At 39.6% G+C, this 57,671-nt stretch carries 58 protein-coding genes, 1 tRNA gene, 4 pseudogenes and 2 other annotated features (1 of these 65 running past the window's edge); of the genes and pseudogenes, 9 read left to right on the forward strand and 54 right to left on the reverse strand.

Translation table 11 applies throughout. From position 1 onward, the window contains the following. Nucleotides 1–278: 278 nt before the first annotated feature. From HT669_RS03185 to nrdR, 17 genes and pseudogenes are all read right to left on the reverse strand, one after another. Complete coding sequence (locus tag HT669_RS03185; protein ID WP_023940720.1) at nucleotides 279–1,259, reverse strand: acetylxylan esterase; 981 nt, start codon at nucleotides 1,257–1,259, stop codon at nucleotides 279–281. Nucleotides 1,260–1,578: 319 nt separating this feature from the next. Then, nucleotides 1,579–3,594: an ATP-dependent DNA helicase RecG gene (gene recG, locus HT669_RS03190; protein ID WP_172922056.1), complete on the reverse strand. Its 2,016-nt coding sequence runs from the start codon at nucleotides 3,592–3,594 to the stop codon at nucleotides 1,579–1,581. An 18-nt stretch (nucleotides 3,595–3,612) separates the two neighbouring features. Beyond that, nucleotides 3,613–4,716: an alanine racemase gene (alr, locus tag HT669_RS03195; protein WP_023935689.1), complete on the reverse strand. Its 1,104-nt coding sequence runs from the start codon at nucleotides 4,714–4,716 to the stop codon at nucleotides 3,613–3,615. Next, nucleotides 4,706–5,068 carry a holo-ACP synthase gene (gene acpS / locus HT669_RS03200; protein ID WP_031233486.1) on the reverse strand — a complete coding sequence of 121 codons (363 nt, stop codon included), beginning with the start codon at nucleotides 5,066–5,068 and terminating at the stop codon, nucleotides 4,706–4,708. Before acpS ends, alr begins: the two co-directional genes overlap by 11 nt. 44 nt (nucleotides 5,069–5,112) lie before the next feature. Next, nucleotides 5,113–6,144, reverse strand: a complete 1,032-nt coding sequence (locus tag HT669_RS03205) for a 3-deoxy-7-phosphoheptulonate synthase (RefSeq protein WP_000864063.1) — start codon at nucleotides 6,142–6,144, stop codon at nucleotides 5,113–5,115. Between the two features lies 1 nt (nucleotide 6,145). Next, nucleotides 6,146–7,177, reverse strand: coding sequence for a 3-deoxy-7-phosphoheptulonate synthase (locus HT669_RS03210; protein WP_000232197.1), 1,032 nt, complete (start codon nucleotides 7,175–7,177; stop codon nucleotides 6,146–6,148). A gap of 80 nt (nucleotides 7,178–7,257) precedes the next feature. Next, nucleotides 7,258–9,771 (reverse strand): preprotein translocase subunit SecA, encoded by a 2,514-nt coding sequence (gene secA, locus HT669_RS03215; RefSeq protein WP_001274079.1) that lies wholly within the window; start codon nucleotides 9,769–9,771, stop codon nucleotides 7,258–7,260. 145 nt (nucleotides 9,772–9,916) lie between these two features. Continuing rightward, a pseudogene (locus HT669_RS11485) lies at nucleotides 9,917–10,203 on the reverse strand (hypothetical protein). A gap of 10 nt (nucleotides 10,204–10,213) precedes the next feature. Beyond that, nucleotides 10,214–10,864, reverse strand: a complete 651-nt coding sequence (locus tag HT669_RS03220; protein WP_050389832.1) for an ATP-binding cassette domain-containing protein — start codon at nucleotides 10,862–10,864, stop codon at nucleotides 10,214–10,216. A 3-nt stretch (nucleotides 10,865–10,867) separates the two neighbouring features. Next, nucleotides 10,868–11,509 (reverse strand): hypothetical protein, encoded by a 642-nt coding sequence (locus tag HT669_RS03225; RefSeq protein WP_050389831.1) that lies wholly within the window; start codon nucleotides 11,507–11,509, stop codon nucleotides 10,868–10,870. Then, entirely contained in the window at nucleotides 11,502–12,293 is a 792-nt protein-coding gene (locus tag HT669_RS03230; RefSeq protein ID WP_050389830.1) for a hypothetical protein, read from the reverse strand. The genes HT669_RS03225 and HT669_RS03230 overlap by 8 nt, the downstream gene beginning before the upstream one ends. A 31-nt stretch (nucleotides 12,294–12,324) precedes the next feature. After that, entirely contained in the window at nucleotides 12,325–12,660 is a 336-nt protein-coding gene (locus HT669_RS11015; RefSeq protein ID WP_000681324.1) for a hypothetical protein, read from the reverse strand. 80 nt (nucleotides 12,661–12,740) lie between these two features. After that, a complete protein-coding gene (der, locus tag HT669_RS03235; RefSeq protein ID WP_001207696.1) occupies nucleotides 12,741–14,051 on the reverse strand; it encodes a ribosome biogenesis GTPase Der in 1,311 nt (436 codons plus the stop codon). Between the two features lie 13 nt (nucleotides 14,052–14,064). Beyond that, nucleotides 14,065–14,778 carry an NADPH-dependent oxidoreductase gene (locus HT669_RS03240; RefSeq protein WP_000140825.1) on the reverse strand — a complete coding sequence of 238 codons (714 nt, stop codon included), beginning with the start codon at nucleotides 14,776–14,778 and terminating at the stop codon, nucleotides 14,065–14,067. Continuing rightward, nucleotides 14,775–15,671 carry a primosomal protein DnaI gene (dnaI, locus tag HT669_RS03245; protein ID WP_000446510.1) on the reverse strand — a complete coding sequence of 299 codons (897 nt, stop codon included), beginning with the start codon at nucleotides 15,669–15,671 and terminating at the stop codon, nucleotides 14,775–14,777. Before dnaI ends, HT669_RS03240 begins: the two co-directional genes overlap by 4 nt. Continuing rightward, nucleotides 15,672–16,841: a replication initiation and membrane attachment family protein gene (locus tag HT669_RS03250; protein ID WP_172933620.1), complete on the reverse strand. Its 1,170-nt coding sequence runs from the start codon at nucleotides 16,839–16,841 to the stop codon at nucleotides 15,672–15,674. Beyond that, nucleotides 16,842–17,315 (reverse strand): transcriptional regulator NrdR, encoded by a 474-nt coding sequence (nrdR, locus tag HT669_RS03255; protein ID WP_001203672.1) that lies wholly within the window; start codon nucleotides 17,313–17,315, stop codon nucleotides 16,842–16,844. It lies immediately after the preceding gene. 140 nt (nucleotides 17,316–17,455) lie between these two features. Here nrdR and HT669_RS03260 point away from each other — a divergent pair, with 140 nt between their 5' ends. From HT669_RS03260 to HT669_RS03270, 3 genes are read left to right on the forward strand one after another with little or no spacing between them, the layout of a single operon-like run. Beyond that, entirely contained in the window at nucleotides 17,456–17,821 is a 366-nt protein-coding gene (locus tag HT669_RS03260; RefSeq protein ID WP_000119147.1) for a GntR family transcriptional regulator, read from the forward strand. Between the two features lie 4 nt (nucleotides 17,822–17,825). Next, a complete protein-coding gene (locus HT669_RS03265; protein ID WP_055356751.1) occupies nucleotides 17,826–18,521 on the forward strand; it encodes an ABC transporter ATP-binding protein in 696 nt (231 codons plus the stop codon). A 16-nt stretch (nucleotides 18,522–18,537) separates the two neighbouring features. Beyond that, on the forward strand, nucleotides 18,538–19,305 hold the full coding sequence (locus HT669_RS03270) for a hypothetical protein (RefSeq protein ID WP_055356752.1): 768 nt from the start codon (nucleotides 18,538–18,540) through the stop codon (nucleotides 19,303–19,305). A gap of 223 nt (nucleotides 19,306–19,528) precedes the next feature. Here HT669_RS03270 and HT669_RS03275 read toward each other — a convergent pair whose 3' ends face one another. Further along, nucleotides 19,529–19,837 carry a hypothetical protein gene (locus HT669_RS03275; protein ID WP_240147720.1) on the reverse strand — a complete coding sequence of 103 codons (309 nt, stop codon included), beginning with the start codon at nucleotides 19,835–19,837 and terminating at the stop codon, nucleotides 19,529–19,531. A gap of 44 nt (nucleotides 19,838–19,881) precedes the next feature. On the opposite strand from HT669_RS03275, the pseudogene HT669_RS10800 reads away from it, so the two are divergent. After that, nucleotides 19,882–20,151 (forward strand): annotated as a pseudogene (locus tag HT669_RS10800) (IS30 family transposase); the annotation flags it as partial. Nucleotides 20,152–20,449: 298 nt separating this feature from the next. Here the strand turns inward: HT669_RS10800 and HT669_RS03280 are convergent. From HT669_RS03280 to HT669_RS03290, 3 genes and pseudogenes are all read right to left on the reverse strand, one after another. Beyond that, nucleotides 20,450–21,214, reverse strand: a complete 765-nt coding sequence (locus HT669_RS03280; protein WP_000475591.1) for an ABC transporter permease — start codon at nucleotides 21,212–21,214, stop codon at nucleotides 20,450–20,452. Next, nucleotides 21,207–21,977, reverse strand: a pseudogene (locus HT669_RS03285) (ABC transporter ATP-binding protein). The gene HT669_RS03280 and the pseudogene HT669_RS03285 overlap by 8 nt, the downstream one beginning before the upstream one ends. Beyond that, nucleotides 21,947–23,059 carry a ThiF family adenylyltransferase gene (locus HT669_RS03290; protein ID WP_016399294.1) on the reverse strand — a complete coding sequence of 371 codons (1,113 nt, stop codon included), beginning with the start codon at nucleotides 23,057–23,059 and terminating at the stop codon, nucleotides 21,947–21,949. Before HT669_RS03290 ends, HT669_RS03285 begins: the two are co-directional and overlap by 31 nt. A 267-nt stretch (nucleotides 23,060–23,326) precedes the next feature. On the opposite strand from HT669_RS03290, the gene HT669_RS03295 reads away from it, so the two are divergent. Continuing rightward, a complete protein-coding gene (locus HT669_RS03295; RefSeq protein ID WP_000433071.1) occupies nucleotides 23,327–24,004 on the forward strand; it encodes a metalloregulator ArsR/SmtB family transcription factor in 678 nt (225 codons plus the stop codon). Nucleotides 24,005–24,064: 60 nt separating this feature from the next. Here HT669_RS03295 and pepF read toward each other — a convergent pair whose 3' ends face one another. The 10 genes from pepF to HT669_RS03345 form a co-directional block, all read right to left on the reverse strand. Continuing rightward, complete coding sequence (gene pepF, locus HT669_RS03300; protein WP_000435578.1) at nucleotides 24,065–25,861, reverse strand: oligoendopeptidase F; 1,797 nt, start codon at nucleotides 25,859–25,861, stop codon at nucleotides 24,065–24,067. Between the two features lie 10 nt (nucleotides 25,862–25,871). After that, a complete protein-coding gene (locus HT669_RS03305; RefSeq protein ID WP_001188219.1) occupies nucleotides 25,872–26,615 on the reverse strand; it encodes a 16S rRNA (uracil(1498)-N(3))-methyltransferase in 744 nt (247 codons plus the stop codon). Nucleotide 26,616: 1 nt separating this feature from the next. After that, nucleotides 26,617–27,567 (reverse strand): 50S ribosomal protein L11 methyltransferase, encoded by a 951-nt coding sequence (gene prmA / locus HT669_RS03310; RefSeq protein WP_000451162.1) that lies wholly within the window; start codon nucleotides 27,565–27,567, stop codon nucleotides 26,617–26,619. 137 nt (nucleotides 27,568–27,704) lie between these two features. Further along, the gene (locus HT669_RS03315; protein ID WP_000418168.1) at nucleotides 27,705–28,133 is read right to left on the reverse strand and encodes an NUDIX hydrolase; all 429 of its coding nucleotides are present in this window, start codon (nucleotides 28,131–28,133) and stop codon (nucleotides 27,705–27,707) included. Beyond that, entirely contained in the window at nucleotides 28,114–29,223 is a 1,110-nt protein-coding gene (locus HT669_RS03320) for a site-2 protease family protein (RefSeq protein ID WP_061646198.1), read from the reverse strand. Before HT669_RS03320 ends, HT669_RS03315 begins: the two co-directional genes overlap by 20 nt. Nucleotides 29,224–29,241: 18 nt before the next feature. Then, nucleotides 29,242–29,712 carry a DUF3013 family protein gene (locus tag HT669_RS03325; RefSeq protein WP_000257101.1) on the reverse strand — a complete coding sequence of 157 codons (471 nt, stop codon included), beginning with the start codon at nucleotides 29,710–29,712 and terminating at the stop codon, nucleotides 29,242–29,244. A gap of 290 nt (nucleotides 29,713–30,002) precedes the next feature. Next, nucleotides 30,003–30,455 (reverse strand): type II toxin-antitoxin system HicB family antitoxin, encoded by a 453-nt coding sequence (locus HT669_RS03330; RefSeq protein WP_000961810.1) that lies wholly within the window; start codon nucleotides 30,453–30,455, stop codon nucleotides 30,003–30,005. A 36-nt stretch (nucleotides 30,456–30,491) separates the two neighbouring features. Next, a complete protein-coding gene (locus HT669_RS03335; protein ID WP_001132281.1) occupies nucleotides 30,492–30,671 on the reverse strand; it encodes a type II toxin-antitoxin system HicA family toxin in 180 nt (59 codons plus the stop codon). Nucleotides 30,672–30,807: 136 nt separating this feature from the next. Next, entirely contained in the window at nucleotides 30,808–30,996 is a 189-nt protein-coding gene (locus HT669_RS03340) for a hypothetical protein (RefSeq protein ID WP_001862821.1), read from the reverse strand. Nucleotides 30,997–31,150: 154 nt separating this feature from the next. Further along, nucleotides 31,151–31,372 (reverse strand): hypothetical protein, encoded by a 222-nt coding sequence (locus tag HT669_RS03345; RefSeq protein WP_000425689.1) that lies wholly within the window; start codon nucleotides 31,370–31,372, stop codon nucleotides 31,151–31,153. A 281-nt stretch (nucleotides 31,373–31,653) separates the two neighbouring features. On the opposite strand from HT669_RS03345, the gene HT669_RS03350 reads away from it, so the two are divergent. Together HT669_RS03350 and HT669_RS03355 are read left to right on the forward strand one after the other, a co-directional pair. Beyond that, a complete protein-coding gene (locus HT669_RS03350; RefSeq protein ID WP_001113218.1) occupies nucleotides 31,654–32,925 on the forward strand; it encodes a replication-associated recombination protein A in 1,272 nt (423 codons plus the stop codon). A gap of 264 nt (nucleotides 32,926–33,189) precedes the next feature. Continuing rightward, nucleotides 33,190–33,262: transfer RNA gene (locus HT669_RS03355), tRNA-Lys, on the forward strand. Between the two features lie 209 nt (nucleotides 33,263–33,471). Here the strand turns inward: HT669_RS03355 and HT669_RS03360 are convergent. The 6 genes from HT669_RS03360 to HT669_RS03385 all read right to left on the reverse strand — a co-directional run bounded on the left by HT669_RS03360 (nucleotide 33,472) and on the right by HT669_RS03385 (nucleotide 40,056). Then, on the reverse strand, nucleotides 33,472–34,791 hold the full coding sequence (locus HT669_RS03360) for a glycoside hydrolase family 32 protein (RefSeq protein ID WP_000502536.1): 1,320 nt from the start codon (nucleotides 34,789–34,791) through the stop codon (nucleotides 33,472–33,474). 9 nt (nucleotides 34,792–34,800) lie between these two features. Beyond that, nucleotides 34,801–36,417 (reverse strand): ABC transporter substrate-binding protein, encoded by a 1,617-nt coding sequence (locus tag HT669_RS03365; protein ID WP_000669750.1) that lies wholly within the window; start codon nucleotides 36,415–36,417, stop codon nucleotides 34,801–34,803. A 28-nt stretch (nucleotides 36,418–36,445) separates the two neighbouring features. Next, on the reverse strand, nucleotides 36,446–37,336 hold the full coding sequence (locus HT669_RS03370) for a carbohydrate ABC transporter permease (RefSeq protein WP_000797956.1): 891 nt from the start codon (nucleotides 37,334–37,336) through the stop codon (nucleotides 36,446–36,448). A 10-nt stretch (nucleotides 37,337–37,346) separates the two neighbouring features. After that, nucleotides 37,347–38,264 carry a sugar ABC transporter permease gene (locus tag HT669_RS03375; protein WP_001084980.1) on the reverse strand — a complete coding sequence of 306 codons (918 nt, stop codon included), beginning with the start codon at nucleotides 38,262–38,264 and terminating at the stop codon, nucleotides 37,347–37,349. 153 nt (nucleotides 38,265–38,417) lie between these two features. Beyond that, nucleotides 38,418–39,419 carry a LacI family DNA-binding transcriptional regulator gene (locus HT669_RS03380; RefSeq protein ID WP_000230199.1) on the reverse strand — a complete coding sequence of 334 codons (1,002 nt, stop codon included), beginning with the start codon at nucleotides 39,417–39,419 and terminating at the stop codon, nucleotides 38,418–38,420. A 181-nt stretch (nucleotides 39,420–39,600) separates the two neighbouring features. Continuing rightward, a complete protein-coding gene (locus HT669_RS03385; protein WP_119947609.1) occupies nucleotides 39,601–40,056 on the reverse strand; it encodes a GNAT family N-acetyltransferase in 456 nt (151 codons plus the stop codon). Nucleotides 40,057–40,125: 69 nt separating this feature from the next. On the opposite strand from HT669_RS03385, the gene HT669_RS03390 reads away from it, so the two are divergent. Continuing rightward, complete coding sequence (locus HT669_RS03390) at nucleotides 40,126–40,785, forward strand: A24 family peptidase (protein ID WP_119947608.1); 660 nt, start codon at nucleotides 40,126–40,128, stop codon at nucleotides 40,783–40,785. 51 nt (nucleotides 40,786–40,836) lie between these two features. On the opposite strand, the gene HT669_RS03395 is transcribed toward HT669_RS03390, so the two are convergent. Beyond that, on the reverse strand, nucleotides 40,837–41,988 hold the full coding sequence (locus HT669_RS03395) for an XRE family transcriptional regulator (RefSeq protein ID WP_023932622.1): 1,152 nt from the start codon (nucleotides 41,986–41,988) through the stop codon (nucleotides 40,837–40,839). 14 nt (nucleotides 41,989–42,002) lie between these two features. Next, nucleotides 42,003–42,734, reverse strand: a complete 732-nt coding sequence (locus tag HT669_RS03400) for a hypothetical protein (protein WP_023940758.1) — start codon at nucleotides 42,732–42,734, stop codon at nucleotides 42,003–42,005. 123 nt (nucleotides 42,735–42,857) lie between these two features. Here HT669_RS03400 and HT669_RS03405 point away from each other — a divergent pair. Further along, nucleotides 42,858–42,956 (forward strand): annotated as a pseudogene (locus HT669_RS03405) (prepilin peptidase); the annotation flags it as partial. Here the strand turns inward: HT669_RS03405 and trpA are convergent. The 15 genes from trpA to galE form a co-directional block, all read right to left on the reverse strand. After that, entirely contained in the window at nucleotides 42,928–43,704 is a 777-nt protein-coding gene (gene trpA / locus HT669_RS03410) for a tryptophan synthase subunit alpha (protein ID WP_001127013.1), read from the reverse strand. The pseudogene HT669_RS03405 and the gene trpA sit on opposite strands and share 29 nt — an antisense overlap. Beyond that, nucleotides 43,697–44,920 (reverse strand): tryptophan synthase subunit beta, encoded by a 1,224-nt coding sequence (gene trpB / locus HT669_RS03415; protein WP_023940760.1) that lies wholly within the window; start codon nucleotides 44,918–44,920, stop codon nucleotides 43,697–43,699. Before trpB ends, trpA begins: the two co-directional genes overlap by 8 nt. Continuing rightward, nucleotides 44,898–45,497, reverse strand: a complete 600-nt coding sequence (locus tag HT669_RS03420) for a phosphoribosylanthranilate isomerase (RefSeq protein WP_000169908.1) — start codon at nucleotides 45,495–45,497, stop codon at nucleotides 44,898–44,900. Before HT669_RS03420 ends, trpB begins: the two co-directional genes overlap by 23 nt. Next, entirely contained in the window at nucleotides 45,484–46,251 is a 768-nt protein-coding gene (gene trpC / locus HT669_RS03425) for an indole-3-glycerol phosphate synthase TrpC (protein WP_000076540.1), read from the reverse strand. The genes HT669_RS03420 and trpC overlap by 14 nt, the downstream gene beginning before the upstream one ends. Continuing rightward, nucleotides 46,248–47,252, reverse strand: coding sequence for an anthranilate phosphoribosyltransferase (gene trpD / locus HT669_RS03430; protein ID WP_050207425.1), 1,005 nt, complete (start codon nucleotides 47,250–47,252; stop codon nucleotides 46,248–46,250). Before trpD ends, trpC begins: the two co-directional genes overlap by 4 nt. Before the next feature lie 10 nt (nucleotides 47,253–47,262). Beyond that, nucleotides 47,263–47,829, reverse strand: coding sequence for an aminodeoxychorismate/anthranilate synthase component II (locus HT669_RS03435; RefSeq protein WP_000601921.1), 567 nt, complete (start codon nucleotides 47,827–47,829; stop codon nucleotides 47,263–47,265). Continuing rightward, nucleotides 47,826–49,187 (reverse strand): anthranilate synthase component I, encoded by a 1,362-nt coding sequence (gene trpE / locus HT669_RS03440; RefSeq protein ID WP_000439608.1) that lies wholly within the window; start codon nucleotides 49,185–49,187, stop codon nucleotides 47,826–47,828. The genes HT669_RS03435 and trpE overlap by 4 nt, the downstream gene beginning before the upstream one ends. A 71-nt stretch (nucleotides 49,188–49,258) precedes the next feature. Next, nucleotides 49,259–49,484, reverse strand: a binding site (T-box leader). 320 nt (nucleotides 49,485–49,804) lie between these two features. Then, nucleotides 49,805–50,035: a binding site (T-box leader), on the reverse strand. Between the two features lie 211 nt (nucleotides 50,036–50,246). Then, entirely contained in the window at nucleotides 50,247–51,248 is a 1,002-nt protein-coding gene (locus tag HT669_RS03445; protein WP_000789951.1) for a LacI family DNA-binding transcriptional regulator, read from the reverse strand. Nucleotides 51,249–51,355: 107 nt separating this feature from the next. Continuing rightward, nucleotides 51,356–51,724 (reverse strand): hypothetical protein, encoded by a 369-nt coding sequence (locus HT669_RS03450; RefSeq protein WP_000656297.1) that lies wholly within the window; start codon nucleotides 51,722–51,724, stop codon nucleotides 51,356–51,358. A gap of 95 nt (nucleotides 51,725–51,819) precedes the next feature. Beyond that, a complete protein-coding gene (locus HT669_RS03455; protein WP_000127549.1) occupies nucleotides 51,820–52,530 on the reverse strand; it encodes an MgtC/SapB family protein in 711 nt (236 codons plus the stop codon). Nucleotides 52,531–52,532: 2 nt separating this feature from the next. Further along, nucleotides 52,533–54,224, reverse strand: coding sequence for an iron ABC transporter permease (locus HT669_RS03460; RefSeq protein WP_001216175.1), 1,692 nt, complete (start codon nucleotides 54,222–54,224; stop codon nucleotides 52,533–52,535). Between the two features lie 11 nt (nucleotides 54,225–54,235). Next, nucleotides 54,236–55,246 (reverse strand): ABC transporter ATP-binding protein, encoded by a 1,011-nt coding sequence (locus HT669_RS03465; RefSeq protein ID WP_172922059.1) that lies wholly within the window; start codon nucleotides 55,244–55,246, stop codon nucleotides 54,236–54,238. A 102-nt stretch (nucleotides 55,247–55,348) separates the two neighbouring features. Beyond that, the gene (locus HT669_RS03470) at nucleotides 55,349–56,416 is read right to left on the reverse strand and encodes an extracellular solute-binding protein (protein WP_172922060.1); all 1,068 of its coding nucleotides are present in this window, start codon (nucleotides 56,414–56,416) and stop codon (nucleotides 55,349–55,351) included. Nucleotides 56,417–56,440: 24 nt separating this feature from the next. Next, nucleotides 56,441–57,100 (reverse strand): DUF1868 domain-containing protein, encoded by a 660-nt coding sequence (locus HT669_RS03475; protein WP_023941554.1) that lies wholly within the window; start codon nucleotides 57,098–57,100, stop codon nucleotides 56,441–56,443. A gap of 162 nt (nucleotides 57,101–57,262) precedes the next feature. Then, nucleotides 57,263–57,671: the final stretch of a UDP-glucose 4-epimerase GalE gene (galE, locus tag HT669_RS03480; protein ID WP_000996560.1), read on the reverse strand. 602 nt of this gene lie beyond the right edge of the window; 409 of the gene's 1,011 nt are visible here — the last part of the coding sequence; the start codon falls outside the window, past its right edge — the gene reads right to left on this strand; the stop codon is at nucleotides 57,263–57,265.

Consider the following 57,671-nt stretch of genomic DNA (forward strand, 5'->3'; position numbering starts at 1 on the left):
AGTAACCATACCTACGGCAAGGCGAAGCTGACGTGGTTTGAAGAGATTTTTGGAAAGTATTAACACCTACAGACAAGCCTGACGATAGCAAGAACTACCCTACTCGATAGGTATCGGCTTTTGCTTTCTGAAAAAAATTATTTTAAGCAATTTGACAAAGCTAGCAACAAAAAATTCTATAAATATTCCCACTATAAAACGCATAGTATCAAGCTTGTTCAACACCTGATACTATGCGTGTTTGTGATTTTTAAGATTTTGTGCCTAGAGTCGACTCCTTATTTTAGATATTTGAAAGGAATCTCACTCCCACAGAGCCAGTTATAAACCTGGTCATTGACAAAAACATTCATGGCTTCGTGGGCATACTCAGGCATGATGCGATAAGCCTTATCGCAGATCAAACGATTGTAAATCGCAAACTGGGTAATGGGATAGCAAACATCGTCGTCCAAGCCCGTAATCATCTTAACCTCACCTTGGATACGATGGGCAAGATTTTTGACATCGATATAGGCAAGGGTCGCCATGATTTCCTCCTCTGTTTCATGAAAAGGATCGTGGAACTTGAAATAACGGAAAAGTTCATCATAAGCCTCACTAGTATTGCCAATCTCAATCACCCGTCTGAAGTCTGACAAGAAGGGATAGATGGAAACTGTTTTCTGAATTCGAGGATTGAGCGCTGCTGCAACCAAAGCTAGAGCACCACCTTGAGAGGCACCATAGCTAGAAAGACGCTTCTCATCTACCTCAGGCAGATTAGCAATAATTTCAACCAACTGGTAAATGTCCAGATAAACATCCTTATAAAAGAGGTGATCCCGACCCTCCACAGCACCACGGATAATATGTCCCTTAACCGTATTTCCTAGAGGAGAACGCAAACCGTCTTGTGAATAGCCCGACTGGCCTCGAACATCCATGGAAACAACACCGTAACCAGCTACGGTGAAGCCCAGCATGTCGGCCCAATCCCAACCACGTCCCATATAACCATGGAAATGGAAGATTAGCGGAACCTTCTCCTCACTCTTTGGAAGAACGACGCGTGCATAGACCTTGCCTTCATTGCTTCCTTCAAAGGTTAGTTCATAGCACTTGACTTGAGGAATGTGGAAATCTCTTTCCTCCAAGTGGTAGGCTGGAAGCGTGGAAACTTTTTTCACTTCCTCATCCCAGAAAGCATCAAAATCTTCCGGAACCTCGTCCCTGCCTTTATAAGTCTTCATTTCTTCTAACAAAGCTGGATTTTTCATAGCATGCTCCTTTTATTTTGTAATCGCTACCACAACTGTAGCACATCTAAGAAAGCAATGCAAGAAAGAAGGATAAATAGAAAGTGAATTTAGCTTTTCCTCCTTCAAGCCTATTGACTGAAAGTAGTTTTAGAAACGAAAAAAGAGCATTTCGCTCTTCTTCCTTTATTCAATCTTAGTTTTTTGCTTCTTTCTTTTGGAAAGTAGTTTGGTAATTTACTTTAATCGTTACTGTCATATGAGAGTCCTCGTTTCTTTTTGATGACTCTAGTATAAGGGTCAAACCTGAAAGCTAGCTTAAGTTTTCCTTAGAGAAAGCTTAATCCAGATGTTCTTTCTTTTCCAAATGAAGGGCAATCATGCGCCACTCTGGATCCTCTTGCCAGCCTTCAATAGAACTAATGTAGCTAGCAACCTTTCTGGCTTCTTCTAAAATCGGAAAATCTTCGATAATATCAGCTACTTGAAACTCTGGGAGTCCTGACTGTCTGGTTCCAAAAATTTCACCTGAACCACGCATTTTCAAATCTTCTTCGGCCAGGACAAATCCATTGGTCGTTTCTGTCATGATGCGCATGCGGTCGTTCCCAGAATCAGTCTTGGGATTGGCAACGAGAACAGCATAGGACTGCTTGTCCCCCCGACCGACACGACCTCTAAGCTGGTGAAGCTGACTGAGACCGAAACGGTCGGCATCCATGATAATCATGACCGTAGCATTAGGAACGTTGACCCCAACCTCGATAACCGTCGTCGAAACCAGAATATCCGTCTTTCTCTCTTTGAAATCCTGCATGATCTGGTCTTTTTCGTCACTCTTCATCTTACCATGTAGAAGAGCCACTTCTGCCTTACCTGCAAAATGAGCCGTCAGCTCTTCTGATAAGGCAATGGCATTTTTCAAATCTAGAGCTTCTGATTCTTCAATCAAAGGAGAGATGACATAGGCTTGAGAACCTTTTTGGATTTCCCCCTCTAACCAAGTCAAAACCTGAGCTAGTTGCTCATGTTTGATCCAGCGCGTCACAATAGGCTTCCGACCTGCTGGCATCTGGTCGATAATGGAAACATCCATATCTCCAAAGGCTGTGATGGCAAGCGTCCGTGGAATGGGAGTCGCCGTCATCATGAGGACATCTGGATTGTCGCCTTTTTCCCGTAAAATACGCCTTTGCCCCACACCAAAACGGTGCTGTTCATCGATGATAATCAAGCCAAGGCGAGCATAATCCACTCCATCCTGAATCAGAGCGTGGGTTCCGATAATCAAATCAGCCTCACCCTTGGCAATGGTCTCCAAGACTTCTCTCTTTTCTGCAGCTTTTAAGGAACCTGTCAAGAGAGCCAGTTTTAGGTCTGGAAAGAGACTCTGTAGACTCTCAAAGTGTTGCTCTGCGAGAATTTCTGTTGGTACCATGAGGGCTGATTGGTAGCCAGCTGTCACTGCCGCAAACATAGCCAAGCCAGCGACCACCGTTTTTCCGCTCCCCACATCCCCTTGCAAGAGACGATTCATGTGGTGATCCGACTTCATGTCTGTCAAAATTTCCTGTAAACTCTTTTCTTGAGCTGGGGTCAAGGAAAAAGGTAGATTTTCTTTAACTACTGTCACTTTTTCCTGAGACCAATTCAGAACCAGACCACTTCCCTGAACTCTATTTTCAGACTTGAGCGTCTGCAATTGCATTTGAAAATAAAAGAGTTCCTCAAATTTGATACGGCGAAGAGCCTGCTTGTATTCTGCCAAATCCTTGGGGAAATGCATGGCACGAACAGCCTGACAACGGGACATGAGTTTGTATTTGTCCAGCAAAGACTGGGGAAGATTTTCCTCAATCAAGAGGTCCAGTCCCTGATCAAAGGCTGTCTTGATAACTTTGACCAGACTGGCCTGACTGATTCCCTGAGCCAGACGATAGACAGGCTGGAGGTCATCTTCTACCTGAGCCAGAACCTTCATCCCAGTCAGACTAGCCTTAGCGCGGTCCCATTTTCCAAAGACAGCAAGAGTTGCTCCCAACTCTATCTTATCAGCTAGATAAGGCTGGTTAAAGAAGTTCACCGCAAAAACGACTTCTCCCTGTTTGAGGCTAAAACGCAGGCGATTGCGCTTAAAACCATAATACTGGACACTGGCAGGAGTCACGACTTGACCAGAAAGAACTGCCTTTTCACCGTCTTCCAGATCTAGCACCTGCTTAGTCTTAAAATCTTCATAACGGAAAGGAAAGTAGAGCAAGAGATCTTGCAAATTTTCAATTCCTAGTTTGGCGTATTTTTCTGCTGACTTTGGTCCCACACCAGGTAAGACATGCAAGGGTTGATGTAGATTCATGCTCCACTCCTTTCTTTTCTAATCATATTCTCTCGGAATGCGGTCGCTGAGAAGACAAACCACCTCATAGTTAATAGTCCCACGGTAGGACGCTACCTGAGTTGCAGTGATTTCCTTATCCCCATTGGAGCCAATCAAGGTTACCTTGGTTCCGAGTGGGTAAGGCTTAGGCAATCGAATAGTGATTTGGTCCATCGAAACCCTGCCGACAATTGGGCAAGCTTGGCCATCTACCAAGACAGAGAAATTTTCCATGTCTCTTGTCCATCCATCTGCATAGCCGATTGGCACGGTCGCGATGACCTGCTCGCTATCTGCCTGATAGGTCGCCCCGTAGCCCATGCAAGCTCCAGCTGAAACTGTCTTGACATGAACCAGAGCAGACTCCAAGGTCAAGGCTGGAATCAAGTCATAGGGTAAATCCAAGACCTCTCCGCTAGGATTAAGACCATACATGGCATCTCCCATACGGATCGCATTAAAAATAGTCTCTGCATGCCAAAGGGTCGTTGCCGAATTACTGGCATGAACCAGCTCTGGAAGACCTTTCATACTTGATAGAATGGTTTTAAACCGTTCTAACTGGGCATTAAAATAGTCATCTGATTCCTCATCAGCAGTCGCAAAGTGGGTAAAGATTCCTTCAACACGAACACCGTGTTGTTGGAGCAAGTCTTGAGCCTGATCAGCCTCACTAGCCTCTCTAAAACCAATCCGTCCCATCCCTGAGTCAATCTTGAGGTGAACTGTCAATCCAGTTAGGTCCGCTTCCTTATCTAAGAGTGCTTGAATCCACTCCAGTCCAGCCACTGTCAAGGTGATGTCATATTCTTTAGCTAGAGCAACAACTTCTAGCTCAGAAACTCCTAAAATGAGGATTGGCTTGCTGAGTCCAGCTTGTCTGAGTTCAATAGCTTCATCAATATTGGAAACGCAGAAGCCATCGACATCATCTTGAATCGCATTGGCAACAGCTACTGCCCCATGCCCATAGGCATTGGCTTTGACCACTGCCCACTTGAGTGTCCCCTCAGGGATATGAGCCCCCATTTGCTGAATATTGTGTCGAATAGCTCCCAGATGAATCAGAGCCTTGGTTGGTCTATGCGGACTAGCTTGCATGATTTTCCTCCAAAATGACACTGGCTGTCACAAACTGATCGGTATGGCTGATAGATAGCCAAATTTTTCCTGAAAATGGTGACTGACTAAAATAAGGCGCCCCGCGTTCATTGTTTAAGACTTCTAAATCCTGAAAACCGAGCTTGCCAATTCCCGTTCCCATGGCCTTGGAAAAGGCTTCTTTAGCCGACCAGCGACCAGCCAAATATTCGATTTGCCTGCGCCCTTTAAGACTGTTAAACCGTTCCATTTCCTTGGCTGTCAGCACGCGCTTGGCAAAGCCTTCATGTCGTGCAGCCGCTCTTTCTATCGAAGCCAATTCTTCGATGTCAATTCCGTGTCCAACTATCATTCTCATCAAAAGGAGTTGAGATTCCCCAACTCCATCCTTTTCACTTATTCTGCCAAGGTAGCATAGATTTCTTCTACCAAAGCCTCTGTATTTTCCCAACCTAGGCAAGGATCTGTAATAGAGCAGCCAAAGACCTCTGGTTGGTTTTGACGACCATCTGCTAGGTAAGATTCAATCATAAATCCTCGAACTGTCTTTTTAATTTTCTCATTCCAATCACGATTTTGCAAGGTCTGGCGAACAATTCGAATCTGCTCCATATACTGCTTGCCTGAGTTATCATGGTTGGTATCAATGAGGATAAAGGGATTTTCAAGTCCCATGGTTTCATAGCGTTCAATGGCTTGGAGTAGGTTTTCATAGTAGTAATTCGGCATATAATTGCCATACTCGTTAACTGCTCCACGGAGGATGACATGGGACAAAGGATTACCTGAAGTCTCAACTTCCTGCCCATGATAAAGGAAGGTTTGCTTATTTTGAGCAGCATAGATGGCGTTAAACATAACACCCAAATTTCCTGAGGTTGGATTTTTCATCCCTACTGGTGCATCAATCCCAGAAGCCACAAAGCGGTGCTCTTGGTCTTCCACAGAACGAGCTCCAACAGCATGGTAGCTGACCAAGTCATCCACCAAAATTAGATTTGACGGATAAAGCATCTCATCTGCCGTCGTCAAACCAGTCTCTGTAATCACTCGGTAGTGCAACTGGCGCACAGCCTGCAAACCGTTAATCAGGCTTGGAGCCTTAGAAGTGTCTGGCTGGTGAACCAACCCTTTATAGCCGTCTCCGTTGGTACGAGGCTTAGCAGTATAAACGCGCATAACCATGAAAATCTTGTCCGCTACCTTCTTTTGCAAGGCTGACAAGCGGCGGGCATATTCCAAGACAGCTTCTTCATTATCAGAAGAGCAAGGACCAATTACCAAAAGGAGACGGTCATCTTCCCCTGAAATAATGTCTGCCAATTCCCTGTCACGGCTTTCCTTGAGTCTCAAGGCTTCCGCAGACAATTGGGTTTCAGCCTTAATGACTTCCATATCGATTTCTTGACCTTTTTCAATAAATGCCATCTTATTCTCCTAACGTTTTGTAAATTTCTCTGACAAGAGCTTCTGTGTTATCCCAACCCAAGCAAGGGTCTGTGATAGACTTACCAAATACTTCTGGCTCATTTTGTCGACCATCTTCCAGATAAGACTCAATCATAAAACCACGAACGAACTGCTTAATTTTTTCATTCCAAGCACGGTTAATCAAGGTCTGGCGGACAATTCGGATCTGTTCAATATACTGCTTACCAGAATTGTCATGATTGGTATCAATGATGATAAAAGGATTTTCCAAGCCCATTTTCTCATACTGGGCAATGGTCTCAATTAAATTGTCATAATAGTAGTTGGGAATATTGTTACCATACTCATTAAGAGCACCACGAAGAATAGCGTGTGAAAGCGGGTTCCCAGTTGTTTCTACTTCTTTTCCTAAGAAAAGGAAACTTTGTTTGTTTTGAGCAGCATAAATCCCATTAAACATGACATTGAGATTTCCAGAGGTTGGATTTTTAAAACCAGTAGAAAATCCTGCCCCACTTGCCACAAAGCGGTGTTGCTGGTCTTCAACTGAACGGGCACCAACTGCCATGTAAGAAATCAAATCATCTACAAGCGGAAGGTTTTCAGGATAAAGCATTTCATCAGCAGTTGTCATCCCTGTTTCTGTGATGACACGATAGTGAAGATGGCGAACGGCTTTGATTCCATTGATAAGACTAGGCGCTTCTGTCGCGTTAGGCTGGTGAATCAAGCCCTTATAGCCATCTCCGTTGGTACGGGGTTTGGCAGTATAAACACGCATAACCATAAAGATACGATCTGCCACTTCTTCTTGTAGGACTGCCAAACGCTTAGCGTATTCAAGGACAGCTTCTTCGTTGTCAGATGAGCACGGACCGATTACCAAGAGAATTCGCTGGTCTTCTCCACGCATGATGGCTTCTAGCTCTTGATCGCGCTGTGATTTTCTCTCCAAAGCTTGGCCTTCTAATTTTGATAAGGCACGAACTTCTTCGATATTTATTTTAGGACTTTTTGCTGTAAATACCATAAGTCATCTCCTTATAAAGCAAACGGATACCAAGTAAAAATTTACTTTTCACAAGATATCCGCCTCTAAACTATCTCATTTTATTGTCTTTTACCGTGACAATTTTTAAACTTCTTACCAGAACCACATGGGCAAAGTTGATTGCGTCCAATCTGGCTCAAATCCAAATCTTCTGGCATACTTGCTTGGTGAGCAGCGATATTGCGAGTCGCTGTTGTACTGATATGGCGTTCTGCCTGTGGTCTTTCTTGTTCATGAATTTGTGCTTTCATCATCAAGCGTGTCACATCAAACTCAATCGAACCAATCATATCATTAAACATACGGAAACCTTCTGCCTGATACTCAACAACAGGGTTGTTCTGAGCATAACCACGAAGTCCAACCGCGTTACGCAATTGATCAAGGGCATCGATATGATCTGTCCACTTGTTATCCACCACTCGTAGAATCAAAACTTTTTGGAATTCTTTAACTGCTTCTTCATCGCGTAGTTTTGAAACCTGACTATCATAAACCTTCAAGGCACGTTGAAAAAGCTCTTCCTTGATGGCCTTATCAGACAAGCCTGACAAATCTTCCATCGTAATAGAATCTTCTGGAAGCAAGTTGTACTTAGCAAAGTTCAAAATTGCTTCAAGTTTTTCATCTTGTTTGGCACGCGCATGACCATCGACGACACGTTCAATCGTGCGTTTGTGCATAGCCTGAATTTCAGGTGCCAAGTCACGGTCTGCAGTGATGACATCGTAACGTTGAGCATAGATAATCTCACGTTGTTCACGCATGACATCGTCGTATTGAAGGACTTGTTTACGGGTATCGTAGTTATTTCCTTCGACACGTTTCTGAGCTGCCTCAACCTGACGCGTCAACATACGAGACTCAATGGCCTCTTCAGACATATTCAAGCGTTCAAATATGCCTTTCAAGCGTTCAGAACCAAAACGTTTCATCAAATCATCTTCAAGAGAGAGGTAGAATTGTGACTCACCTGGATCTCCTTGACGACCTGAACGTCCACGAAGCTGGTTATCGATACGACGACTTTCATGACGTTCTGTACCAATCACACAAAGTCCTCCAAGTTCACGAACACCTTCACCAAGCTTGATGTCGGTACCACGACCCGCCATGTTGGTTGCGATGGTAACGGCACCACGTTGACCAGCATTCATGATGATTTGGGCTTCTCTATAGTGATTTTTGGCATTCAAGACTTCGTGAGGAACACCAGCTGCGACCAATTTCTTAGAAATATAGTCACTAGTTTCAACCGCTACTGTACCAACCAAGACAGGCTGACCCTTTTGGTAACGAGCCTTAACGTCTTCGACAACCGCTTTAAACTTAGATTCGATACTTGCATAAAGAAGGTCTGAGTGGTCAATCCGTTGAACAGGACGGTTTGTTGGGATTGGAATAACACGAATGTTGTAGATTTCACGGAATTCTTCTTCTTCAGTCTTACCTGTACCCGTCATACCAGACAATTTCTTGTACATACGGAAAAGGTTTTGATACGTGATTGAGGCAGATGTCTTGGTTTCATCCTGGATTGGCACACCTTCTTTGGCTTCAATAGCTTGGTGCAAGCCATCAGAATAACGACGACCTTCCATGGTACGACCTGTAAATTGGTCGACAATCAAGATTTCTTGCTCTTCGCTCACCACATAGTCAATATCGAGAAGCATGATGTAGTTGGCACGAAGGGCGTTATCGATAAAGTGAGTCAAAGCCACGTTTTCGATGTCATAGAGATTTTCAAGCTTGAAGTAGCTTTCAGCCTTGTCAATCCCTGAATCAGACAAACCAATAGTCTTAGACTGCACATCGATGATGTAGTCGTCTTTGTCCAACGATTTTACATAGTGGTCTGCCATATGGTAGAGCTGACTGGTTTCAACTGCATTAGCACCTGATACAATCAAAGGTGTACGGGCCTCGTCAATCAAGATAGAGTCAACCTCATCGACCAAGGCATAGTTAAGCGGACGTTGTACCATGTTTTCAGCACGAACGACCATGTTGTCACGAAGGTAGTCAAATCCGATTTCTGAGTTGGTTGAGTAAGTAATATCACACTCATAGGCTTCTTTTTTCTCCATTGGAGATTTGGCAGCCAAGTTAATCCCTACTGACAAACCAAGCCATGAGTACAATTCACCCATCTCAGTCGCGTCACGTTCTGATAGGTATTCGTTAACCGTAACTACGTGAACCCCTTTGCCTGAAAGGGCATTGAGGTATACCGGCATAGTCGCAGTCAAGGTTTTCCCTTCCCCTGTACGCATCTCTGGCACGTCACCATGGTGAAGAACGATTCCCCCCATGACCTGAACCTTATATGGGAAGAGACCTAGGACACGTTTGGCACCCTCACGGACAACCGCAAATGCTTCATAAAGCAATGAATCCAGCGATTCTCCATTTTGATAACGTTCTTTAAATTCAACTGTTTTTGCTTTTAGTTGGTCATCAGTCAAAGCAGCCATTTGGTCTTCGTATTTGAAAACCTTGTCAGCCATCTTTTCCAGACGACGGATTTCTCCTTTATCATTTTCGATAATTGTTTTTAAAATATTAGCCATGTTTTTCCTTACTTTAAATTCCGAATATTTTAGAATGTTCTTTTAATTTTAGCACAATTACTGATTATTTTCAAGGAAGAATCCCCATTTTGAAAAGGAAAAAGAGGCTAGTTTTCAAGCTAACCTCTCTGACTTTTATGATACTTTAATTGCCAAGAATCGGCAAAATAGCAAATAGGATAAATAAGTTAATCCAAAGAGAAAGACAGCAGATCAATCCAAAAACAAAGAGACTGACTTTCTTGGACAGCAAGGCCATCAAAATGGACAGAATGCCAAAAACTAGCAAGACTTTCTATATGCTGAAGAGGTCAATCTTCCCCCCAGAATCGGACTGCCCCAAGGAAGAAAGAAGAAAGCAATCCATATTAACAGAACTAAACCAATATAGACCTTGGAATAGCGTGTAATAAATGATTTTAGATGTACCATAAGCTACCTCCTAAGCTTGTATATCTTTTGAATACTGTATATGCCCATTTTCGACAACTAATACATCTGTACAAAGGTCTGAAATATCTTCCGATATGTGTGATGTCAGGATAACCAGACCATTTTCTTTTTTAAGGTAAGATAAAATGACCTGTTTGGTTAACCTCACACTCTTCTCATCCAAAGCATTCATAGGTTCATCGAGAAAGAGTATAGATGGTTCGGCAATAAAGGCTTGGATCAAAGCCATTTTTTGTTTCGTTCCTAAGGATAAATGACGGTACTCAACGTCTTCAAATTCCTGTAAATCATAGTATTGAATCCAATAGGCAATTCTTTTTTCCGTAACTTTAGATGAAAAATACCTTAACAGTTCCAAATTTTCTCTCAGGGATAAATGAGATAGAAACTCTACCTTTTCAATTAAAATCCCTGCATCCTGAATATAATGATTTTTTATCCCGTAGACTTCCCCATCTTGAAGAACTTTTCCTTTGTCAAGCTTAATATAACCAGCAAGTACCTTTAAAAGAACCGTCTTGCCAGATCCATTATCACCTTTAAGGCCATAAATTTTTCCTGATTGAAACACCAAATTCAACTGATTTAAAATAGGTCTTTTCGCGTAATTTTTCTGTCCATCTATAATTTCAAGTCTCATCGTTTATCCTTTCTTAAATTTCTCTTCCAAACGACTAACAATCAAGATAACCAATAAACTTAGGAGTCCTAAATATACTATTACAATATGATCCATCATCCATTCTTGTCCCACAAATGCTAAAAAATAGAGAAAAAAGGAAAAACCAGCGCCCGCACTAATCAGTGCTATCAGATAAGACAGTAGCAAGTACAACATCATTAACTGAGCAAGTAAAAAGAAAAGTACGACTGTTTTGAAATGAATTCCTAGAGGAAGTAAACCAAGGAACCAGACAAATAAATCTTGAGTAAAAAATTTAGAGATGACAACCAATCGTTTCCTTGTATAATCGAAAAAGGAGCTTGATTGATAGCGAATCAAGTGATGGTAATGGTCTGCCAAATCACTTTCAAGCAAAATGACAGAGAGCCATCCTACCATGAAAAGCGAAAGGTTTAACAAGAGTTTGGGGATTTCTAAATTCACTTCAGAATAGTCATTATAGGAAAAGATTGAAATCAATTCTCTCTTGAAAAAGAGAAAAACATCCTGCTTTTGAACCGCTGTTGACAATAGATAGTTTATCAAAATCATCATCAGAACTATACGAAGTAGTAAAACGATCTTTCTCTTTAGCAAAATATTGTTAAAATTCTTAAACATTATCTTCATATTTTTCAAGCACCATATAAGGGACAATATAAAGGATATAAGGAGTAAAGAGTTTCATCAAACTGACATCCCCATAGCTAGCTTGCATCAAACTCGTCATAGGAACCATATAGTAAGGCAAGGCACTATAGAGTAACATAGAACCAAGCCAAAGAAACATCAAATAGGCAATTGCCGAACGAGTCACATTCCCCACATAATCAACTATTTTTAAAAAATAGACTGCATTGATGAAAATACCGATTAGTAGGACACAAGTAAAGAACAAATAGCTTGTTATCTCTCCATCTAGGAGCCTTTGTAAACTACTCCCATCAGAAAATAGAGAATTCCATTCAAGAGGAGAAAAAGTCCCAAAGAAATAAGTTAAAATTGCAATTATCAGCACAGTCACTAAATATATCACACAAGGGATACTTGCAACTTGCAAAGTCAACTTTCTTTTTACCCCTTGATAACTCACTTCTCTTCCAATACTCAATCGTAAAACTTTATTTTTCAGCTCAATATATTGAAAACCTAGCAAAACAATGATGATTGGAATAATAAATGATTGATAAAAACCTAGATTGAACTGGAGAATACGAAAATCTAATGCTGATTTTAATAAGTCATTTTTAATTGCTTGTCCATCGAATTTAGCTAGATCGGGCGCATGAATATCAAAAAAGAAATAAGTCATCAAAACATCACGATAAACCAAAGCAAGAAAAAGCAAAGTAAGCAAGACATAAACAAATTTATGCCTTGCCAAAGTTAAGAGAGGAATCTTCATAAGCCACCTCCTATTAAAAAACCGATATAAATCAATGCCTCCCCGCTTTAGACTTCCCTAACTCCTTTCTTAGTCTAAGCATTTTTTTGAAACAAGAATAAGTTAACCTATTCAGACCAATAGCTAGCAGAATAAAAAGAAACCAAATGCCCCATAACTTGATATCTGTCAAATTTCTCAAGACGATATTGAAAAACAGAACTGAAATAACTGTCCAAGCAAGGCTAAAAAGAGCATAGAGGGGGATGTAAAACCAGTAAAAATAGTAAAAAATTGGGAAAAATTTACTTTCTCTATTATCCTTTTCAATCCAATTGAAAAAGTAAAACCAGGGCAATAAGATTATAAATTTAAACAAATGTTTCATCGATACCTCCTTTTTGATAGCGTTTTCTATTATTTTATTATATCAAAAAAATCTGGAAATGTCATTCCAGATTCTACTTTTTATTTGCGTTTTCTTGCGATGAGATGAATCGGTGTTCCCTCAAAAACAAAGGCCTTGCGGATTTGATTTTCCAAGAAACGCAGGTAAGAAAAGTGCATGAGTTCTTCTTCATTGACAAAGATGACAAAGGTTGGTGGTTTGGTTGCCACTTGGGTCGCATAGAAAATCTTGAGACGTTTTCCTTTGTCTGTCGGTGTTGGGTTGATGGCAATGGCATCCATGATGACATCGTTCAAGACAGCTGATGGAATACGTGTATTTTGACTTTCACTGATTTGCTTAATCATCTCAGGAAGTTTATGGAGGCGTTGCTTGGTCAAAGCTGATACAAAGATAATCGGTGCGTAAGGTAGATATTGGAACTGCTCACGGATATCTTCTTCCCAGTTTTTCATAGTGTGGTTGTCTTTTTCAAGTGTATCCCACTTGTTGACCACGATAATCATTCCTTTACCAGCTTCATGGGCAAAACCTGCGATACGCTTATCGTATTCACGGATGCCTTCTTCCGCATTGATGACCATCAAGACCACATCAGAGCGGTCAATAGCTCGCATGGCACGCATGACAGAGTATTTCTCAGTATTTTCATAAACCTTACCAGACTTACGCATACCAGCCGTATCAATCATGGTAAACTCTTGACCATCTGTATCTGTAAAGTGGGTATCAATGGCATCACGAGTTGTTCCAGCAACAGGACTAGCAATAACACGGTCTTCGCCCAAGATAGCATTGATCAAACTTGATTTTCCAACGTTTGGACGACCAATCAGGCTAAACTTAATGACATCTGGATTTTCTTCTTCATATTCATTTGGAAGATTTTCCACAATGGCATCTAGCACATCCCCTGTACCGATACCATGGACAGATGAGATAGGCAGTGGTTCACCCAAACCGAGGGCGTAGAAATCATAGATATCATTTCGCATCTCAGGGTTGTCCACCTTGTTAACTGCGAGGATAACTGGTTTGTGGGTCTTATAAAGCTTACGGGCTACGTATTCGTCTGCATCGGTAATTCCTTCCTTACCGGACACGACAAAGACGATAACATCTGCTTCTTCCATGGCAATTTCTGCCTGGTGCTTGATTTGTTCCATGAAAGGAGCATCGACATCATCGATTCCTCCTGTATCAATCATGCTAAAAGAACGATTGAGCCACTCACCCGTTGCATAGATACGGTCACGTGTCACTCCTTCGACATCTTCTACAATGGAGATTCGCTCACCAGCGATCCGATTAAATAGGGTTGATTTCCCAACATTGGGACGTCCTACAATGGCAATAGTTGGTAGGGCCATAATTTCTCACTTTCTACAATAACTTCTTCTGTTCAAGATTTTTTCTAGTTGAGCTTGGTTCAGCTTGACCAAATTGTTCTGCTAGACGCTGACTCCAGCTTGTGGTCGCACGCGCTCCAGCATAGTCAGCCTGTACACGGTCATAAGCTTGGATTGCCTCAGTTGACTGTTCTTTATATTCTTCCTCAAAGACAACATTCTCCAGTGGTAGTCTTGGCTTCACATCATGATGTTGATTTGGCACACCTAGTGCCATCCCAAAGACAGGATAGGTGTAGTCAGGCAGGTTAAAAAGTTCTGCAACTTCTTCTGACTTGTAACGCACCAAGCCAATAATGACACCACCATAGCCCAAGCTTTCAGCTGCCAGCAGGGCATTTTGACCAGCAAGAGCTGCATCGACTGAACTAATCAAGAGACCTTCTACACCTTGAGGTTGGAAGGTATCCGTATGGAGTCGTGCTCCCTTTTCTGCACGGTTCAAATCTCCGACAAAGAGAAGGAAAACAGCTGACTGGCGAATGGCTTCTTGAGGCACCAATTCATACAAGGCATCTTTCTTTTCTTGACTTCGTACCACAATCACAGAGTAGGATTGGAAATTCTTCCAAGACGAGGCCATTTGGGCTGCTGTCAGGATTTCCGTCAAGTCTTCCTGAGGAAGGGCTTGCTCCTTAAATCTACGCACTGAAGTATGAGCTTTCATTAGTTTAATCGTTTCTGTCATCGGCGGTTTACTCCTTCTAAACGAGTCTCCTCAGCCAAATAACGGATGCGTTCCATGACCCGTCTGGCTTCCCAGGTTTCGTCATTTCCATGTTTCCCTTTCGCAAAATGCTTCTCCAAATCTTCAAAGTTGAAGTTGGAGGTGAAAAAGGTCGGTAAATTTTCCTGCATCCGATATTGAAGAATGACCTGCAGGATTTCGTCACGCACCCAAGGTGTTGATTGCTCGGCACCAATGTCATCTAAAATCAGGACTTCAGAAAGCTTAATCTCATCCACCAATGTCTTAACATTACCATCACCGATAGCATTTTTGACATCGATGACAAAACTAGGATAGTGGAGGAGAGTGGAGGAAACACCACGTTTTTCTGACAAATCATGGGCTAAGGCAGCCACCATGAGACTTTTACCCACACCAAAGTCTCCATACAAGTAAAGACCTTTTCGAATAGCTGGATATTGCTCCACGAAGGCTAATAGCTTTTCAAAAACTGGCAAACGACCCAAATCATCCAAGTCTACTTGAGCTAAACTAGCTTGCTTGAGACTGGCTGGCAGATTGATTAACTTGAGACGGTTCTTAATAGCCGCTTCTTTTTCAGCCGCGATTAGTTCAGGAGTTTCTTCGTAAGAAACATCCGCATAGCCATGATTCATAACCAAAATCGGTTTGTAGCCTTTGGCAATATAATCCGTATCACCACGGAGAAACTTGTCACGCTCGGTAATGTACTGATTAAACTTGGAGATACTGCGATTTAATTCCTCTGGAGTCAAGGATTCTTGCTGGATAAAGGCCGCAACATCAGGGTCCTTCATGATTTTCTGGACCAAATCTTGATAATGAAAACGGCTAGGTTGACGTTTGAGTACGTCTCCGACACTTTCCATCTAATCTCCTCCTTTTTCTAATCGAGCTAATAGTTCTTGTTTCTTACGTTCTAGTTCCAGACGAGTTGCCTCGCTAGTTTCATTTTTATAATCTGGATTGCTCCACTTGGGTACATTGGACTTGGCAGGACTGGGGTTACTGCTTTTTTGAGCCTGATTCTTTTGCCCACGTTCACGAATGCGCAAGACTGCCTCTTCTGCCGAATGAATCTTTTGATAGGCATAGTCATTGGCTACCTTCATGGCATATTTCTCATTGATATTTGCCGAATCGACCTTATTAAAGGTCAATAAAAGAATGATATTGATGACTTCGTCCAGCAAACCCAAGCCAGCCATCTGTTGCAAGAGTTCTCTTTCTGTTTGGGTAATGGTTCCCTTGCGTGTTTTCTTGATTTCTGCCAAGAACTGCAGGGCAGTTTTACTTTTGGCCTCTTTGATAATGGTCGCTTCCTTAAGACTAAAGTCAGAGGAAACTGATTTTTGAGCAATTTTTTCACGCATGCGTTTGGTTGAAATAACCTGGGAAACAGCTGTTGACTTGGCCAATTGATAGGTTTCAAACCAAGTCCATTTCTTCTCCTCGGCAATAGCAAAGAGGTTTAAGACATCGGACTGCTCATCCGCAAAGCGAAGCCCATCTCGAGCCATAAGCTGACGAAAATGGTCTAAGTCAAAATCGTTGGCCACTTTCTTCTTGAGACCAAGGTCTTCTTGACTTCCCTGTTCTGCCAAGTCTGGAAAGACTTGATTGAGTGAGACAGCTATTTCTTCTCCCTCAGCACTCTCAACTTTCAAATCCTCCACAGCTGCATCACCAATCTTTTTCTCTAAAAGTCTACGATAAACAGGATGCTCCAAGAAATCTTGACTTGAAAGAGGAGCATGGATAACTATCTGATAGGTATCACCCTTTTGATAGAGGGTCAAGAGATTAAAAGCAGATAGGATTTTCAAAGATTTTAAAAGTCTGTCCATCCCAAAATTGAGATGATTGAGAATGCTTGAAAAAAGGTATTCCTTTCTGCCATTATCCCAAAAACTAATCGTATAAAGATAAAGGCTCAGTGCCTCCTGACCGATAATCGGGAGGTAGCACTGTACCAGAGATGAGGTATCTTGCGACACCCGATTATTCTTTAGATAAGAAAAACGGTCAATTGGTTTCATTTATCTTTCCTTTTTCTTTTTAGAGGACTGGGTAATTTGTTGGAGCAAGCTCTCTAACTCACTGACATCCTTAAAACTACGATAGACACTGGCAAAACGTACATAGGTAATCTCGTCCAGTTCAGCCAACTCCTCCATGACGAGTGAACCAATGTCCTCACTTTGAATTTCATTTTCATTTCGACCACGGAGTTTCTGTTCGATACGATTGACTACCATGTTGATTTCATCACTTGACACAGGACGTTTCTGGGCTGAGCGGATAATCCCATTAAAGATTTTATCTCTGGAGAATTGTTCCCGTGTGCCATCTTTTTTAACAACCACTAAGGTTCTTTCTTCTACTCGTTCGTAGGTTGTAAAACGGTGTTGGCATTCATCGCACTCACGTCTTCTACGAATGGTGTTCCCTTCTTCTGCTTGGCGACTATCGATAACACTTGACTTGGTAGCCCCACATTTTGGACAACGCATCCTTTCCCTCCTTATCGTTTTCTTTTCATTATACCATTTTTTAAGCGATTCCCAAAACAATTCTTCTTTTTGCTTGACAAGTTTTTTGTTTTGTTGTATTATTTAATTAAGACAAATAGATAAAAAGAAAGGAGACCAAGATGTCTTGGACATTTGACAACAAAAAACCCATCTATTTACAGATTATGGAGAAAATCAAGCTTCAGATTGTTTCCCATACACTGGAAGCCAATCAACAACTTCCAACCGTGAGAGAGCTAGCGAGCGAGGCCGGTGTCAATCCAAACACCATCCAAAGAGCCTTGTCAGACCTTGAACGAGAAGGATTTGTCTACAGCAAGCGAACAACTGGACGATTTGTGACTGAGGATAAGGAACTGATTGCCCAATCACGCAAACAATTATCGGAAGAAGAATTGGAACACTTCGTTTCCTCCATGACCCATTTTGGCTATGAAAAAGAAGAACTACCAGGCGTAGTCGGCGATTATATTAAAGGAGTTTAAGCCTATGTCATTACTAGCATTTGAAAATGTATCCAAATCTTATGGAGCAACCCCAGCCCTTGAAAATGTTTCTCTTGACATCCCAGCTGGAAAAATTGTTGGTCTCCTTGGGCCAAACGGCTCAGGGAAAACAACCCTGATTAAACTAATCAATGGCCTCTTACAACCAGATCAAGGACGTGTCCTCATCAACGATATGGACCCAAGCCCAGCAACCAAGGCTATCGTAGCTTATTTGCCTGATACCACCTATCTCAATGAGCAAATGAAGGTCAAAGAAGCCCTAACCTACTTCAAGACCTTCTATAAAGATTTCAATCTTGAACGCGCCCATCATCTACTTGCAGACCTTGGCATTGATGAAAATAGTCGTCTCAAGAAATTATCAAAAGGTAACAAGGAAAAGGTCCAACTGATTTTGGTTATGAGCCGTGATGCCCGCCTCTACGTTTTGGACGAACCCATTGGTGGGGTGGATCCAGCAGCCCGTGAGTATATCCTCAATACCATTATCAACAACTACTCCCCAACTTCTACCGTTTTTATTTCTACCCACTTGATTTCTGATATCGAGCCAATCTTGGATGAAATTGTCTTCCTCAAAGACGGAAAAGTCGTCCGTCAAGGCAATGTAGATGATATTCGCTATGAGTCTGGTGAATCCATTGACCAGCTCTTCCGTCAGGAATTTAAGGCCTAATCAAAGGAGATTATTTATGTTTTGGAATTTAGTTCGCTACGAATTTAAAAATGTTAACAAGTGGTATTTAGCCCTCTACGCAGCCGTGCTAGTCCTTTCAGTCCCCCTAGGAATGCAAGGACACTACTATAATTATATATCTTTCAAAGATAGCCAACCTTTCCTATTTATCTTTCTGGCTCTCGTCTTTGGTGGCTTGATAATTACACTTGGGATTTCAACCATTTTCTTGATTATCAAACGCTTCAAAGGTAGTGTCTATGACCGCCAAGGCTATCTGACTTTGACCTTGCCAGTTTCTGAGCACTATATCATCACTGCTAAATTAGTCGGAGCCTTTATCTGGTCTATACTTAGCTCGGCTGTACTGGCTCTAAGTGCTTTTCTTATTGTGACTATAACGGTTCCAGAATGGATGTCACATTATGACTTGTTCCCACTTGTAGGAACATACCTTCCTCAACTCTCTCTTGTGGGGTTATCCTTCCTACTAAATACCGTTTCTGGAATCCTCTGCATCTACTTGGCTATTTCCATTGGACAGCTTTTCAATGAATACCGTACAGCACTCGCTGTTGCAGCCTACATTGGGATCCAAATCGTCATTGGCTTTATTGAAGTTTTCTTCAATACCAGTACTAACTTCTATGTCAATTCACTTGCAGGATTTAATGATAATTTCTATATGGGAGCAAGCATAGGCATTGTTGAAGAACTCATATTCATAGCTATCTTTTATCTCGGAACCTACTATATTTTGAGAAACAAGGTTAACTTGCAATAGTTTTAAAATCAAAAAGGATAACATCTCATCACAGAGAGGCTATCCTTTTTGATTTTATCTCATTTTCCGTCTAACTTTATCTTACAGACGAATCCTTCTAACCAATTAATACTCTTCGAAAATCTCTTCAAACTACATCAGCTTCACCTTGCCGTAGGTATNNCAACCTCAAAGCAGTGCTTTGGGCAAGCTGCGGCTAGCTTCCTAGTTTGCTCTTTGATTTTCATTGAGTATAAATGGTAAAATCTGATTTAAAGGTCTTGTTTAATTTCTCTATTGTATCACTATCATTATATTCCTTACATATTCTCATAGCTTTGGAACATTCTTTTTTACCTAACTCTACTTGATTCGTTTTGATGAGATAAATACCTTTTAAAAAAAGCAAATAATTCTTTTCAAAATAATATCCTTGTCTGGTCAGTAAATTTTCTAAATCATCTATAAAAAATTGAGCGCTATCTAACAAATTATTTTTTAATAATAATTCTAAATTAAATAAATATAAAGGAATTACTCTATGTGTTCCCATATCTGTTTTTAAAAAATGTCGTGTTTTCTTGATTACAGCTCTATAAGGAGCATATCTATTATGCACCCCCCTATGTCTCTTGGGAAAGGGGAACTAATGAGAATCACAATAGGCTCATTCGGAGATGGTTACCTAAAGGAACTAAGAAAACGACTCCCAAAGAAGTCGCATTCATCGAAAATTGGATTAATAACTATCCTAAAAACACTTGAACTACAAGTCCCCCAGAGAAGACTTCTTGATGGATAACTTGAACTTGAAATTTGGCAATGAAATACAGACTATACAAATTGATTAGGGAATTTAAAACATAGTAGATTGAAACTAGAATAGTACACCTCTACTTCTAATACTCTTCGAAAATCAAATTCAAACCACGTCANNTTTTCATTGAGTATAAAACATTCTTAGAAATCGATTTGACTGTCCTGATCGATTTATCCTGTTCTTATTTCATTTCACTATAATTTCTAACAATATTTTAAAAACTGAACCGTACTATTTCAACTTCCATAAATTACAATATTGATAGGCACAGTTCCCATACCTGTCCAAATTCGAATAACGTTTAGTATAAATTAGAATATGACTACAACATCACAAATAATTAAACTATCTATAATATCTACGATGTAACATATACATAGGAAGCACCGTTATCAAGAGCGCCAAGGCTATCAACCAGATAAGATGAAGATACAAACCTGTCACCTCACCTCCCCATATAATACGAATCATGCAGGTAGCGTGATACAAGGGAGAAAACCAAGTCAAATCACCAAGTATTGGGGGCAAGGAAGTAATGGGAAAGAAGGTATCTGAAAACATATAAAGAGGACGGATTACCAAAACATTGTAGTAATTCAGAAATTCCCTAGACGGTGCCAAGTAGGTAAAGATTAGTCCTAAAACACCAAACAAATAACCCACTATAAATAAAATCAGAGGAATCAATAACATCAAGACATGAAAATGCGCTGTGATAAGCATGGAAATCAGCCAAAAAATCCCACCGAAAATCACTGCACGAATACCTGCCCAGATAGCCTGACCCACCACAATATCACTCGTATTGATTGGCGTCATCAACATAGCATCATAAGTCTTTTCAATCTTATACTGGATAAAGGCATTGACCGTTGTTTCTGCGGTGGCCGCAGACATGGCAGTCGCAGCAATTAAACCTGTAATGACAAAATCACGGTAGAGCATACCGTTAACATGCGTCAAGTAGGCACCAACTCCAAATCCCATTGCTAAAAGATAAAAGAGGGGGTCGATAAGGTTGGGGACAATTGAAATTTTAAATAAATTTCTAAAACTCATGTAGTTGCGTACCACAACGTGTCCGATGGACTGAAATGATAACTTAAACATGCAAGTCCTCCTTCTCTGTCCCAGTCAACCCCAAAAAAAGCGTCTCAAGGTTGTCAGCATCATACTTGATGAGCAAGTCTTCTACAGTTCCTTCTTCTTTGATAGTCCCTTGGTGGAGCATCAGCACCCTATCTGTCAAATATTCAATCTCATTCATATAGTGGGAAGTAATAATGATAGAAACACCTAATTCCTTCAACTCCAAAAGTTTATCCCAAATAATATTGCGGGATTGAATGTCTAAACCAACTGTCGGTTCATCTAAAATGATAATATCAGGCCGATTGATGAGAGCTCTTGCCAAGACAAGACGTCGTCGCATCCCACCCGACAGCTGATTCACCATCTTTTGCGCATGTTTGCTCAGTTGAACAAAATCCAAGAGAGAATCGATTCTCTTCCTAAGTTCGACAGATGAGATACCATAACATAGACCGTGAGCAAAAAGATTATCATAAACATTCAAGGTCATGTCCAGCATATCCTCCTGCCCTACAATACCCAGACAAGATTTACTCTTACGACGATTGGTTTCAATATTTTGCCCCAAGATATCAATCTCTCCTGAGGAAATTGAGGTCAGTGAGTAAATCATCTTTAAAGTGGATGTTTTGCCAGCACCGTTGATTCCCAAGATACCCAAACACTCTCCTTATCCCAATTCAAAGCTAATTCCCTTGACAGCTTCATAAGAACCATATTGCTTTTTTAGATTTTTAACACTTAACTTCTTCACTCTTTCTTTCCCCCACAAATAGAGCATGTTGGATACTTTGTTAATTCATCAAAATGTTGTTCGAATGTTATAAAGTCAATTGAGAATCTTTTATTAAATGTTAGCAATGCTTCGTATCCCCAAAAAATATATCTTAAAATTTCAAACGAAATAAAATACCCTTGAAATAGACAAGCAGGACCTAAAGCACCATTCGGAGTTCTGAACATCTCTAGTTCCAATGAATTTGTCATTGTACGAACGGTCTCCAACTCTTCAGCATACTCAGGAATTTTTTCCAAATCCTCTAAAAACTGACAGTAATAGCACGCTGCTTTATACGGAATAATTGAATATACTTTCCCATTTTTCTTACCAACCACAGCAGACAGACATAATTTATTGTATTGAACACAGGCTTCATTGACCCAAAAATCAATATAGCCTGTTGGATAATCTGCAACATTTACTACGATATCACATTTTGAAGTTTTTATTAACTCATCGACATCCTCTTTTGAACCTATCTCTTTATCAAGTACCTCAAATTCAATTAAAGGATTAAACTTTCTAAGCGACTCTTTTGCAGCCTCTACTTTTCTTTTTCCAATATCAGATGTCGAATACAAAATTTGTCTATTGAGATTACTAGCTTCGACCGTATCAAAATCAACTGCTGTAATATGCCCTATACCTAATTCAGCCAATGCTAGACAGATATTACTTCCTATACCGCCAATACCTAAGAGCAAAATACGCGTCTTTTTTAATTTTAACTGATAATCATATTTTGTTAAAGATAATGTATCTAAAGTATTAAAAAAGTTAAGATTTACGGAATATCTATCCAATTCTTCTGAAGTTAATTCAGTTGTAGTAACAAAATTATCCTCCAAATACCCTAGTGTATCTAGTAAAGAAATACTTTCTTCTACCTCATTAGGGGACAAGCTATCAACTAAGCTACAAATTTCATTGATTGTGTATTGTCCATCGAGAAGCTTAATGAGCTGAGTATACTTCTCATCCAGATTCTCAATCTCAATACCATAATCTTTTCCTATACCTAATCTAATTTTATCCTTTAAAAATAGGACACTATGAATATCTTTAATTTTAGGTAAATTCAATTCTATTTCCTCCTAAAATAGACAAAAGGAATGGAAAAATCCATTCACTTTTGAAAAAATGTTGAGAATGTAATCTTAAGATTAACGTCCTTCAACTGTGGATACTGCTGCAATTACTTTTGTAATTTTACCTCCATTTAAACTCAGACAATAAAATTTAAAATATTCTCTAGTAAAACATTTTAAAAATCTATTTATCTTGTGCTTTAATTATAGTATAATAAAAGATAGAAAATCATCGATATATGAAATTTGGAGAAAATTTTTATGGAACCAGATATTTTCATCATCACAAAACTCTTATCAGACCCTTCTCGGATGCACATTTTAGATATTCTAATGGATGGAAAAGCTCACACGGTTAACGAAATTGCCAGCTTTACCAAAATCAAGCAACATACTGTCAGCTATCACCTCAAATTACTTACCGAAGCACAGGTAACCACTCTACAAACCTATGGACGTTTTCATTATTATTCTTTAAAAAGTGCTGCCATTGCAGAAATGCTGGAATTTCTCAGCTTCTACTCTCCTCAGCGTGATGTCAAAAGTTATAAACAACACATTCACAAAAAGGAATTAAAGGTCGCTCGCACCTGCTATGACCATATTGCTGGTGAGCTTGGCATTTCCATTACCAATTATCTCTTGCAAGAAAATCTCCTCAGCGAATCAGAAAAAGACTTCCAACTCACTGAAGCTGGGAAGTCTTATTTCCAAAGAAAATTACACATTGATACGGATGAATTGAAAAAGAAAAAACGGAAATTTTGCCCTAAATGTTTGGATTGGAGCGAACGTAAAAATCATGTCGGCGGAGCTCTCGGCAATGCTCTTTTAGAATTTTTCAGTGAAAAACAATTGGTCATCCCTGCACAAACGCCACGTTCACTTACCATTACAGAGCAGGGCAAAGAATTCCTCGAAAAGGAGTGGGGGATTTAAACATGGATTTTTAAGCAAATAACTGTCCATACCAATTCTATAACAACCTCTCTATTCCCCTTACTCTCCCAACTGGGCACTGTAGGCGATAATCTGATCAACCGTATCAGACAAGAATTGGATGGTATCACGAAGTGGTTTGTCTGTTGAAATATCGGCTCCGATAATCATGGCTGACTCAAGCGGTGTCTTGCTACCACCTGATTTGAGGAGATTGAGCCAGTCTTCAGCTCCGGTTTCAGAGTTTTTAAGATGAAGGTAACCAGCTGTCGAGATAACTAGTCCTGCTGAGTAAGTATAACTATACAAGCCCATGTAGTAGTGAGCTTGGCGCATCCAAGTCAAAGCTGCATCATCGTCGATTTCAATGGCATCTCCCCAGAAATCGGTCAAAACTTCCTTCATAATGCTGTTGAGCTTACTTGCTCCAAAGGTCTCCCCTTCTTCAATCAATGTATACACTTTACGCTGGAATGCTGCTTCCAAAAGGTGAGTGATAAAGTTATGGAAGTAGGTGTCTGTCAAGCGGTGAGCCAGAGCGAAGCGTTTTTGACGAGGGTCGTCAGACTGATGCTCCAAGTAATCACTGAGAAGCAATTCATTGAAAGTTGACGGCGCTTCAACATAGTAAGTCGACATGTGAGCATTGAAGTAACTCTGATGATTGTCTGAAAAGATGAATTGACCAGAATGCCCGATTTCATGAATCAAGGTATAGACATCGCTCAAACGGCCTGTCCAGCTCATGAGGACATAAGGGTGCACGCGATATGAATCCGCCGCATAACCGCCGGAATCCTTGCCACTGTTAGCAGCAAAGTCCACCCAGCGCTCTTCTTGATAGCGAGAAACTTCCTGACAATATTCCTGCCCCAAAGGTTCTACCGACTTCATGACCAAATCATAGGCGTCGTCAATAGTCACTTGAGGATTGAGGGCGCTATCCAAGTCCAATTTCCAGTCTGCAAAGGTCATCTTTTCAAGGCCATTCACCTTGGCAACATGCTTGAGGTATCTCTGAGCAACGGGCGCAAAATCCTTCATGATGAGGTCAATCTGACGATCAAACATAGCACGGTTCACTTCTTGCTCAGCCAGGAGATAATCAAAGACTGAGTCGTAACCCTTCATATCTGCTAGTAGTTTTTCAGACTTGACTTGGGCTAGATAGGCTGCAGCGGCCGTATTTTGGTGCTTACGAAGTCCCTCTGAGAAGGAACGGAAGGATTTCTCACGAACCTCAGCATCCTCATGATTTTGGTAGAAATTTTCATAGGTCACAAAGCTGTTTTTGTAGGTCTTGCCATGGGCTTCAAAGTCAGCCATTTCAAAATCCCCAGCACGCATCTTAGTATAAATATCCTGCGGACTGTAGAAAACTTCACCGAGATTGGTCAAGGCCTTCTCCACATCAGCCCCTAGATAGTGGGCTTTTTTGATTTTGGCCTGACGAATGGCCGCCGTCAAATGAGGCAATTTACCCAAACGGTCCAAGACTTCCTCATCAGCTTCCACCAAGGCATCGTCAAAGAAGGTCAAGGCTACGCTGGCGTCTGTTTCAAATTCCATCCCAGCTTGGGCGATATTAGCAAAATCCTCATTGCTATAGTCTGTCGTCTGCGGCATAAAGCCATAGTTGCCAATATGGCTCATCTGAATGTAGATTTGTTCCAATTCCGCAAAGGCCTTTTCAAAATCCTCAAAAGTATGAAGATTTCCCTTGTAATCACGACTAAATTGGTTGATGTCTTCACGAGCCTTCTCGATCGCACGCAAGAAATCCTCACGGTCTTGATATAGGGCTGTTAAATCCCAAAGTTCCTTCTCTGGAAATTCTGAACGGTGTTTTTGTTCCATTTTCTTCCTCTTATTTCTCTAATTCTAATAAAACACTAAGGGCTGATAAGGCGTAAAGCGGTGCTGTTTCTGCTCGCAAGATACGAGGGCCAAGTCCTGCCAATACTGCTCCCTTAGCTTCGAAACTCTCAATTTCTGCAGGTGACAGACCGCCTTCTGGTCCAAATATAAAGAGCAATTTGGCTCCTTTTTCAAGACCAGAGACTGCTTGCAAGAGAGCAGTGGCTTCACCGTCTTTAGCAGACTCTTCATAAGCTACTATGATAGAGTCAAACTGGTCCAACTGAGCTAGAAAATCGGCTTTTTTCTCGAAAAGCTTGATACTTGGAACAACATTACGCTTGCTTTGTTCTGCTGCTCCAAGGGCAATTTTTTCTAATTTTTCAACCTTTTTACCCAATTTCTTGCCATCCCACTTGGTAACTGACCAGTCGGCAGGAAAGGCCCAGATTTGGCTAGCACCCAGTTCGGTTACTTTTTGAGCGATGAACTCCAGCTTGTCTCCCTTGGGAAATCCAGATGCGATGGTCACTTGGATTGGTAATTCCACATTGTCAGCTAATTCTTGGACCAACTCAAACTGACGGGCTTCCACATCCAGCACGCACGCCAAACGTTTTATGCCATCATCAAAGACCAAGGTCACTTCATCATCTTCTTTCAGGCGCATAACCTGAAACATATGCTTGCTGGTTTCCTTGTCCTCGATGGTGACAGGAGAGACTGCACTCCCCTTGACAAAATACTGCTGCATGCTAGCCTCCAATCACACCTGAAATATCCTTGGTTTTCTTAAAGACACAGGCATTCCATTCCCCTTGAACCATGTGGGTTTCAAGGAAAAATCCAGCTGACTCAGCCGACTCGCGCACCATGTCCCACTTGTCCTTGATAATGCCACTCATGATGAGGTAGCCTTCATCCTTTACCAAGCGATAAGCATCCTCCGTCAGATGAATGAGAATATCCGCCAAGATATTAGCCACGATGACATCTGCTTCAATCTCAACTCCCTTAAGCAAGTCTCCTGCTGCTACATGGATATTTTCCATACCAGTGTTGAGCTCAATATTTTCCTGAGCCACACGAACCGCCACATCATCCAAGTCATAGGCGAAAATCTCCTTGGCACCTAGGAGTGAGCTTGCAATAGAAAGAACCCCTGAACCAGTCCCTACATCTAGCACTGTTTCGCCACCACGAAGAACCTGTTCCAAGGCAAAGAGGCTCATCTTGGTTGTTGGGTGGGTCCCTGTCCCAAAGGCCATACCAGGATCCAGCTTGATAATCTTTTCTCCTGCTGTTGCCTCATAGTCCGTCCATGACGGTACGATGGTCAGGTCATGGGTGATGCGTGCCGGTTCATAATACTTCTTCCAGTTGTCAGCCCAGTCTTCCTCAGCCAAGGCAGTCGTGCCCATCTTGACTTCTCCTAGGTCCATAAAGTCGGTCAATTCTGCCAGACGAGCCTGCAAATCCGCTTCAACTGCTGCTACATCAACCGTTTCAGGGTAGTAGGCGGTCACTACGATTTCTTCCTGTTGCTCCACCTCTGGGAAAATTTCACCGAATCGGTCCACATTTCCCACATAGTCCATGCTGTCTTCAATTGCTACCCCTTGCGCTCCCAGCTCAATCAAGAGATTGGAAACCAACTCCTCTCCCTCACGCTTCACTGTAACTTTTAACTCTTGCCATGTTTCCATTATTAAGATACCAAGCCCGTAAAACACAAAGCCAAAATAGGAAACTCTCTGAAGACGTTTGTGTCTAAGAGAAGTTTATCTTTTTGGCACAGTGTTTAGGGCGGGTTCAGTTTAGAAATGTAACTGAACCATCCTTTCTAATCACTTACTTTTAAATAATCTTTTAATCTCTCTTGCAACTGAGGCACAACTTGACTGGAACTAAGAAATTCCTCAACATTCATCAGCTGATAGCCCTGTCCTTCATCTCCGAAGATGATATTGTCAAATTGTTCTTGTCTTAGCTGACCAACCATAAAGACCGATTTCTTGCCTTTAAAAATTACGCTAGGATAAATCTTGCTCCAAAGCAGACAGTCTTCATCTAAATGAATTCCCAGTTCCTCATAAACTTCACGCCGAGCGCATTCAAAAGGGCTTTCGTCCCCTTCACGGCCACCACCTGGCAACTCCCACATGTTGGGACAAGGGATATCGTCCTTGTCATCACGCAAAATCGTCAGTAGCTTATCCCCACAAAAGAGGGCAATCTTGCAACCTTGGAAATCAGAAATTTCTAGTTCCATCTTCAGTTCCTTCTAACATTTCCTTTTCCAGCTCTGCTAACAAGTTTTCATAATAGCGTTTCTCGTCCCTCAACATTCGACTACTATCCATTTTCTGTCTAGCAATCTTGAGAGCCTTACGAGTTCGATCTACATCTTTCTTCACCTTTAATTGATACCAGGCTTGTATCACTTGAAGATTGGACAGTTTGAGAGACAGAAACGATTTGACCTGTCGAATACTAGCATATTGCTCCGCTTGCTCAAAATCTCCTTCCAACAAGGCGATATGAAGCAGGGATAGTTGGGCAACTGTCTGCATCATCGGAGTAGTTGTCCTCTCAAGTAATGCTTGAAACTGCTGTTTAGCTACTTCTTCCTTCCCTTCCAAAATGGAAACTTCACCTTGCATACCTAATACACCATCCGCAAAACTCCCTCGTGCATCCTCAGGAACTGCTTGAACAAAGTCTTTCAAATCATATTCTTGAGGAGCCAGCAAAGTTTGAGCAGAATGTCTCAATACCAGGTAGGCGTATTTGGTATTTTCAGGGTGTTGTAGTAATTCCCAAATTTTTGCTCCATCGGTGATGTCGACTGGCAAAATGTTATTTAGGAAGAAAGATAAATTAAGAAAAATCCAAGTCCCTGCAAAATACCAGCTTCTTGTCAAAAATCCAAACACTATCGCCAATAATATCAAGCCGAGATGAACCATCAAGCCTCCTGAAAGCATCAGGATGATTCTTTGATCGCTTTCATCCTCTTTTAAACCAATGTATTGAGCACCAACATTTTTCAGAATGGCTGTTCTACTAAGATGAAACCTGCCTGACTTTTTGGTCAAAATAAAATGTCCTAATCCAAAAGCCACCAGCCGATAGCCTGTCAAGTAGCCACAAAAAGCATGACCCAGTTCATGAAGAATAAAGATTAAATACATGCTTAGAAGAGCGAAGGCATAACCAAAAGTAAAGGCTAAAACTGCGGAATACCCCAACTCTGCAAATGCGATTGTTCCACAAGCAAAAGCTAGCATAATAAAGACAACAGCTAGCATAATAAAGACAACAGCTAGCACATAAACCAAATAAGTCCCAATTTTCTTCATAACACCTCCAACCAACTCCTAGTATCTTGGATAAGGATAAAATTCTCCCTCTTCCAAGCCAACTTTTCCTTCTTCAAAGACTTCTTGATTCCATTCCATAACAAATTCCTCTGCTTCTGGATCTTCCAAAAAGTCCATGAGGGTATCTAGCCCAACCTCAGCAGTATCTTTAAGGAAAAGGGCAAAATAAGCTAAAAATTCACGGGAAAATCCTTTTTTAGGCAGGTAAGGAATAACAGTCAAATAGTCTTCCTCATTGACTGTTGACTTGGCAGGATTGTAGAAAAGGACCGCTTCCTCAAAAAGAATGTCATCTGATGAAACCTCTCCGTCTTCATCCACCATCTCCACACCTGCAGCATTTTGCGCTTCCAATAGAAAACTCACTTCTACCGCATGGTTGCGTTTGTCCCAGCTAATCTCAAAGTCAAAGGGAAAGTTCTTGTCCAACTCTTCCTCTAAAACATCTAAAAATCCGTATGTTGCCATTTTGTCCTCTTTCTATGCGACTCTTTAATCGCCCCGATTGCTCGGAAATATGCTAAAATAGATACTACCATCTTACCACAAAATTATTTTATGTCCTAATTATACCATATTACCTCATTTAAACCCTTGGTATCAGTGATTTTCTTAAAAGTCTGATTTCTTCATTTCTCATAAAAATCAATATAAAAAGCCCGCGAAAGGGCTAATAAATCTATAAAATCAATAGGCGAGTAACTAGCACAAGTGGACGTGCTTTTTTATTGACTATTACCACGATACCACGCTTAATCTTAGGCTTGAACTTTCTTATCTGCAATAGCGTCTGTCAAAGTCTGAGAAAAGTTAAGTCCCATTTCTCGTCCCAACTTATCTGCCCATTTTGGTATGGTCAAAGTCTTTTTAATGGGTTCCTGACTTCCTAGGTATTCTGATACATCAACAGATACCATAGAAATAAAAGATTTATCAAGGTCATAGGTTGACACGAAATCTTCATCATCTTTAAAAGGATCATTATCAATTAAAGACAAGCTATTGATATCTGATGGCTGAGGTAACTCTCCATCACTCTCTATCAAATCTGCAACAGTTATCCCTAGCCACTCCGACCCCATAGCCAAAGCCTCAGAAATCCCCTCTCCTTGTGTAGCTGAGTATTCAAAATCTGGGAAATGGACAAAATAAGTCGCTTCTGTTCCGTCTGTGTCGTCATAATAAAATAAAGCTGGATACGTAACTAACATTTCACTACCTCCATATCAAAAAGCAGGGGCTGAATTTTACAACCCAGCTTGCTTTCTTATCCCTCTTTCAGTGTACTTATTCAGCTCACCATGAAGGATTGTGATAGGTCTTTCCCCTTGCTTCTCGATTTTAATATGGGAGCCTTTACCGCCTCTAGTCTTTATCCAACCATGGGCCGTAAGGAGTTTAACCATCTCTTTTTGTGTCATAGGCATAGCGCTTTTACCTCCTGACAACACCATTATAACACGTGTTACACGTATTGTAAAGGAGTGATACTTATTATTCTATTATACATAAAAACCCTTAGATGTGGTTCTAAGGGAAGCCAATTTATTCATACCTATTTTTCTAATGAGTAGTAAAAACTGCTTCTTTATCGAGCAATTCATCATCTGTATAGTCAATTGTAAAAGTATCTCGATCTAAGACAGATTGAGGCGGAGTTGAATGAATCATAGGAACACTGCGTACTCTATATTTTTTATCTCCAATTTTTACAAACTGATACTCTTCGAAAATCTCTTCAAACCACGTCAACGTCGCCTTACCGTACTCAAGTACAGCCTGCGGCTAGTTTCCTAGTTTGCTCTTTGATTTTCATTGAGTATGATTAACTCTCAAGTATTCAAAATCAGGATTTTCAACAGTTATTACAAGGAGGCGATTTACTACTTCAAAAACATCAATTATTCTATTTTTCATATTTTTTCAACCCATTATTAGAATGAACTTCTTGGTAAGCAAAATCAAGTTTAGATTTAATGTTTTCGTACAAATCTAAAATCTCTTTTGGAGTATCTTCCCGGAAGAAAAGTTTTCTTTTCCCTGAAATAACTTGATCACTAAGAATCCAATGACGAATTTGTTTTGTAAAAATCAAAATTTCCTGACTTGGTAGTTCCATCATTTCCATTGCTTATCACCTCTCTTTTCATTATAGTTCATACAATGACATTCAGCAATATTATTTCTCAAGTCAGCACTTCCACTTCTTTAGGCTCAACTATCCTATTTTGAGCTTTAAAGAAAATCAAATCTCTCATGCTGATACCTCTCCTCATTAAATTAAATAGTAAAAAAGATTCTATCTCACTCCCTGATTATTACAAAACCATTGAAATATCACAACTAATAGGCTAGAATGGATATAGTAGATCAGTCATTCTACTCAAATCCACGCTAGAAAGGACTGCTATGCCAGACAATCTCGCGCTTCGCATGCGCCCTAAAACCATCGACCAGGTCATCGGTCAGGAGCATCTGGTCGGACCTGGAAAAATCATCCGCCGCATGGTGGAAGCCAACCGCCTATCCTCCATGATTCTATATGGCCCTCCGGGAATCGGCAAAACCAGTATTGCCTCTGCCATCGCTGGAACGACCAAGTATGCCTTTCGAACTTTCAATGCGACAGTTGATAGTAAAAAGCGACTGCAAGAAATCTCGGAAGAAGCTAAATTTTCTGGTGGTCTCGTCCTATTGCTAGACGAAATTCATCGACTAGATAAGACCAAGCAAGACTTCCTCTTGCCTCTCTTGGAAAGTGGACTGGTCATCATGATTGGAGCAACGACTGAAAATCCTTTCTTCTCTGTCACTCCTGCCATTCGTAGCCGTGTTCAAATTTTCGAGTTGGAACCTCTGTCTAACCAAGACGTCAAAGAGGCCCTGCAGATAGCTCTAAGTAACCCTGAACGTGGTTTTGATTTTCCAATAGAACTAGATGAGGATGCGCTGGATTTCATCGCAACCTCTACAAACGGAGACCTTCGCTCTGCCTTTAACTCACTGGACTTGGCTGTTCTCTCTACCCCTGAGAATGACAAGGGCATTCGCCACATCACCTTAGACATCATGGAAAATAGTCTTCAGAGAAGCTACATCACTATGGACAAGGATGGAGACGGTCACTATGATGTTCTATCTGCCCTGCAAAAGTCTATCCGTGGCTCAGATGTGGATGCCAGTCTCCACTATGCTGCCCGCTTGATTGAGGCTGGGGATCTGCCTAGTCTCGCTCGTCGCTTGACTGTTATCGCCTATGAAGATATTGGCTTAGCCAATCCTGAGGCCCAGATTCATACCGTGACTGCTCTGGATGCTGCCCAGAAGATTGGGTTCCCAGAAGCCCGCATTCTCATTGCCAATGTCGTGATTGATTTGGCCCTTTCTCCAAAATCCAACTCAGCCTATGTAGCTATGGATAAGGCACTTGCTGACCTCAAAACATCAGGGCACTTGCCTATTCCGCGACACCTGCGTGATGGGCACTACAGTGGAAGCAAGGAACTTGGCAATGCCCAAGACTATCTCTATCCACACAACTATCCTGGAAATTGGGTCAAGCAAGACTATCTGCCAGAAAAAATTCGTAATCATCACTATTTCCAAGCAGAAGATACTGGTAAATATGAACGGGCCTTGGCTCAAAGAAAGGAAGCTATCGACCGTTTGCGAAAAATCTGAAATCCTTTTCAAAAAATTGCACTTTCCTCTTGATTTTTTTTGAAAAAGTGGTATCATATAAGTATAGAAACGCTGTGGTGTACGACTTCACACTTAAGTGTTGACCGACTATTTTTTGTATTATTAGGGAAACAAAAGTCTTCTAACAGCATGTAGGCCGTCTCACACGGAAACAGCTTCAGTTAGAGCGAGTTGCCCACCTGCTTAATTGCGCGGGTTCAATACAAACCGTGAAGTTTCGGCACCAATACAGCTTTTTTCTTTGCCTCCTTAGCTCAGCTGGCAGAGCAGCGGACTCTTAATCCGTGGGTCACAGGTTCGATCCCTGTAGGGGGCATCTACATACAACAGGAAAAGCCTTGGAACCAAGGGTTTTTTTTGCTTAAATAAAATTTTTTTCAAATTCTTTAGAAAACTAGTTTAAATCATAATCCAACACCAATTTTACAAATACCATAAACTAAGCTTATATACCCAAAACACAAAAAGTCCTCTTTCCACTATTTTAGAAAGAGAACTTTTTCTTTAGGAGAAATAACTTTATTTTTAATCGATTCGTGATAGCTCAGCTGGCACTGTTAAGTAATAAGTTGCAGTCAAGCTTGCTTTGCCTTGATTAACAAAAATCTCGATGGAATTTTTATCTAAAATAACATCCAATTCTTTAGCTTCAATATCTACATACCGTCGGCTTGTATCCTGTTCTTCTTCACCTAGAATTTTTTGAACAAGATGGCTACGATCAATGTAAACTTGCTGCGCATTACTGACATAACCAAATTCAAGATAATCTGTATCATTTCCTAAGCGGTAATGACAATCTTTATCTATTTGGATTTGATATTGGCCTTTTTTAACAGGGAATTGTCTTAGTTTGCCATCTTCCAATCTTAGAATTCTAGGTAAAGTCATGGCACATGCCCATTTGTGTTCTTGGTCATGGGTTGGAAGGGTACGCCCCCATGTCTGCATCCAAGCAATCAGGATACGACGATTTTGATCGTCCAACAATGTTTGAGGCGCATAGAAGTCTTGGCCATGATCAATTTCTTGAACTGATTCTGGGATAAAACGTTTTTCTCCCCAATCTACCTTACCCGTGAACAAAACCGATGAGTTGATGTTATGATATGAGTCTCCCTCACGCTGATAACGCATGGGTGACATAATAAGGCAATCTTTCCCCTCTAACTCGAAGTAATCTGGGCATTCCCACATGAAGCCTTGGTGTTCTACCCCTTTTAAAAAGATGGATTCGAACTGCCATTCTACTAGGTTATCGGACCCTAGTAGAACGATACAGCCCACATTATCCTTGTGTTTGGCAGCTACTACGGAGTAATAGCGTCCATCTTTTTCAAAGAGTTTTGGATCACGAAAATCAGCAGCAATCAACTCATCTGGCAAGTCTGCTCCAGTTGCAACTGGATTTTGTTCAATCTTTTCAAAGTGAATCCCGTCGTCTGAAAATGCTATATTTTGCACTTGACGAACACCTGTTTCTTCTTCGATATGCCCAGTATACATGAGCCAGAGGCGATCATCCTTGACAATGGCAGAACCTGAGAAACATCCATTGCGGTCATAATCTTGGTCAGGAGCAAGTGCCACCGGCAAGTGCTCCCAAGTCATCAAGTCCTTACTTTTAGCATGTCCCCAGTGCATAGGCCCCCAAACACTATCATAAGGATAGAATTGATAAAAGAGATGGTATTCTCCACGAAAATAGACAAATCCATTTGGATCATTGATCCAACCAATCTCAGCTGAAAAATGTTCTTCAGGCTTATATTGAGTATTTACGAGATGTTTATTTTCTGCTATAAAACGATTGGCTTTTTCTACTGTGTATTTCTTATCTCCCATAATCAACCTCTAGTTTTTGTTTGCTTGGTATTGGTCGTAGTATTTTTGTTTAATAGCGAGGTAATCTGAAAGTCCGTATTTTTCAAGTTCTTTCTTGTAATCATCCCACTCAGCATCAATATTGCCATTTACAATCCATTCAGCGCGCTTGCGGTAGATATAGTCATTCATATCTGCCTCGATGTGGGCAATCTTATCCAGATCTTCCTGTGTCATAAAGACTCTTGGATAGTTATTGTCATTGCTCATGTAAGGAACATAATATTCTTTGATAAGATCCAAACGCCATTTGGCATCATCTGGCATAGTTGTCACTTTACCATAGTATGAATCTAGGATAGCTAGTGGTCCTCCTACTTCAGTCTTTTGACGAAGTTCTGCTGGTGCAGTTCCGTTTAGTGGTAAGTGTTTGAGGCTGTTAGTTGCTTGGTCAAATTCAAAGATATTTTGTTGCTTGTCATCTCCGTAAGTTCCCCAGTTATTTTGCACAGATTGGAGTGGAGCGTATTGTGCATCAATCCATTTAGCTGTCAATTCTAGGTTTTTGTTTACACTGGTAATAACCATCTTGTCACGTGCAAATCCCATACCGTTTGTACGAGCTACGTGTTTTTGACCACTTGGTCCAGCAAGTACTGGTAAAACATCATAACTTTCGTTACTTCCAGTAACATTATTCTTATCCCATGTAAAGTAAACACCAAATTTCTGATCATGACCTTTAGCAATGTAACTATTCCAATCATGTTCGAAAGCTTCTTTATCAATCAAGCCTTTTTCTTGCAATTGACGGATAAATTTGACACCTTCTTTATAGTTATCGTTATCTGCTGTGAAATCAACTTTGCCATCATTTCCTACTACTAAATGATCATCGTTATCCCCTATACCAAATGCAGCAAATAGGAATTTAAAATCTTCGTTTCCGTTACCACTAATAAATGAAAATGGAATTTCATCAGCCTCTCCATTTCCATTTGGATCCCCGTTTTTGAAAGCTTCTAGGACTTTAATCAAATCATCAGTAGTTTTTGGCATTTCAAGACCAAGTTTCTTAAGCCAATCTTTGTTAATCCAAGCCATATCGTTGACGCTTTGAATAGACTCTTTACCATCTCCAAGCTCTTCAATCCATGGGAATGAGTAAATGTGCCCATCAGGTGCTGTCATCAAGGCCTTGTACTCTGGTTTCTCATCCAAAATTTTCTTAAGATTTGGCATGTATTTATCAATCAAATCTTCAACTGGAATAATAACACCTTTTTTAGCCCAGTTCATCAAGTCCACATCTGAAGCTCCGTCGTTGTGGATAGCATCTGGTAAATCACCACTAGAAATATCCAAGTTACGTTTTTCTGCAAAGTCGGATTGGTAGTTGGTCCAGTCAATATGAACGCCAGTTTCCTTCTCCAAACGTTGCAAAATTAACTTTTCATTTGGGTCTTTAGGAGATAACGGTGAACTGGCTGTCATAAACTTCAATGTTTTCTTTTCTTGAAGCGGGAATGTTACACCTTCCAACTTATAATCTGGACTTGAAGCTGTATTTTTTGAGCCACAGGCTGCAAGTACTGCTAAACTAGCTGTCAACAAAACTGCTGATTTTGAGAATGTTTTGAATTTCATGAGAAAACTCCTTTTATTTTTTCTTTTTTTATCCTTTAAGTGAACCAGCCATAATTCCTTTATCAAAGTATTTTTGGAAGAATGGATACATAACAATCAATGGCAAGCTGGAAATGACAATAGTTGCGTATTTAATCAATTCAGCTAAACGTTTCATTTCATTCATAGCCGCTTGTGCTCCAATCATGTCTTGACCTGGTTGGCTCTGAATGAGAATTTTACGAAGTACTAGTTGCAATGGTTCCAAGTTTGGATCCTTGATATAAATCATTGCATCAAAGTATGAGTTCCACTGGCCGACAAAAGCATAGAGGAAGAGAACAAACATAATTGGTTTTGCAAGAGGAAGCATGATTTTGAAGAAAATCTGTAAATCATTTGCACCATCAATGACCGCTGCTTCAACTAATTCTTCAGGCAATCCTTGGAAATAAGCCCTAGCAAGAATAATATTCCAAACATTGACAGCACCTGGAACAATGATAGCCCATGGAGTATTCAGCATGCCCAAATCTTTTACCAGCAAGTAAGTTGGGACTAAACCACCACCAAAGAACATGGTTACAATCAAGAAGTAGTTAATCCAACGGCGCCCTACCAAGTCTTTCTTAGAAAGAGGATAAGCTGTAAACACAGATAGCAAGACTGTTAAAGCCGCAAAGCCAAAAGAGTATAGTAGAGAATTGATAAAACCTCTTAGAATAGATTGGTCACTGAATACACGCTGGTAACCTTCTACCGTCCAATCGGCTGGATTAAAGCTAATCCCTCTACTAACCAGAACCTTAGGATCCATAAAGGATGCTACGACGATATAAAGTAAAGGAAGTAAGGTTATCAAAACGATAAAGACAATAATGATTTTATTTAAGAGTAAGATACGTCTATCAAATTTTGTATCCATAATCGAATTTTTCATGCTTCCCTCCTTAAATTCCTTCACCATTATTCACGCGTTTAACGATTTGGTTAACCGCGACTAGCAATACTACGTTAATCACTGCATTAAACAAACCAACCGCTGTTGAGTAAGAATAGTCTCCTGATACAAGACCAACTTTATAGACATATGTAGAGATAATTTCAGAAGTTGGCAAGTTCAACGATGTCTGCATCAGGAATGCTTTTTCATATCCGACATTCATGATTCCACCTGCAGCTAAAACAAATTGGATAACCATAATAGGCTTAAGAGCTGGAATATCAATGTGCCAGATTCGTTGGAAGATATTGGCTCCATCCAGTCGTGCTGCTTCTACTAAGGCTGGATCTACATTTACCAACGTTGCCGTGTAGAGCGTTGAAGCCCACCCCATTCCTTGCCAGATACCACTAAAGATGTATAAAGGTCTAAAGAAGTCTGGATTTGTCAAGAAGTCAGCCTTCATTCCAAACATAGAGAGAAAATTGTTAATTGGTCCTCCCACTGAAAAGAAAAGGAAAATCATACCAACGATAACAACGACTGAGATAAAGTTTGGTGCGTATAAAATGAGCTGAATTCGTTTTTTAACTTTTTCACTCAAGAGTTGATTGAGCATAATAGCAAGAATGATTGGTGGTAAAAAGCCAAGCAATAAACCATAGATACTTAATTTTAAAGTATTGGCTAACAAGATACCAAAGTTGGGAGAGGATATGAATTTTGTAAACTCAGAAAAACCAATCCAATCACTCCCTAAAATTCCTTTTAAGGGATTGTAATCTTTAAATGCGATTAAAACCCCGTACATAGGAATGTATTTAAAGATAAAGGTTAAAACTAAACCAGGGACAGTCATCAATAACAAGAGTTTTTGTTTCTTGATTCTTTCCCAAAGAGAAACTTGCTTCGCTTTGCTATTCATAGCAACCTCCTTTTTTGAAACGTTTCATTTTTGGTCGAAAAAGATAACGCTTGGCGCTGTCTATTTGCTTTGTTTTTGAAACGTTTCATTTTTGTTTTAAAAAAATAAATCTTTTTTTATCTGAATTCATTCTAACATTGTTAGCGTTTTCTGTCAAGACTTATTTTCATTTTTTGTTGTTTTTCCTTCAACAAATTTCACTGGTAGGATTGTCTGCAAATTAACAGTCTTTCCATCAATAATATCAAACAAAATCCGAACCGCTTCTTTTGCCATTTCTTCCAATGGTTGTTCAATAGTTGAAAGTAGATAATCTCTATCTCCAGCCATTTTAATTCCATCGTATCCAATAATTTGGACATCATGAGGAATACGTTTACCATTTTTTTCTAGTATATCAATAACATCTAAAGCTGCAAAGTCGTTAATTGTAAAAATTCCATCTATAGAATGATTGTCTTCCAAGAAACTCTCTAGCTTTCCATGATAGTCAGTAACTGTCTCATCCAAATCAAAAATACTAAGAGGTATTTTATGCTCTTGGACATACTTTTCAAAGGAAATTCTACGACGTTTGGTTTCATTAATGGTTGTATTATGTCCGCCCACAAAGGCTAAATGCTGACATCCTTTACTAATTAATTGTTTAGCTGCTTCTCTTCCACCTGCATCATTATCTGATGAAACACAAGGAATGGCAATATCTGAGTATGTGCGGTCAATACTAACAAAGGGAATTCCTGACGTCAAGTAATGTTCAATTGGACTATAGGTAATGGCAACCACTCCATCAACTTTATTATGACGCAACATCTCCAGATAGTCTTGCTCTCTATTTGTACCATTGATAGAACATAAGAGTAATTTGTTATTTCTCTTATAGACTTCATTTTCCACATGCATAGCAAATTCTGAAAAGAAGGGATGCCAGATACTTGGTACAATGATTGCAATCGTTTCTGTTCGATTTTTTTTCATTCCTCTAGCATAGTAATCTGGAATGTAATTCAAAGTTTTAATCGCTTGCTCCACTTTTTTCAAGGTTACTTCTTTAATGCCTTTTTCTTTATTAATCACACGTGAAACTGTTCCAACACTAACTCCTGCTTCTAAAGCAACATCTTTCATGGTAATTGATTTTCTTTGTTCTACCATCTTATCACCTCCTTTCAATATATAGTATCATGCAAACGCTTTTTTAGCAACTATTTCTCAATCATTTTTGTCCAGACCCTTTTTCCCATCATGAATAAAATCACTCCAATCGGCTTTCTAAAATCCCATCAATTTCATATATAGGAATCTACCAACCACAGGAAAAGACTTTGTTTGCTTTCTATCTCCTCTTTTTCATAATATATTTCCGTACAGGTGCTTCAACCATTTGAACGATTTCAAATCCTTCTTTTTGGTAAAGATTGTAAGCTGTTTGATTTGCTTCGAGGACATTTAAAGAAATACTGTCTATATCTTCATTTTCAAAGGCCAAACTAACAAATTTCCTTAAAGCCTGCCTACCTAAGCCCTGCCCCTGTTTCTGGGGGTTAATAAAGAATCTTCCAATATGAAGATTGCTGTCTTCTAGCCTGATTTTCTGGATAAGCCCGACAAACTCGTGTCCATCAAAGATTGAAAAGACTCCTTCCAAGTCTTGCAAGGCTTGAAGGGTCAGTGGAAAAGGAATCCTTGGTCCCATCCATTGTTCTTGAAAGGATTTGCCAAGGGAGTTGGACCATTGGCATACGAGCTGAGCGTTTTCTGTGCTCACCTTTTCTTCAAAACGAATTATCATCTTGACCTCACCATCTTATCTATGTCTCTCCATTATACTACTTCTCCTATTTTTTACGAATAGATAAGTATGATTGATATTTATTTTTTTCTTGTCGGGAGTATTCTCGCTTCCTTTCTTGGTTTGGTCATTGACCGTTTTCCAGAGCAATCCATTATCAGTCCAGCCAGTCACTGCGATTCCTGTCAGACTCGCTTGCGTTCCTTAGATTTGATTCCGATTCTCTCGCAGGTGCTCAATCACTTTCGCTGTCGCTACTGCAAGGCTCCTTATCCAGTCTGGTATGCCCTTTTGGAACTAGGCTTAGGTCTCCTCTTTCTGGCTTGGTCTTGGGGATTACTTTCCTTGAGTCAAGTCATCCTAATCACTGCTGGTTTGACCTTGGGCATCTACGACTTTCACCATCAGGAATATCCCCTACTGGTCTGGATGATTTTCCACCTAATCCTAATGGTCTGCTCTGGCTGGAATCTAGTCATGGTCTTCTTCCTTGCCCTTGGAATTTTAGCTCATTTTATCGATATCCGCATGGGCGCAGGGGATTTTCTCTTTTTGGCTTCTTGCGCTCTCGTCTTTAGTGCGACAGAATTACTCATCTTGATTCAGTTTGCTTCTGCGGCGGGGATTCTAGCCTTTCTCCTGCAAAAGAAAAAGGAAAGACTTCCTTTTGTGCCTTTCCTCTTGCTTGCTGCTTGTGTGATTATTTTTGGTAAGCTACTGCTTGTTTGATAAAGTCCAATTTCTGCCATATGTCCTTCATGAAATTATTTCACAGTTGAATTATAAATTATTTCTTTTGTACAAAGGAATGATGTTATCAAATCGATCTGTTCTTTTATCTTCTTGATACTGATCAAAAAATTTCATTTCGACTGAAAATATTTCGCTTATAAACTGTAAACGAATACTTTGTTTAGACATTATAGTCGCTAGACTGACTAGATGATTACTCAAAACGACGTCCAGGATACTCTTTACTTTGCTTGGTTTTTTTACAAAAATTTGATCATCCAAAGGTTCAATCATTTTGTAACCTTTTTGCGCAATTTGACGATAAAAGTAAGAATGTTGCTTTGGAGTCAATAATCCTAACTTAAAAGCTCGATACTCTAAAGCCTGTATCGAAACATTCAAATCCGACTTCAATAAAATATAACTATCAGGATTGCTGACACGCTTGCCAACCTTCTCTTCAAATTTGACTAAAAACTCTTCTTTTGGCAATAAAAAACATGATGCAAAATAATTTGCTTCTTGCTCCAAACGATCGCCATCTTCATTCATATCTTTACATTTGTGTAAAAGAATATGTCCTAGCTCATGAGCTAAGTCAAAATTTCGACGTACAGATGATTTATTCGTCCCCAACACAATATAAGGTCTTCCCAATTTTGACCATGCGCTATAAGCATCAGCTTGACCATTAATTAATCGTTCCACGATATAGATGCCTGAACGTTCTAATTTATAAAGCAAATCATGATTATCTTTTGAAATACCTAATTTTTCCCTGGCATAAAGAGCCAATTCCTCAATAGATTCTTCCTTATGATAAGATTCACTCACTACATTACTTAGGTCATGAATTGTAATATTAGGTATAATTACAAAACTTTCAAAATAATCAATCAAACTATCTACCTTATGTAAATACATAGTTTGAATATCTATTGTTTTCCGTGTTGCTAGATCTGCATTTCTAAAGGCAATTACAGAAGAATCAAATCGAATGCTCTCTTCTTCCTGTTCAAAATAAGTTAAATCAACATGAAATTGGTTGGCCAAATGCATTTTGGTTGATAATTTAGGTTTCGTTTCGTTGGACTCAAACTGCCAAATGGCTTGTTCCGTTAAATTAATTCTCTGAGCCAATTCTGCTCTACTTAAACCATTTAACAGCCGTAATTCTTTCAATACCCGACCATTAAACATTTACATACTCCTTACTACTTTTGACCTTCTTGTTTTTCTATTCTTGGAATAATTTCAAAATCTTCTGTTTCCGATAATTCTGAAAAATTAGGAATATTTTGATATTTAGCTTCTTCGAAATGGTACGAACTTGATTGAATATACTCAGACAAATCCTGAATCAAGTGTAACTGACCAGTTCGTGCATCAGGCATAACAACATCTACAGATATAATATTGTTTTCTGAGTCCGCCTCATAAGTTAAAATCATAAATTTTTCGATATTCGAATTTTTGGTAGCTTGTTCAATTTCTTGAATCATTTCATCAGAAACTAACTCCATCTGAATTGGAAAAGAATGACTATCTTCATCATTTTTGTAGGAAGAATGTTGATTAAGATAAAGTGTATTCATCCGAGCATATTCAAATAAGTAGCCACTCTTATTTTTTTGTACCAAAGGAAATTGGCTCGTAAGTCGCTTCTTACCCTTTATAATTAACAATACTTTCCCATATTTTTCTGTATTTGTTTCAAATTCTAAATATCCCCAAGTCTGTCCTGCTAATTGTAATTTATACTCAAACAAATCTGCTGATGCAAATGCATTATCAATATGATTAGGTCGCGTCCATGCATAACCATTCGACACTTTCATTGTCTCTCTTTTTTCTAGACGTTCATCTACATAATCTTTTTGCCCTTTCATCAAAGTATCTACAATTTTTTGTGCCTCAAGCGAATCAAAGAGATCCTGATTCAACATAATTCTTCCTCCTCCGAATACTTTTTAATGAATTATATCATTTTCTTAAAGAAATTACTACAATAATTAGCTTTTTCTTAAAGTTATATATTAGAGTAATTTAGCAAATGATATCTAAAACCAGCTTTTCTCCTGCAAAAGAAAAAGGAAAGACTTCCTTTCGTGCCTTTCCTCTTACTCGCTGCTTGTGTGATTATTTTTGGTAAGCTACTGCTTGTTTGATAAAGTCCTGAATCGGCTCTCCTTGGTGGAGGGCTTTTACAATTTTCGAACCGACAATAACACCATCCGATACCGCATTGAAGCGTTCTACATCAGCTTGACTAGATACGCCAAATCCTGTCAAGACTGGGATATCGGCCACTTGATGAAGTTGTGCCAAGTGCTTGTCCAAATCTGCGCGGTAATTGCCTGATTTCCCTGTCACCCCATTGATGGCAACCGCATAGACGAATCCTTCTGCCCCATCAATCAACTCTTTCTGACGCTCAAGCCCTGTCGTCAAACTAACTAGAGGAATCAAGGCGATGTCTGTATCTGCCAAAAATGGTTCTACAAAGTTGGCATGCTCATGAGGCAGGTCTGGGATAATCAAGCCCTTCACAGCTGTATCAGCCAGATCTTTGACAAAATTCTCCACACCGTACTGAAAGAGGGGGTTGAAGTAGGTCATGATGACCAGTGGAACCTCTGTTTCAATTGTTTTCAAGGTTTCAACCAAAGCCTGGGTAGAGGTCCCGTGGGCTAAACTGCGCAGGCCAGCTTCTTCGATAACAGGTCCATCTGCAACAGGATCTGAAAAGGGAATGCCCACTTCAATTGCAGAGACACCTAAATCTTCTAAAAAGTGAATTGTTTCCCCAAGTCCATCCAAACCTTTCTCATGGTCTCCAGCCATGATATAGGGAACGAAAATTCCTTTTCCAGCTGCTTTTATAGCGTTTAATTTTTCTGTTAGTGTCTTAGGCATGAGCTTCTCCCTTCTTTGCTGCATCTGCTTCCAAGCGGTCCTTGACTTGAACCACATCCTTGTCCCCACGACCTGATAGACAGACAATCATAGACTTGTCTGGTCCAAGTTCTTTGGCCAATTTCACCGCAAAGGCGATAGCATGACTCGATTCCAAGGCTGGGATAATCCCTTCCACACGAGACAAGAGTTGGAATCCTTCCAAGGCTTCTTCGTCTGTTACAGGGACATAGCTGGCACGTTTAATATCGTGGTAGTGAGAATGCTCTGGACCGATACCAGGATAGTCCAAACCTGCTGAGATAGAGAAGGCTTCAAGAATTTGACCATGGGCATCTTGGAGCACATCCATGAGGGAACCGTGAAGGACACCTGGACGACCCTTGGTCAAGGTAGCTGCGTGGTGCTCTGTATCCACACCAAGTCCAGCCGCTTCAGCTCCATACATAGCTACAGACTCATCTTCTACAAAGGGATGGAAGAGCCCAATAGCATTAGATCCACCACCAACACAGGCTACTAGGGCATCGGGCAGATTTTGACCTGTCATATCGCGATACTGTTGTTTAGCTTCGCGACCGATGACACTTTGGAAGTCACGAACGATTTCTGGAAATGGATGAGGCCCCAAGGCAGAACCAAGGATATAGTGGGTATCGTCGATATTAGCCACCCATGAACGAAGGGCTGCATTGACCGCATCCTTGAGCACGCGCGAACCATCTGTTACAGCCTCGACCTTGGCTCCCAAAAGCTCCATGCGGAAGACATTGAGGGCTTGGCGTTTGACATCTTCCTCACCCATGTAGATGGTACATTCCATGTTAAAGAGGGCCGCAGCAGTTGCAGTTGCCACACCGTGCTGACCAGCACCCGTTTCTGCGATAATTTTCTTTTTACCCATGCGTTTGGCAAGCCAAACTTGTCCTAAGGCATTGTTAATCTTGTGGGCTCCTGTATGGTTAAGGTCTTCCCGTTTGAGATAAATCTTGGCTCCGCCGATATGCTGGGTCAAGTTTTTTGCGTAATAAAGAGGAGTTTCACGTCCTACGTACTGGCGCAAAAGCTGGTTTAATTCCTCTTGGAAACTTGGGTCTGCCTGACTTTCACGGTAGGCCTTCTCCAACTCCAAAACTGCTGTCATCAATATTTCTGGGACAAAACGTCCGCCGAATTTTCCGTAAAATCCATCTTTATTTGGTTCCTGATATGCCATGCTTTACCCTCTCTATAAATCTTCTAATCTTTTCATGATCTTTTTGTCCATCTGTCTCCACTCCGCTTGATACATCTACTGCATAGGGAGTAAAGTGTTGAATTGCTTTTACTACATTGTCTTCATTAAGCCCACCTGCGATAAAGAAAGACTGAGTTAATCCAGTCGTATCCAGTTGAGCCCAGTCAAAGGTCTGGCCACTTCCTGCCACAGGGGCATCAAAGAGTAGATAATCTGCCTGAGAATTGGGGACATGCCCATTTCCATCTACCTGCACAGCCTGAATACTGGCACAAGGCAAATTCTCAAATAAATCATCTGCCACCTGACCGTGAACTTGAACCAAGTCCAAGCCAACTTTGTCAATCGCTTCTAGCAGTTCTGCCCGACTTGGTGAAACAAATACACCAACCTTTTTCACATCCGCAGGAATAAGCTTTGCCAGCACAGCTGCCTCTTCTAAAGTCACCTGTCTTTTACTAGGTGCAAAGACAAAACCGATATAATCGGCTCCTGCTGAAACGGCTGTTTCCACCGCTTCTTTGGTCGATAGTCCACAAATTTTAACCTTTGTCAATCTGCAACTCCTTGGTTCTCTGGGCTACATCTTCTGCCTGCATGAGAGCTGTCCCTACTAAAATTCCGTTAAAGTATGGCGCTAGTCGTTCCGCATCCTGCCCTGTGAAAATAGCAGATTCAGAAATGTAATAACGTCCTTCCTTAAAGTGTTGGGACAAGTCTACACTGGTCTGCAAGTCGACTTCAAAGGTAGTCAAATTGCGATTATTGACCCCGATAATCTGGGCACCAAGTCTGTGAGCCACTTCTAGTTCAGCTAGATTGTGGGTTTCCACTAAGACTTCCAGACCAAGTTCCGTCGCGTAGTCATAAAGTTCCTTAAGACGTTCTTCTGACAAGGCTGCCACAATGAGCAAGATGACTGTCGCACCTGCATTGCGAGCGCGGATGATTTGCTTTTCATCGATGATAAAGTCCTTGTTGAGCGTCGGAATGTTTACCTGACTGGAAATCTCCCTTAGATAATCCAAATGACCTTTAAAGAAAACCTCATCTGTCAAAACAGAAATCATCACTGCACCATTTGCTTCATAAGTCTGGGCCTGTTGCACAATATCCACATCGAGATTGATATCTCCCAAACTAGGGCTAGCTTTCTTGACCTCAGCGATTACCTGCAAGCGGTCCTGATGATTCTTCAAAAATTCTGCCAAGCGATAGGTCTGGCGCAGAGGCTGGATTTGCTCCAGCTTCATCTGCTCCACCTCACGCGCCTTCTGCTCTAAGATTCGTGCTAAAAATTCCTGACTCATTTTTGGTACTCCTGTAACAGTCTGAGTTTTTCAAGGGCCTTGCCTCTAGCAATCACTTGACGGGCCAAGGCAACTCCTTCCTTGATGCTATCAATCTTACCATTAGCATAGAAACCAAGACCAGCATTCAAGACTGTCGTTTCCAAGAATGGACTTGCTTCGTTTTTCAGAACGCTGAGCAAAATTTCTGCATTTTCCTGAGCATTCCCACCACGAATATCTTCCATAGCATAGCCTTCCATTCCCAAATCCTCTGGAGTAAAGCTTGACAAACTGATTTCGCCATTTTCAAGAAGTGCAATCTTGGTTGTTCCGTTCAAGCCAGCTTCATCCAACCCTTCTGGTCCAGCAACCACGATGGCACGTTTGCGACCCATATTTTTCAAAACCTGAGCTGTACTTTCTAGGAGTTCTGGACGACTAATTCCAAGAAGCTGTGTTTCTAAAGCCATTGGATGAATCAGTGGACCAGTCAAATTCATAATCGTTGGAATTCCCAATTCCAAACGAGCTGGCATGATGTATTTCATAGCTGGGTGCATATTTTTAGCGAAGAGAAAGACGATTCCAGTTTTATCAAAGACCTTACCTAGTTCAGCTGGTTTGAGGTCAAGATTGATTCCCAAGGCTTCGAGGACATCTGCGGAGCCAGATTTAGAAGAAATCGAGCGGTTACCATGCTTGGCCATGTGAATACCGCCACCAGCCAAGACAAAGGCTGCAGTTGTGGAAATATTAAAACTGAAAGACTTGTCCCCACCTGTACCACAGTTGTCCATGGCATCATGAATCTCAGTTGGAATATGCTGGGCATGTCCTCTCATGACTTGGGCAATGGCTGTGCGTTCTTCAGGTGTTTCCCCCTTCATCTTAAGAGCTAAGAGGAGAGAAGCAATCTGCGCTTCAGTTACACGCCCAGTTACGATACGCTCAATGACATCCATCATTTCCACACCTGATAAATTTTCAAATTTTGCTAGTTTTTCAATAATCTCTTTCATCCTAGTTTCCTCACTTTACAACCTTCTCGATAAAATTCCGAATAGAAGACAAGCCGTCTGGCGTTCCAATGCTCTCTGGATGGTACTGGAAGCCATAAATCGGTAGGTTTTTATGTTGAATCCCCATGATGGCTTGGTCATCAGTCGAACGAGCTGTCACTTCAAAGTCTTCTGGCATTTCCTCAATCAAAATACTGTGATAACGCATGACCGCACGGCCATCCTCAATACCTTGATACAAAACAGATGGCGCTTCAAAGTTGATATTGCTCTGTTTCCCATGCATGACTTTTGGAGCCAAACCTAGCTTACCACCAAAGACTTCTGCAATGGCTTGGTGACCCAAACAAATCCCTAGAATCGGCTTCTTGCCTGCAAAATCACAAATCATGTCTTCCATCTTTCCAGCATCAACTGGCCAACCAGGACCAGGAGAAAAGACCAGACCATCTGCTTTTTCAGCTTCTTCATACAGCTTGGAATCATCATTTCTCAGAACCTGAACTTCTGCAAAATTCCCAATGTATTGGGCCAAGTTATAGGTAAAAGAATCATAGTTGTCAATCAATAAAATCATGGTCTTAGTTCTCCAATTCTAGTCATAGATTTTGCTTTGTTAATGGTTTCTTGGTATTCGTTTTGGGCGATAGAGTCGTAGACAATCCCTGCCCCAGCCTGCACATAGGCTCTTTGATTTTTGAGAATCATGGTTCGGATGGCAATGGCCAAATCCATATCACCCGTCGCAGACAAGTAGCCGATTGCTCCCGCGTATACGCCCCGTTTTTCTGTTTCCAGTTCATAGATGCGTCTCATAGCTCGAATCTTTGGTGCTCCAGAAACTGTTCCAGCAGGAAGTGTTGATTTCAAGGCATCCATAGCAGTGAGTTCTGGAAGCAAACGTCCCTTGACCACGCTGGTCAAATGCATAACATAGCGGAAGAGCTCCACCTTCATATACTTAGTAACTTGGACACTGGCCGTTTCAGAGATGCGGCCAATATCGTTACGCCCCAAGTCTACCAACATTCGATGTTCTGCTGTTTCCTTCTCATCAGAGAGGAGGTCAGTCGCCAAGGTCTTGTCTTCTTCATCCGTAGCCCCTCTTGGTCGCGTCCCTGCAATCGGATTGGTTGTCACGATGCCATTTTTGACAGAAACTAAACTTTCTGGACTAGCTCCGATGATTTGATAATCCCCAAAATCATAGAAATAAAGGTAATTAGAAGGATTAGTCACGCGGAGATTTCTGTAGAAGTCAAATGGATTTCCAGTAACTTCTGCTGAGAAACGCTGGCTGAGTACACATTGGAACATATCTCCGTTACGAATCAAGTCACGAGCTGTTTCTACCATTCCCTCAAACTTATGTGGAGCGATATGCGGTTTGAAGTCTAACGGAGATAGATCCAAGTCTTCAAATTCATTTGGAGCAGGAATGCGTAATTCCTCAAGCACTTGGTTCAAGGATTTTTCCAAGGCCTCTTGACTGCGCTCACTATAGAGAGCATCCTCGATGACATGAATTTTTTCCTTCTTGTGGTCAAAGACAATGTAACTCTCATAGACGAAGAAATGCATGTCTGGCGTTCCAATTGTATCTTCAGGAATTTGACCAATTTCTTCATAAAGCGAAATCATATCGTAACCAACAAAACCAATAGCTCCACCACCAAAAGGGAGCTCTGAATGGTGCTGGCTCTTATGAGTCACTTCATAAAGGAAATCCAAGGGATCCTGATCAATCATTTTCCCATTTTGGTAAAGAACTCCATTTTCAAACTTAATCTCAAAAACAGGATTATAGGCTAAGATAGAAAAACGAGCTGTTTCCTTGTCTCTCGGAATACTCTCTAAGATAACCTTGTGTTGTCCCTTTAAGCGCATATAAGCTAAGATTGGTGATAAGACATCTCCATGAATGATTCGTTCCATTGTAATTTCCCTTTCAGTTCTACTTCTAGTCCGTGGCGACTGTATGAAAAATCCCCACGCAAAATAACTTGCGTGAGGACGAAATTCGCGGTGCCACCTCAATTATAGGATTTCTCCTATCTCTCATTCCTGTCTTAGAAAGATTCTGTAACAGGCTGTGCGATAAAGGGCACTCCCTTGAGAATGATGTTTTCTTCTCTCGTTTCAGATGGACCCAACCTTACAGTTTTCTCTGCTTGTTTTCAGCAACCACAAGCTCTCTGTGAGAGAAAGGACTGTAATTTTTCCATCTTTTATTTTTTAGCTTCTAGGTAGTCTGCAATCGCAGCTACGTCCTTGTCTCCACGACCAGAGACATTGATGAAGAGATGTTCATCTCGGTACACCTTTATACTCTTCGAAAATCTCTTCAAACCGCGTCAACTTCACCTTGCCGTAGGTANNATTTTCATTGAGTATTACTAGCTTTTTCCATATTAATTCAGCTTTTTGTTTATTTTTAGTAACAGGCAAGGAGCTGTAGATAAAACTCAAGTTCATCAAAGCGACTTAAGGCCCTAATAAAAGATAAACAAAATGACGGATAGAAAAAAGCCCACACACGGAATCTACTTCCATGTGAGGGCGTTGGTAACGCGGTGCCACCTCAATTATAAAGGAACTATCTCCTTTACATCTCTGCCTTGTCTAACAACAAGCTGCACTGTAAGGTGTGCGCACCGAATTTTCATTGTTTCAAATTCATTTTTTAAATCAGCCCACTTTCACTACTTCCAACCACCTATTCACAATCACCACAGGCTCCCTGAAGATCAAAAATAGTTACTTTTCTGATTTGTTGAACTTATTTTAATACTTTGTTTTTTCTTTGTCAAGACTTTTTTACGATTTTTTTGAAAATATCATTCGAATGTGACCATGTCTTCCTTAGATCGAACATGAACATGTCCCACTTGTTAGAAATTGGATCCAACTCAATAGAAACTGAATGGAGGCTAAACAGAACTTATTTTAGAACACTCCATCTTTTCCACTAGGATTTTCAAGAATTAAACAATACTAGAAACTCTGTCTCCTAACAAATTTAGGAGAAACTTCAACAGATGTGACACTTTCCCCTTTAATAATTGCTAAAACACCTTCTATCATTTCTTTAGCCAATTTAACATAATTGGGAGCAATTGTAGACAAAGCTGGAGTATAATACTGAGAAATAGGAATATTATCAAATCCAATGATAGAAATATCATCTGGAATAAGAATTCCTTTCTCATAGCACGCACGAATCAAGCCCTGAACCTTTTCATCTCCTGAAACAAAAATAATGTCCGGATCATTTTGGGTAGTCAAGTGCTGCATTGCATAAGAATAAACTGAATCAATTGTAGATAAGCCATAAATGACTTTTAAATCCATAAAGTAATTTTTATCATTCAGAAAAGAACGCACACCTCTTTCACGATCCTTATTAACATGAGATTCTCCTCCCATAAGCAACCACATATTTTTAAATTTTTCTTCAGTTACAGCTTTCATCATATCATAAGTAGCTTGAAAATTATTATTAGATACATAGACTACTCCAGACGTTTGAGATTCACCGAAAACAAGAAAAGGCATATGGTTCTTCTTTAAATACTGAATTCTGATATCATCTACACTTTCATAAAAAACAATAACACCATCTACTAGGCTACCTGTGCTTGATATAATTGAATTACTAATTGTATCCTCCTCTCCAAAGTACTCAACTATAGCATTAACACCATACTCTTTACAAGTTTGTAAAACTTTATCTAATAAAGTTTGAAACCAAATTAAAGGAAAAGAGTCGATTTTTTTTACAGAAATCAATATATTTATAGCTTCTTTTTTAGTTAAATTTTTTGCATACGCATTTGGAATATACGACAATTCCTCTATAACTTTTTGAATCGCTTGATAAGTTTCTTCTTTAACATTTACTCCACCATTAATAACTCGTGAAACTGTTTTTGGAGAAAAACCTGATAAACGTGCAATGTCATAAATAGTTACTTTTTTCCCATTTATATTTTTCATTTCAGTCCTCCATTACGAACATTCTAATATTACTATACAATATTTAATTTTTTTTAACAAGAGAATTTAGTAAATTATTTAAGATCCACAAATTCACAAAATTAATTTTACAAATATTCTTCCCCTTCAAAAAAGTTTAAATTGCATTTCACACCTTTATTTTTAAGAATGTTTCCAACTTCACGACAAATAAATTCATATGAGAAAAAACTACCATAAAATTGTAGATTAACTTTTTCAGTAAAATGTGTAGGATTTATAAAAAAATATAATAGCCTGTCAATGTAACATTTTAACATAGAGTTAATTTTTTCTTTAAAGATAACATTTGTTATCAACTCATCAGGAGATAAATGAAAGGCAAACACCATTTCATAAATATCATAAAAAGAAATAAATTTGTATACTTGTATCAAACAATTATTATCAAAATATTCTATTTTACCTAAATCAAAATTGATTTTATAATCTTTCATAAAAACCTCTGAGCAAAAATCTACTCAAAAATTAGATGATTAAAACATCTAAAAAACAAAAGGACAAAAACATCTGTCCCTTTGTTTACTAAATTTCAGCTAATTTCTTCGACATAAATAACACCTACAATATTAGCAATTTCTTCCATCAAACGAAGATGTTCAAATCTACCTGATAATTCCAGAGTAATAAATGACGCTATTTTTTTGTCTGGAACATCAAAGTATTCAATTCTGTCAGAATTAACATCTCCAAACGCTGTTCTTGAATCGGTCATTCTGATACCATTTTCTGCACAATAAACCAATACACGATTATAGGCTTCTGTAGATTTAACCACTATATACAATTCAATCATTTTAGAACGATTTCGTAGATATTTTTTTAGTGGTTGGAACATGGATATCACACCCCAAACAGAAATGGCTACTAAAAGAGCTCCCTCATAAAAACCTACTCCAATAGCTAATCCAATTCCTGCCGAAGCCCAAATGCCTGCTGCAGTTGTTAAACCAGTTATTTTCTTTTTATCTGTAATAAGTATTGTTCCAGCCCCAAGAAAACCAACACCTGATATAACCTGCGCACCTAAGCGTGTAGGATCTCCTGTACCAAATTTATAAGATACGTATTCATTCGTCATCATAATTAAACATGCAGCCAGACAAACAATACTATGTGTACGAATACCTGCTGGTTGAGATTTACTTCCTCTCTCTAAACCAATTACACCACCAATAACTACTGATAAAACAATCCTGACAACTATTTCAATATGTGATAACCCAAGACTAGTGGCTGTCATGATTATTTCCTTACTTTACGCCCCGGTCTTTGTGTGAAGTATAATACAGTTCCAGAAACAATCATCAGAACAATTGTATAAACAAATACCAGAGCTTGTGCATTAGATGTTGCTGTTTCATCACCTGCAGATCGAATCGTAATACCTAATGGTTGAGCTAGGGGATGGTAAAGGAATACAGATAAGTCGAAGTCAGTTAATAAAGAGTTAAAGTTTAAAGCAATAACAGAGAGAACAACCGGTAAAATAAATGGAATGATAACCTTCATCATAGTATAAAAAGGTGAAGCACCCATACTTCTTGCTGCATCTTCCATCTCATCATCAACACTAAATAAAATAGCACGTACCATTCTATAAGAAAATGGGATTTTTACAACTATATATGCAATAAGTAGAATTACCAAACTACCTACCAAAATCTGATTCAAGACAAGAAATTGTGGCTGATTAAAAGTAAATAATAAACTTACTGCTAAAAGTGTACTTGGTAGTAACCAAGGAAGTAGAGCACCATATTCAAATAAGAAATCAAAACGAGATTTATGTTTTCTGACAACACGAGCAAATACAACTGCGAGAATTGTTGCTGTTGTCGCAGCAATAATAGAATAAATAAAGCTGACCAAGAATGGAGAGAATGCCGCACTATTACTAAAGAATAAGCGATAATTTTCTAAAGTAAAGTTTGATAATGTTAAGTTACCTGTTTGAATTGCAACTGGATCTGTAAATGAGTATAATACTATAAAAATTAGTGGAAGCATGAAAACTGTGAACAATCCATATGCTACAATGTGAGCAATGATATTCCAAGGCTTAGACGCAATTTTTTGTTTTTTAAGAGGCGCTTTAGTCTTAGAGATAGAAATATAATTTCCACCTTTTTCTATCTTATTCATGATAGTAAGCAAAATTGTAGTTGCAATACCTAAAATAATTGCAAGTAAGGCAGCTAAATCACGAGAATTCCCCATCCCTGCAAATGTAATAATCATTGGATTTATAGTTTGAAATTCTTTACCACCAACAATCATGGGTGCTGCTACTGCAGATAAACCACTAAGAAAAACCATAATAGTAAGTGCAAATAGAGTTGGAATTAAGGTTGGTAACACTACTTTTCGGAAAACAGTAAATGGTTTTGCTCCCATATTTCGAGCAGCCTCAATAGTGTGATAGTCAACGCTTCGAATTGTATTTGTTAAAAACAATGTATGATTAGCCGTTCCTGAAAATGTCATAATGAATAAGACTGCACCATACCCAATAAACCAGTTAGGGTCTAAAGAAGGGATAATATTTTGTAAAAATTTTGTAATCAATCCATAAGGACCATAGACAAATTTATATCCAGTCGCTAAAACCACTCCTCCATAAATTAAAGAGGTCATATAACCTAATTTTAAAATTTTAGCACCTTTAATATCAAAGTACTCTGTAAATAGAACACAAAGAATACCTACGACATTAACTGTAATAATGAGTGAAAATGCTAACTTAAAACTGTTCATAATACTCTGAAGTGCCCTCTGAGATTTTAGAACACGATGTACAGCATCAAGGGAAAATTCTCCTCCTTTTACAAATACATTCACTACTAGATCAAAGTTTGGATAAATAATAAATGTTACTAAGAACCAGATTAACCCTAAACGAATAAGCCAATCTTTTAAATTTAATTTATGACGCATACTGCACCTCCTTAAAATTGCAGAACGTCTGATGGAGTGATAAATAATTCCACACTTTCTCCGACAGATCTAATAGCAGCCTGACTATCAATACTTGTTACATTAAGAATCTGACTTTCAGAAACTTTTATTGTATAGTGAATTGTAACTCCAGAAAACTCAACATCAATAATTGTCCCTTTTAGAGTGAAATCTTGTTCAGTTTCACGATTGAATCGAACTTTCTCTAATCGAATGTATCCTTTTTTATCTTCTAAGAAAACGCTTGTATTTTTCAATAATACTTCGTGGACTGTTTCATCGGTCAAAACATTAATATCTCCAATAAAATCACATACAAATTCAGTTTGAGAATTATGATAAATTTCTACTGGTGTACCGACCTGTTCGATGTATCCATTGTTAAAGACTGCAATTCTATCAGATAAAGTCAAGGCTTCCTCTTGATCATGAGTAACATATAAAGTAGTAATACCTAACTCTTTTTGAAGTCTTTTCAACTCTTTTCTCAAATCTACACGTAATTTTGCGTCAAGGTTTGACAATGGTTCATCTAGACAAAGAATTTTAGGTTCAAGAACCAGAGCACGAGCCAATGCTACCCTTTGTTGTTGACCCCCAGATAATTCTGATACATTACGCTGTAACTGTTGATCAGAGATCTTAATTTTTGCTGCTACTGCTGATACTTTAGCTTTAATAACATCTGGAGCTACCTTCTTAACTTTTAAACCAAATGCAATATTATCAAAAACAGTCATAGTTGGAAATAGCGCATAAGATTGAAATACAATACCAATTCCACGCTTTTCAGGTTCCAAATGAGTGACATCTGTTCCATTAACTTCAATACTTCCTGATGATGGATCTAGAAAACCTACCAATGCTCTCAAAGTAGTTGATTTACCACATCCTGAAGGCCCAAGAAATGTAAAAAATTCCCCTTCATGTATATCTAAATTCAGATTATCAATTGCAACAAAATCACCATATTTAATTTGAATATTATCAAATTTAATCATCTCACTAACTCCCTCTATTACTAAACCAAAAGCCTCTCTTTATTTCTTCCATAAATTTAGAAATAATAGAGAGACTTGGACATAAAAATTAACTCTTATTTCTTATTGTACGTATTCTAATTCAGCTTTTTCTACCCATTCATCCAAATGCTTTCCAACAGCTTCCCAGTCAATATTTTGTGGTTTCACTTGATCCACAAATTTTTTCGTATCTTCAGGTAACTCTGTTAGCGCATCTTTATTTGCAGGAATAGATCCAAAGTTCTTACTATATTCTACTTGAATTTCTGTTTGACCAAACCAATCAATAAATTCTTTAGCTAACGCTTGTTTTTTACTAGTGCTTAAAACCATAGTTTGTTCAGTTACAAATGGTACACCAATCTCAGGAGTCATAACTTTGAAAACAACATTTTGTTCTTTTTGTCCAACTAATGCACCAGAACCCCACATCATTCCATATTGTATTGGATCTTCTTTGTCTAACATCTTAACAATTGAACTTTCTCCCTTTTGAAGAGTGTATGCATTTTTCAGATATTCTTTTGCTGCTTCCCAACCTTTTTCAGAAACACCTAATTCACCTTTATCATCAAGGTATCGAACTAAGATACTTGCTAGAATTGCCCGTCCTGTTCCACCTGAGAGCCCAGAAATTGAATATTTACCTTTATACTTACTACCTAATTCAGTCCAATCTTTAGGCATTTCTTTTACATCAGGCGCTCCAATTAAAACTAATGGTTGAACAATCACAGGATTATAATAATTATCTTTATCTGATAAAGATTGATCAATTTTATCTAACCATTTAGGCTTGTACTGTACTAGTAATTTTTGATCTCTAATTTTATTTGAATCAACAGCACCAATTCCAAATACCATATCTGCAACTGCATTATTCTTCTCAGCAATAACACGGTCTGCTAATTGAGCGCCAGCGATATCAACCATTTTTATATTAAAACCAGCTTCTTTTGCTTTAGCAGTTAACCAATCACCACGACCATTTGAGACTGAGTTCGAATAGATTACTAATTCTTGACTTTTATCAGCTTTTTCTTCAGATGAAGAAGCAGTCGTAGAATTTGAACCTCCAGAGCAAGCAGCAAGTGTAGTAAGAGCAACTCCCGTTGCAAGTACAGTAGACCAAACTTTCATTTTTTTCATGATAAGTTCTCCTTTTTTATTATTTTATTTAAATTTTTCGTGATATGGAACAAATTGTCTCATATCTTCAAATACAGTATAGTCAATACGGTTTACAGTAATAGTTGAAATCTTCTCTAATAAAATTTCAGTTAATTCTGCTCTGACTTTAGTAAACTCTTCTTCCTCCTCTTCGGTTAGAGGAATCCGAAGATACCCAATTGAAATATGGAATTGATATCTATCATGATTAGGGAAACGAACACCTGCTTTTTCTGAGACATAAGTACGAATTTCTTCTAATCTCTTTGCAGAAGCTTCATCTGCAGGTTCAACTAGTATGTTTTGTTTTCCCATTTCAGTTATACGCATATGAATTTCTTCATCCAACAATGGAAAAATTTCAAGTTGTTTAGCAAAGTAATCATGTATTTCCTGTAAAGGTGTATCTAGAGGAAGATTACTGCTCCAAAACTCCGTTTCACGATTTTCATGGCACAACAATTCAATTACAGTCATGTGAATAGAATTCCTTGGAGTTAAAGTAAACTTATCGATAAATGGTAATTCTCTATAACGTGATTGAATAATATCAACAACTTCCATCAAATCTTGTTTAGTATAAAGATTTGCTACAACTGTATTCCCAGGGAAATGATTAAATTCCCCATTCTCTTTGAACTTAATTTTTGTTAAGTTTTTCATATAAAGACCTTCTTTTTTATATTTGACATCGGTGTCATCATGTTTACATTATACAATGAAACCGTTTCCTTTGTCAAGCGCTGTCAAACATTTTTTTAATTTATCTTTCATTAAAAGGTTAAGTAATTTTTCCAAAATACAGCACTCATATAGACAGTATCATCAATTATAGCCATTGGGATTTTTTGATTGCCAATTCCATGTATCTCTACACATGTCTTCAATCGATTTTGTTGTTCTCCAATTTAATTCCTTATATGCTTTGTCTGCATTTGCATAACAAGTTGCAACGTCTCCTGAACGTCTTGGAACTATTTTATAAGGAATAGGGATCTTATTAACACTTTCAAATGTATTTACAAGTTGTAATACACTAGTGCCTTCTCCCGAGCCTAGGTTATAGATATAAACATCTGTTTTTTCAGATACTTTTTCTAAAGCTTTTATATGTCCTATTGCTAAATCTACTACATGGATATAATCACGCACACCAGTACCATCAAGCGTATCATAATCATTTCCGAACACACTTAGCTCTGACAGCTTACCTACCGCTACTTGTGCAATATAA

The organism is Streptococcus sp. 2100, from assembly GCF_013276335.1.
Classification (GTDB): domain Bacteria; phylum Bacillota; class Bacilli; order Lactobacillales; family Streptococcaceae; genus Streptococcus; species Streptococcus pseudopneumoniae.

Coding starts and splice junctions, on each gene's coding strand:
- HT669_RS03185 (WP_023940720.1), bottom strand. CDS start 1,259: ATGAAAAATCCAGCTTTGTTAGAAGAAATGAAGACTTATAAAGGCAGG.
- recG (WP_172922056.1), bottom strand. CDS start 3,594: ATGAATCTACATCAACCCTTGCATGTCTTACCTGGTGTGGGACCAAAG.
- alr (WP_023935689.1), bottom strand. CDS start 4,716: ATGCAAGCTAGTCCGCATAGACCAACCAAGGCTCTGATTCATCTGGGA.
- acpS (WP_031233486.1), bottom strand. CDS start 5,068: ATGATAGTTGGACACGGAATTGACATCGAAGAATTGGCTTCGATAGAA.
- HT669_RS03205 (WP_000864063.1), bottom strand. CDS start 6,144: ATGGCATTTATTGAAAAAGGTCAAGAAATCGATATGGAAGTCATTAAG.
- HT669_RS03210 (WP_000232197.1), bottom strand. CDS start 7,177: ATGGTATTTACAGCAAAAAGTCCTAAAATAAATATCGAAGAAGTTCGT.
- secA (WP_001274079.1), bottom strand. CDS start 9,771: ATGGCTAATATTTTAAAAACAATTATCGAAAATGATAAAGGAGAAATC.
- HT669_RS03220 (WP_050389832.1), bottom strand. CDS start 10,864: ATGAGACTTGAAATTATAGATGGACAGAAAAATTACGCGAAAAGACCT.
- HT669_RS03225 (WP_050389831.1), bottom strand. CDS start 11,509: ATGTTTAAGAATTTTAACAATATTTTGCTAAAGAGAAAGATCGTTTTA.
- HT669_RS03230 (WP_050389830.1), bottom strand. CDS start 12,293: ATGAAGATTCCTCTCTTAACTTTGGCAAGGCATAAATTTGTTTATGTC.
- HT669_RS11015 (WP_000681324.1), bottom strand. CDS start 12,660: ATGAAACATTTGTTTAAATTTATAATCTTATTGCCCTGGTTTTACTTT.
- der (WP_001207696.1), bottom strand. CDS start 14,051: ATGGCCCTACCAACTATTGCCATTGTAGGACGTCCCAATGTTGGGAAA.
- HT669_RS03240 (WP_000140825.1), bottom strand. CDS start 14,778: ATGACAGAAACGATTAAACTAATGAAAGCTCATACTTCAGTGCGTAGA.
- dnaI (WP_000446510.1), bottom strand. CDS start 15,671: ATGGAAAGTGTCGGAGACGTACTCAAACGTCAACCTAGCCGTTTTCAT.
- HT669_RS03250 (WP_172933620.1), bottom strand. CDS start 16,841: ATGAAACCAATTGACCGTTTTTCTTATCTAAAGAATAATCGGGTGTCG.
- nrdR (WP_001203672.1), bottom strand. CDS start 17,315: ATGCGTTGTCCAAAATGTGGGGCTACCAAGTCAAGTGTTATCGATAGT.
- HT669_RS03260 (WP_000119147.1), top strand. CDS start 17,456: ATGTCTTGGACATTTGACAACAAAAAACCCATCTATTTACAGATTATG.
- HT669_RS03265 (WP_055356751.1), top strand. CDS start 17,826: ATGTCATTACTAGCATTTGAAAATGTATCCAAATCTTATGGAGCAACC.
- HT669_RS03270 (WP_055356752.1), top strand. CDS start 18,538: ATGTTTTGGAATTTAGTTCGCTACGAATTTAAAAATGTTAACAAGTGG.
- HT669_RS03275 (WP_240147720.1), bottom strand. CDS start 19,837: ATGGGAACACATAGAGTAATTCCTTTATATTTATTTAATTTAGAATTA.
- HT669_RS03280 (WP_000475591.1), bottom strand. CDS start 21,214: ATGTTTAAGTTATCATTTCAGTCCATCGGACACGTTGTGGTACGCAAC.
- HT669_RS03295 (WP_000433071.1), top strand. CDS start 23,327: ATGGAACCAGATATTTTCATCATCACAAAACTCTTATCAGACCCTTCT.
- pepF (WP_000435578.1), bottom strand. CDS start 25,861: ATGGAACAAAAACACCGTTCAGAATTTCCAGAGAAGGAACTTTGGGAT.
- HT669_RS03305 (WP_001188219.1), bottom strand. CDS start 26,615: ATGCAGCAGTATTTTGTCAAGGGGAGTGCAGTCTCTCCTGTCACCATC.
- prmA (WP_000451162.1), bottom strand. CDS start 27,567: ATGGAAACATGGCAAGAGTTAAAAGTTACAGTGAAGCGTGAGGGAGAG.
- HT669_RS03315 (WP_000418168.1), bottom strand. CDS start 28,133: ATGGAACTAGAAATTTCTGATTTCCAAGGTTGCAAGATTGCCCTCTTT.
- HT669_RS03320 (WP_061646198.1), bottom strand. CDS start 29,223: ATGAAGAAAATTGGGACTTATTTGGTTTATGTGCTAGCTGTTGTCTTT.
- HT669_RS03325 (WP_000257101.1), bottom strand. CDS start 29,712: ATGGCAACATACGGATTTTTAGATGTTTTAGAGGAAGAGTTGGACAAG.
- HT669_RS03330 (WP_000961810.1), bottom strand. CDS start 30,455: ATGTTAGTTACGTATCCAGCTTTATTTTATTATGACGACACAGACGGA.
- HT669_RS03335 (WP_001132281.1), bottom strand. CDS start 30,671: ATGCCTATGACACAAAAAGAGATGGTTAAACTCCTTACGGCCCATGGT.
- HT669_RS03345 (WP_000425689.1), bottom strand. CDS start 31,372: ATGGAAATGATGGAACTACCAAGTCAGGAAATTTTGATTTTTACAAAA.
- HT669_RS03350 (WP_001113218.1), top strand. CDS start 31,654: ATGCCAGACAATCTCGCGCTTCGCATGCGCCCTAAAACCATCGACCAG.
- HT669_RS03360 (WP_000502536.1), bottom strand. CDS start 34,791: ATGGGAGATAAGAAATACACAGTAGAAAAAGCCAATCGTTTTATAGCA.
- HT669_RS03365 (WP_000669750.1), bottom strand. CDS start 36,417: ATGAAATTCAAAACATTCTCAAAATCAGCAGTTTTGTTGACAGCTAGT.
- HT669_RS03370 (WP_000797956.1), bottom strand. CDS start 37,336: ATGAAAAATTCGATTATGGATACAAAATTTGATAGACGTATCTTACTC.
- HT669_RS03375 (WP_001084980.1), bottom strand. CDS start 38,264: ATGAATAGCAAAGCGAAGCAAGTTTCTCTTTGGGAAAGAATCAAGAAA.
- HT669_RS03380 (WP_000230199.1), bottom strand. CDS start 39,419: ATGGTAGAACAAAGAAAATCAATTACCATGAAAGATGTTGCTTTAGAA.
- HT669_RS03385 (WP_119947609.1), bottom strand. CDS start 40,056: ATGATAATTCGTTTTGAAGAAAAGGTGAGCACAGAAAACGCTCAGCTC.
- HT669_RS03390 (WP_119947608.1), top strand. CDS start 40,126: ATGATTGATATTTATTTTTTTCTTGTCGGGAGTATTCTCGCTTCCTTT.
- HT669_RS03395 (WP_023932622.1), bottom strand. CDS start 41,988: ATGTTTAATGGTCGGGTATTGAAAGAATTACGGCTGTTAAATGGTTTA.
- HT669_RS03400 (WP_023940758.1), bottom strand. CDS start 42,734: ATGTTGAATCAGGATCTCTTTGATTCGCTTGAGGCACAAAAAATTGTA.
- trpA (WP_001127013.1), bottom strand. CDS start 43,704: ATGCCTAAGACACTAACAGAAAAATTAAACGCTATAAAAGCAGCTGGA.
- trpB (WP_023940760.1), bottom strand. CDS start 44,920: ATGGCATATCAGGAACCAAATAAAGATGGATTTTACGGAAAATTCGGC.
- trpC (WP_000076540.1), bottom strand. CDS start 46,251: ATGAGTCAGGAATTTTTAGCACGAATCTTAGAGCAGAAGGCGCGTGAG.
- trpD (WP_050207425.1), bottom strand. CDS start 47,252: ATGAAAGAGATTATTGAAAAACTAGCAAAATTTGAAAATTTATCAGGT.
- HT669_RS03435 (WP_000601921.1), bottom strand. CDS start 47,829: ATGATTTTATTGATTGACAACTATGATTCTTTTACCTATAACTTGGCC.
- trpE (WP_000439608.1), bottom strand. CDS start 49,187: ATGGAACGAATCATTCATGGAGATGTCTTATCACCAATCTTAGCTTAT.
- HT669_RS03445 (WP_000789951.1), bottom strand. CDS start 51,248: ATGAAAAATATAAATGGGAAAAAAGTAACTATTTATGACATTGCACGT.
- HT669_RS03450 (WP_000656297.1), bottom strand. CDS start 51,724: ATGAAAGATTATAAAATCAATTTTGATTTAGGTAAAATAGAATATTTT.
- HT669_RS03455 (WP_000127549.1), bottom strand. CDS start 52,530: ATGACAGCCACTAGTCTTGGGTTATCACATATTGAAATAGTTGTCAGG.
- HT669_RS03460 (WP_001216175.1), bottom strand. CDS start 54,224: ATGCGTCATAAATTAAATTTAAAAGATTGGCTTATTCGTTTAGGGTTA.
- HT669_RS03465 (WP_172922059.1), bottom strand. CDS start 55,246: ATGATTAAATTTGATAATATTCAAATTAAATATGGTGATTTTGTTGCA.
- HT669_RS03470 (WP_172922060.1), bottom strand. CDS start 56,416: ATGAAAAAAATGAAAGTTTGGTCTACTGTACTTGCAACGGGAGTTGCT.
- HT669_RS03475 (WP_023941554.1), bottom strand. CDS start 57,100: ATGAAAAACTTAACAAAAATTAAGTTCAAAGAGAATGGGGAATTTAAT.